The 56,305-nt window shown below is 72.4% G+C and carries 45 protein-coding genes, 1 tRNA gene and 12 pseudogenes (2 of these 58 running past the window's edge); 24 read left to right on the top strand and 34 right to left on the bottom strand.

Annotation, left to right across the window (positions count from 1 at the left end):
• Positions 1-447: the 3' portion of an FG-GAP repeat domain-containing protein gene (locus tag OJ254_RS08090; protein ID WP_265361797.1), read on the top strand. It extends 456 nt beyond the left edge of the window; the window shows 447 of its 903 coding nt (coding positions 457-903); its start codon lies beyond the left edge, outside the window; it ends in the stop codon at positions 445-447.
• Between the two features lie 101 nt (positions 448-548).
• Here OJ254_RS08090 and OJ254_RS08085 read toward each other — a convergent pair whose 3' ends face one another.
• From OJ254_RS08085 to OJ254_RS08075, 3 genes are all read right to left on the bottom strand, one after another.
• On the bottom strand, positions 549-1,391 hold the full coding sequence (locus OJ254_RS08085) for a YceI family protein (RefSeq protein WP_265361796.1): 843 nt from the start codon (positions 1,389-1,391) through the stop codon (positions 549-551).
• Between the two features lie 234 nt (positions 1,392-1,625).
• A complete protein-coding gene (locus OJ254_RS08080; protein WP_481004369.1) occupies positions 1,626-4,169 on the bottom strand; it encodes an MFS transporter in 2,544 nt (847 codons plus the stop codon).
• A 95-nt stretch (positions 4,170-4,264) separates the two neighbouring features.
• Positions 4,265-4,738 carry a MarR family winged helix-turn-helix transcriptional regulator gene (locus OJ254_RS08075; protein ID WP_265361794.1) on the bottom strand — a complete coding sequence of 158 codons (474 nt, stop codon included), beginning with the start codon at positions 4,736-4,738 and terminating at the stop codon, positions 4,265-4,267.
• 355 nt (positions 4,739-5,093) lie between these two features.
• Between OJ254_RS08075 and OJ254_RS08070 the strand changes: the two genes are divergently transcribed.
• On the top strand, positions 5,094-5,312 hold the full coding sequence (locus OJ254_RS08070) for a hypothetical protein (RefSeq protein ID WP_265361793.1): 219 nt from the start codon (positions 5,094-5,096) through the stop codon (positions 5,310-5,312).
• A gap of 140 nt (positions 5,313-5,452) precedes the next feature.
• Here OJ254_RS08070 and OJ254_RS08065 read toward each other — a convergent pair whose 3' ends face one another.
• Both OJ254_RS08065 and OJ254_RS08060 read right to left on the bottom strand, forming a co-directional pair.
• Positions 5,453-5,734 carry a hypothetical protein gene (locus tag OJ254_RS08065; RefSeq protein WP_265361792.1) on the bottom strand — a complete coding sequence of 94 codons (282 nt, stop codon included), beginning with the start codon at positions 5,732-5,734 and terminating at the stop codon, positions 5,453-5,455.
• Complete coding sequence (locus OJ254_RS08060; protein WP_265361791.1) at positions 5,731-5,964, bottom strand: hypothetical protein; 234 nt, start codon at positions 5,962-5,964, stop codon at positions 5,731-5,733. Before OJ254_RS08060 ends, OJ254_RS08065 begins: the two co-directional genes overlap by 4 nt.
• A gap of 151 nt (positions 5,965-6,115) precedes the next feature.
• Here OJ254_RS08060 and OJ254_RS31495 point away from each other — a divergent pair, with 151 nt between their 5' ends.
• Both OJ254_RS31495 and OJ254_RS08045 read left to right on the top strand, forming a co-directional pair.
• Positions 6,116-6,586, top strand: a complete 471-nt coding sequence (locus tag OJ254_RS31495) for a GntR family transcriptional regulator (RefSeq protein ID WP_423835858.1) — start codon at positions 6,116-6,118, stop codon at positions 6,584-6,586.
• Between the two features lie 365 nt (positions 6,587-6,951).
• Positions 6,952-7,713 (top strand): MerR family transcriptional regulator, encoded by a 762-nt coding sequence (locus tag OJ254_RS08045; protein WP_265361790.1) that lies wholly within the window; start codon positions 6,952-6,954, stop codon positions 7,711-7,713.
• Between the two features lie 241 nt (positions 7,714-7,954).
• On the opposite strand, the gene OJ254_RS08040 is transcribed toward OJ254_RS08045, so the two are convergent.
• The 6 genes from OJ254_RS08040 to OJ254_RS08015 form a co-directional block, all read right to left on the bottom strand.
• On the bottom strand, positions 7,955-8,740 hold the full coding sequence (locus OJ254_RS08040) for a DUF4232 domain-containing protein (RefSeq protein ID WP_265361789.1): 786 nt from the start codon (positions 8,738-8,740) through the stop codon (positions 7,955-7,957).
• Positions 8,741-8,890: 150 nt separating this feature from the next.
• Positions 8,891-9,364 carry a VOC family protein gene (locus tag OJ254_RS08035; protein ID WP_265361788.1) on the bottom strand — a complete coding sequence of 158 codons (474 nt, stop codon included), beginning with the start codon at positions 9,362-9,364 and terminating at the stop codon, positions 8,891-8,893.
• A gap of 1,248 nt (positions 9,365-10,612) precedes the next feature.
• Entirely contained in the window at positions 10,613-11,449 is an 837-nt protein-coding gene (locus OJ254_RS08030; RefSeq protein ID WP_026169669.1) for an RNA polymerase sigma factor SigF, read from the bottom strand.
• 189 nt (positions 11,450-11,638) lie between these two features.
• Positions 11,639-12,448 (bottom strand): RNA polymerase sigma factor SigF, encoded by an 810-nt coding sequence (locus OJ254_RS08025; protein ID WP_030415862.1) that lies wholly within the window; start codon positions 12,446-12,448, stop codon positions 11,639-11,641.
• Between the two features lie 297 nt (positions 12,449-12,745).
• Positions 12,746-13,039, bottom strand: coding sequence for a Dabb family protein (locus OJ254_RS08020; protein ID WP_265361787.1), 294 nt, complete (start codon positions 13,037-13,039; stop codon positions 12,746-12,748).
• A gap of 52 nt (positions 13,040-13,091) precedes the next feature.
• The gene (locus OJ254_RS08015; RefSeq protein ID WP_265365393.1) at positions 13,092-13,235 is read right to left on the bottom strand and encodes a hypothetical protein; all 144 of its coding nucleotides are present in this window, start codon (positions 13,233-13,235) and stop codon (positions 13,092-13,094) included.
• A 709-nt stretch (positions 13,236-13,944) separates the two neighbouring features.
• Between OJ254_RS08015 and OJ254_RS08010 the strand changes: the two genes are divergently transcribed.
• Complete coding sequence (locus OJ254_RS08010) at positions 13,945-14,724, top strand: DUF2127 domain-containing protein (RefSeq protein WP_265361786.1); 780 nt, start codon at positions 13,945-13,947, stop codon at positions 14,722-14,724.
• Between the two features lie 81 nt (positions 14,725-14,805).
• Positions 14,806-15,285: a hypothetical protein gene (locus OJ254_RS08005; protein ID WP_265361785.1), complete on the top strand. Its 480-nt coding sequence runs from the start codon at positions 14,806-14,808 to the stop codon at positions 15,283-15,285.
• 61 nt (positions 15,286-15,346) lie between these two features.
• Here the strand turns inward: OJ254_RS08005 and OJ254_RS08000 are convergent.
• The 4 genes and pseudogenes from OJ254_RS08000 to OJ254_RS07985 all read right to left on the bottom strand — a co-directional run bounded on the left by OJ254_RS08000 (position 15,347) and on the right by OJ254_RS07985 (position 17,172).
• Positions 15,347-15,433 (bottom strand) — tRNA-Ser (locus OJ254_RS08000).
• 100 nt (positions 15,434-15,533) lie between these two features.
• A pseudogene (gene tadA, locus OJ254_RS07995) lies at positions 15,534-15,961 on the bottom strand (tRNA adenosine(34) deaminase TadA).
• A 242-nt stretch (positions 15,962-16,203) separates the two neighbouring features.
• Positions 16,204-16,731 (bottom strand): tRNA adenosine deaminase-associated protein, encoded by a 528-nt coding sequence (locus tag OJ254_RS07990; protein WP_265361784.1) that lies wholly within the window; start codon positions 16,729-16,731, stop codon positions 16,204-16,206.
• A 210-nt stretch (positions 16,732-16,941) separates the two neighbouring features.
• Positions 16,942-17,172, bottom strand: a complete 231-nt coding sequence (locus tag OJ254_RS07985) for a hypothetical protein (RefSeq protein WP_265365392.1) — start codon at positions 17,170-17,172, stop codon at positions 16,942-16,944.
• Between the two features lie 175 nt (positions 17,173-17,347).
• Between OJ254_RS07985 and upp the strand changes: the two genes are divergently transcribed.
• Positions 17,348-17,983 (top strand): uracil phosphoribosyltransferase, encoded by a 636-nt coding sequence (upp, locus tag OJ254_RS07980; protein ID WP_030417064.1) that lies wholly within the window; start codon positions 17,348-17,350, stop codon positions 17,981-17,983.
• A 123-nt stretch (positions 17,984-18,106) separates the two neighbouring features.
• Here upp and OJ254_RS07975 read toward each other — a convergent pair whose 3' ends face one another.
• From OJ254_RS07975 to OJ254_RS07965, 3 genes are all read right to left on the bottom strand, one after another.
• Positions 18,107-18,757 carry a LytR C-terminal domain-containing protein gene (locus OJ254_RS07975; protein ID WP_265361783.1) on the bottom strand — a complete coding sequence of 217 codons (651 nt, stop codon included), beginning with the start codon at positions 18,755-18,757 and terminating at the stop codon, positions 18,107-18,109.
• A 253-nt stretch (positions 18,758-19,010) separates the two neighbouring features.
• Positions 19,011-19,307, bottom strand: a complete 297-nt coding sequence (locus tag OJ254_RS07970; RefSeq protein ID WP_006604254.1) for a type II toxin-antitoxin system VapB family antitoxin — start codon at positions 19,305-19,307, stop codon at positions 19,011-19,013.
• 167 nt (positions 19,308-19,474) lie between these two features.
• Positions 19,475-20,074, bottom strand: coding sequence for a DUF4232 domain-containing protein (locus OJ254_RS07965; protein WP_265361781.1), 600 nt, complete (start codon positions 20,072-20,074; stop codon positions 19,475-19,477).
• 299 nt (positions 20,075-20,373) lie between these two features.
• Here OJ254_RS07965 and OJ254_RS07960 point away from each other — a divergent pair, with 299 nt between their 5' ends.
• Entirely contained in the window at positions 20,374-22,629 is a 2,256-nt protein-coding gene (locus tag OJ254_RS07960; protein ID WP_265361780.1) for a nitrilase-related carbon-nitrogen hydrolase, read from the top strand.
• Here the strand turns inward: OJ254_RS07960 and OJ254_RS07955 are convergent.
• From OJ254_RS07955 to OJ254_RS07930, 6 genes and pseudogenes are all read right to left on the bottom strand, one after another.
• A complete protein-coding gene (locus OJ254_RS07955) occupies positions 22,530-23,279 on the bottom strand; it encodes an RNA polymerase sigma factor (protein ID WP_265361779.1) in 750 nt (249 codons plus the stop codon). The genes OJ254_RS07960 and OJ254_RS07955 overlap by 100 nt on opposite strands.
• A 35-nt stretch (positions 23,280-23,314) precedes the next feature.
• A complete protein-coding gene (locus OJ254_RS07950; RefSeq protein ID WP_265361778.1) occupies positions 23,315-23,983 on the bottom strand; it encodes a hypothetical protein in 669 nt (222 codons plus the stop codon).
• Positions 23,984-24,200: 217 nt separating this feature from the next.
• On the bottom strand, positions 24,201-25,256 hold the full coding sequence (locus OJ254_RS07945; RefSeq protein WP_265361777.1) for an NAD(P)-dependent alcohol dehydrogenase: 1,056 nt from the start codon (positions 25,254-25,256) through the stop codon (positions 24,201-24,203).
• A gap of 200 nt (positions 25,257-25,456) precedes the next feature.
• Positions 25,457-25,885 carry a hypothetical protein gene (locus tag OJ254_RS07940; protein WP_265361776.1) on the bottom strand — a complete coding sequence of 143 codons (429 nt, stop codon included), beginning with the start codon at positions 25,883-25,885 and terminating at the stop codon, positions 25,457-25,459.
• Between the two features lie 218 nt (positions 25,886-26,103).
• Positions 26,104-26,309 (bottom strand): annotated as a pseudogene (locus OJ254_RS07935) (ferredoxin).
• Between the two features lie 197 nt (positions 26,310-26,506).
• Positions 26,507-27,769 (bottom strand): cytochrome P450, encoded by a 1,263-nt coding sequence (locus OJ254_RS07930; protein WP_265361774.1) that lies wholly within the window; start codon positions 27,767-27,769, stop codon positions 26,507-26,509.
• 782 nt (positions 27,770-28,551) lie between these two features.
• Between OJ254_RS07930 and OJ254_RS07925 the strand changes: the two genes are divergently transcribed.
• On the top strand, positions 28,552-29,070 hold the full coding sequence (locus OJ254_RS07925) for a MarR family winged helix-turn-helix transcriptional regulator (RefSeq protein ID WP_265361773.1): 519 nt from the start codon (positions 28,552-28,554) through the stop codon (positions 29,068-29,070).
• A 444-nt stretch (positions 29,071-29,514) separates the two neighbouring features.
• Here the strand turns inward: OJ254_RS07925 and OJ254_RS07920 are convergent.
• From OJ254_RS07920 to OJ254_RS07910, 3 genes and pseudogenes are all read right to left on the bottom strand, one after another.
• Positions 29,515-30,683 (bottom strand): annotated as a pseudogene (locus OJ254_RS07920) (flotillin family protein).
• Between the two features lie 10 nt (positions 30,684-30,693).
• A pseudogene (locus OJ254_RS07915) lies at positions 30,694-30,944 on the bottom strand (hypothetical protein).
• Between the two features lie 275 nt (positions 30,945-31,219).
• Complete coding sequence (locus tag OJ254_RS07910; protein WP_265361772.1) at positions 31,220-31,555, bottom strand: hypothetical protein; 336 nt, start codon at positions 31,553-31,555, stop codon at positions 31,220-31,222.
• Positions 31,556-32,078: 523 nt separating this feature from the next.
• On the opposite strand from OJ254_RS07910, the gene OJ254_RS07905 reads away from it, so the two are divergent.
• Positions 32,079-32,873, top strand: coding sequence for a helix-turn-helix domain-containing protein (locus tag OJ254_RS07905; RefSeq protein WP_265365092.1), 795 nt, complete (start codon positions 32,079-32,081; stop codon positions 32,871-32,873).
• A complete protein-coding gene (locus OJ254_RS07900) occupies positions 32,866-33,078 on the top strand; it encodes a DUF397 domain-containing protein (protein ID WP_265361771.1) in 213 nt (70 codons plus the stop codon). The genes OJ254_RS07905 and OJ254_RS07900 overlap by 8 nt, the downstream gene beginning before the upstream one ends.
• Here OJ254_RS07900 and OJ254_RS07895 read toward each other — a convergent pair.
• Entirely contained in the window at positions 33,062-33,904 is an 843-nt protein-coding gene (locus tag OJ254_RS07895; RefSeq protein WP_265361770.1) for a methyltransferase domain-containing protein, read from the bottom strand. The two genes, OJ254_RS07900 and OJ254_RS07895, sit on opposite strands and share 17 nt — an antisense overlap.
• A 140-nt stretch (positions 33,905-34,044) precedes the next feature.
• On the opposite strand from OJ254_RS07895, the pseudogene OJ254_RS07890 reads away from it, so the two are divergent.
• A pseudogene (locus tag OJ254_RS07890) lies at positions 34,045-35,766 on the top strand (aminotransferase-like domain-containing protein).
• A 91-nt stretch (positions 35,767-35,857) separates the two neighbouring features.
• Here OJ254_RS07890 and OJ254_RS07885 read toward each other — a convergent pair.
• A pseudogene (locus OJ254_RS07885) lies at positions 35,858-36,310 on the bottom strand (nuclear transport factor 2 family protein); the annotation flags it as partial.
• Positions 36,311-36,679: 369 nt separating this feature from the next.
• On the opposite strand from OJ254_RS07885, the gene OJ254_RS07880 reads away from it, so the two are divergent.
• Positions 36,680-37,285: a TetR/AcrR family transcriptional regulator gene (locus tag OJ254_RS07880; RefSeq protein ID WP_265361769.1), complete on the top strand. Its 606-nt coding sequence runs from the start codon at positions 36,680-36,682 to the stop codon at positions 37,283-37,285.
• 160 nt (positions 37,286-37,445) lie between these two features.
• Here OJ254_RS07880 and rocD read toward each other — a convergent pair whose 3' ends face one another.
• The 3 genes from rocD to OJ254_RS07865 form a co-directional block, all read right to left on the bottom strand.
• Positions 37,446-38,627, bottom strand: coding sequence for an ornithine--oxo-acid transaminase (gene rocD, locus OJ254_RS07875; protein ID WP_265365091.1), 1,182 nt, complete (start codon positions 38,625-38,627; stop codon positions 37,446-37,448).
• 64 nt (positions 38,628-38,691) lie between these two features.
• On the bottom strand, positions 38,692-39,483 hold the full coding sequence (gene ddaH / locus OJ254_RS07870; protein WP_265365090.1) for a dimethylargininase: 792 nt from the start codon (positions 39,481-39,483) through the stop codon (positions 38,692-38,694).
• Positions 39,484-39,739: 256 nt separating this feature from the next.
• A complete protein-coding gene (locus OJ254_RS07865) occupies positions 39,740-40,228 on the bottom strand; it encodes an Lrp/AsnC family transcriptional regulator (protein WP_265361768.1) in 489 nt (162 codons plus the stop codon).
• A 274-nt stretch (positions 40,229-40,502) separates the two neighbouring features.
• Between OJ254_RS07865 and OJ254_RS07860 the strand changes: the two genes are divergently transcribed.
• Both OJ254_RS07860 and OJ254_RS07855 read left to right on the top strand, forming a co-directional pair.
• Positions 40,503-41,261: a GntR family transcriptional regulator gene (locus tag OJ254_RS07860; RefSeq protein WP_265361767.1), complete on the top strand. Its 759-nt coding sequence runs from the start codon at positions 40,503-40,505 to the stop codon at positions 41,259-41,261.
• A gap of 46 nt (positions 41,262-41,307) precedes the next feature.
• Positions 41,308-42,735, top strand: coding sequence for an MFS transporter (locus OJ254_RS07855; protein WP_265361766.1), 1,428 nt, complete (start codon positions 41,308-41,310; stop codon positions 42,733-42,735).
• A 42-nt stretch (positions 42,736-42,777) separates the two neighbouring features.
• Here the strand turns inward: OJ254_RS07855 and OJ254_RS07850 are convergent, their stop codons facing one another.
• Entirely contained in the window at positions 42,778-44,064 is a 1,287-nt protein-coding gene (locus OJ254_RS07850; protein ID WP_265361765.1) for an amidohydrolase family protein, read from the bottom strand.
• 516 nt (positions 44,065-44,580) lie between these two features.
• Here OJ254_RS07850 and OJ254_RS07845 point away from each other — a divergent pair.
• The 6 genes and pseudogenes from OJ254_RS07845 to OJ254_RS07820 form a co-directional block, all read left to right on the top strand.
• Positions 44,581-45,420: pseudogene (locus OJ254_RS07845) on the top strand (ATP-grasp domain-containing protein); the annotation flags it as partial.
• Between the two features lie 64 nt (positions 45,421-45,484).
• Positions 45,485-46,268, top strand: a pseudogene (locus OJ254_RS07840) (ATP-grasp domain-containing protein); the annotation flags it as partial.
• A gap of 243 nt (positions 46,269-46,511) precedes the next feature.
• Positions 46,512-48,755: pseudogene (locus OJ254_RS07835) on the top strand (family 2 encapsulin nanocompartment cargo protein terpene cyclase).
• A gap of 98 nt (positions 48,756-48,853) precedes the next feature.
• Complete coding sequence (locus OJ254_RS07830; protein WP_265361764.1) at positions 48,854-51,055, top strand: nuclease-related domain-containing DEAD/DEAH box helicase; 2,202 nt, start codon at positions 48,854-48,856, stop codon at positions 51,053-51,055.
• 822 nt (positions 51,056-51,877) lie between these two features.
• Positions 51,878-52,653, top strand: a pseudogene (locus OJ254_RS07825) (Fpg/Nei family DNA glycosylase).
• A 55-nt stretch (positions 52,654-52,708) separates the two neighbouring features.
• Positions 52,709-53,095, top strand: a complete 387-nt coding sequence (locus tag OJ254_RS07820) for a VOC family protein (RefSeq protein ID WP_265361763.1) — start codon at positions 52,709-52,711, stop codon at positions 53,093-53,095.
• Positions 53,096-53,125: 30 nt separating this feature from the next.
• Here OJ254_RS07820 and OJ254_RS07815 read toward each other — a convergent pair.
• Positions 53,126-54,120 (bottom strand): annotated as a pseudogene (locus OJ254_RS07815) (Lrp/AsnC family transcriptional regulator).
• A gap of 153 nt (positions 54,121-54,273) precedes the next feature.
• On the opposite strand from OJ254_RS07815, the gene OJ254_RS07810 reads away from it, so the two are divergent.
• The 3 genes and pseudogenes from OJ254_RS07810 to OJ254_RS07800 all read left to right on the top strand — a co-directional run.
• Positions 54,274-55,803 carry an MFS transporter gene (locus OJ254_RS07810; RefSeq protein ID WP_265361762.1) on the top strand — a complete coding sequence of 510 codons (1,530 nt, stop codon included), beginning with the start codon at positions 54,274-54,276 and terminating at the stop codon, positions 55,801-55,803.
• 195 nt (positions 55,804-55,998) lie between these two features.
• On the top strand, positions 55,999-56,130 hold the full coding sequence (locus OJ254_RS07805; protein WP_265361761.1) for a hypothetical protein: 132 nt from the start codon (positions 55,999-56,001) through the stop codon (positions 56,128-56,130).
• 133 nt (positions 56,131-56,263) lie between these two features.
• Positions 56,264-56,305: pseudogene (locus OJ254_RS07800) on the top strand (ABC transporter ATP-binding protein) (its annotated part continues 1,926 nt past the right edge of the window); the annotation flags it as partial.

The raw sequence follows: 56,305 nt of genomic DNA, 5'->3' as shown, positions 1-56,305 counted from the left end.
GGCGCCAAGCACCCCGACCTCCTGGCCCGCGACAAGGAGGGCGTCCTGTGGCGCTTTCGGACCAAGGCGGACGGCTCGCTGGCACCGCGTGTCAAGGTCGGCCCCGGCTGGAACCAGTTCACCCAGATCGCCGGTCAGGGCGACCTGACCGGCGACGGCAAGCCGGATATCGTCGCCCGCGACAAGCAGGGCGTCCTCTGGCTGTACAAGGGGACGGGCGATCTGCGGAAGCCGTTCGCGTCCCGCGCGAAGGTCGGCGCCGGCTGGAACCAGTTCAACAAGCTGGTGGCCACGGGTGACGTCGACGGCGACGGCCACAGCGACCTCCTCGCCCGCGATCCCAAGGGCAACCTGTGGCTGTACGAGGGGACGGGCAAGGCGTCGTCGCCGTTCACGTCCCGGGTGAAGGTCGGCTCCGGCTTCAACCAGTACCGCGATCTGTTCTGACCGTCCTTACGTGGCGAGGCGTTCGCGCTACGTCCAGTAGCGCGGCGCAGGATCTCTACGCGGCCCGTTTCGGCCCCACGAGATCCCACGTACGCTCCGCCTCACGCCATCGGCAAGTTCTCCCCCTGCACCGCCTGGATGTCCAGTTCGACCTTCAGGGTGGTGCCGATCGCCGCGATTCCCGCGGCCACGACCTGGTTGTAGTTCATCTTGAAGTCCTCGCGCCGCAGTTCGGCGGTGGCGCGGAAGGCCGCGCGGACGCCGCCCCACGGGTCCGGGCCGGTGCCGAGGTAGCTGAGGTCGAGGTCCACCGCGCGGATGACGCCGTGCAGCGACAGGTCGCCGTGCACGGTCCAGCGGTCCGGGCCGGCCGGTGACAGCCCGGTGCTGCGGTAGGTGATCTCCGGGTACACCTCGACGTTGAGGAAGTCCTCGTTGCGCAGATGCCCGTCCCGCATCCCGTTGCCGGTGTCGATCGACGACGCCTTGATGACCGCGTCGACCCGCGACTTCCCGAGGTCCTCGGCGATCTCGATGCGGCCGCTGAACTCCGTGAACCGGCCGTGCACGCTGGAGATCCCCAGGTGCTGGGCGACCGCGCCCACCGTGGAGTGCATCGGGTCGATGGTCCAGGCACCGGGCGGCGGCAGCTCGGCCCCGCCCTGCCGGGCCAGCACGACGTTGCCCACCTCCATCCGGCCGCTCGCCGTCACGATCGCGCTGGAGGCGACCGGTGCGTAGCCGACGGCCGTCACGATGACCGTGTACGGGCCGGCGGGCAGCGGCGCCTCGCTGCGGATGGCACCGTCCTCGTCCGCCGCGGCACGCAGCACCTGCGTGCCCGTCATGTCGGTGACGGTCAGCACGGCGTGCTGCACCGCCCAGCCGTCCCGTGTGCGGACCTGCGCCCGCACGCCCGCGGCTCCCGCGCCCGTCGAAGTCATTGCCTCTCCCGTGTGTTGCTGGTGGTGCCCCGGCTCCGGGCCCTGGCGGGTCCGGGAGCCCGGGGGTGTCGGACCCCGGCGGCGGCGTGCAGGCCGTCCCCTGCCTGTGCGCCACACCGCCGCCGGAGTCCTGGGGTCCGGTCCGGAACGCGTCTCCGCTCACCGCGCGTCCCGGCCCGGGGTCTTGCTGCCCGGGTTGCTCCGTCGTCATTCCGTACGGGCCCGGGCCCCGGGTCAGTCCCCGGGGTGGGCGAGCTGGACGTCGTAGCCGTCCACCCCGCGGGCGTCGACCGCGAGACCGGTGGCCAGCGGCGGGTAGCCGCTCGCGATGACCGTGTAGTCACCGGCGTCCAGGTCGGTGAAGGCGTACGCGCCGTCCTCACCGGTGGTCGAGGTGGCCACGACGTTGCCGGCCGCGTCCACCAGCGTCACCCGGGCGTCGGGCAGCGGGCGGCGGTCCGCACCGGCCCGTACGACGCCCTGCACCCGCGCGCCGGACAGCAGCTCGACCTCGATGCGGGTGGTGCCCTGGCCGCCGATCTCGACCGGCAGCGCGGCCGGCCGGTAGCCGGCGGCGTTCACCGCGACCGTGAAGGTGCCGGGGGCCAGCTCGTCGAAGGAGAAGTACCCCTCGGCGCCGGTCTTCCCGGTGGCCAGCACCTCGCCGCGGACGTCGGTGACGACGACCATGGCGTCCACCACCGGCTCGCCGGTGACCGCGCTGCGCACCTGGCCGCCGAGGCCGCTGGTGCCGCTGAGCAGGATGTCGTAGCCGTACGGCTGGTCGCCGACGACGACCGTGGAGGCCTGCGGCTGGTGCCCGTCGGCCGCCGCGATCAGCACGTACGAGCCGGCGCCGGGGGCGTCCAGGACGTACGAACCGTTGGCCTGGGCGACCGCCCGGCCGAGCTGACGGCCGCCGAGCGAGATCAGCGTGACCGCGGAGCGCGGGACGGGGTGGCCCTCCGCGTTGCGCACGAAGCCGTGGACGGACGGCCCGGCGGGCACGGCGTCGCCGCCACCGGCCGAGGCGTAGCCCTGCAGGGGCTGCGCGGCCGGCTGCGCCCACGAGGGGGTGTGGCCGCCGTCGTCCGAGGTCACCGGCGCGGCACTGACGAGTACGGGCTCCCGCTCCCCGGACGTGCCCTCCGCGGCGGCGCCCGCCTGCAGCGGAAGGGTCGCCTCCGACGGGGTCACCGGCGGGCTCGCCGACGACGGCGCGGCCGCGCCGCTCTCCGCGCCCTGGGCGCCCTCCGAGCTCTGGGCCAGTCCGCCACGCGTCTTCAACGCGACCTCCTTGATGAACAGGGTGAAGAGGAAGGCGAGCAGCGCGCAGGGCGCCGCGTAGAGGAACACATCGGCGACACCGTGGCCGTAGGCGCTCTCCATGACGGTGCGCAGCGGCGCCGGGAGGGCGTCCAGGTCCGGGATGCCGCCGCTGTTGCCGGCGGCGTGCGCGGCGGCCTTGGCGGCCTTGGGACCGAGCTCGGCGAGCCCGTCCTTGACGTAGTGGGTGACGCGGTTGGCGAGCACCGCACCGAGGGCCGAGACGCCCACCGCACCACCGAGGGAGCGGAAGAAGGTCACGACGGACGAGGCGGAGCCGAGGTCCGACGGGGCCACCTGGTTCTGCGTGGCGAGCACCAGGTTCTGCATCATCATGCCGATGCCGAGACCCATCAGCGCCATGAAGATCGCGATGTGCCAGTACTCGGTGTCGTAGCGGATGCTGCTCAGCAGGCCGAGGCCGGCGGTCAGCAGCACACCACCGGAGACCAGCCAGGCCTTCCAGCGGCCGGTCTTGGTGATGACCTGACCCGAGACGGTCGAGGAGATGAACAGCCCGCCGATCATCGGGATCGTCATGATGCCGGACATCGTCGGCGACTTGCCGCGCGCCAGCTGGAAGTACTGGCTGAAGAAGACGGTGCCGGTGAACATCGCGACACCGACGAACAGCGAGGCCACCGACGCCAGGGTGATCGTCTTGTTGCGGAACAGCCGCAGCGGGATGATCGGCTCCGTGGCCTTGGTCTCGACGAAGACGAAGACCGCGCCGAGCACCACCGCGCCGCCGACCATCGCGGCGGTCTGCCACGACATCCAGTCGTACTTGTCGCCGGCCAGCGTCACCCACACCAGCAGCAGCGAGACCGCCGCGCTGATGAAGAACGCGCCCGCCCAGTCGACCTTGACGCCCTCGCGCTTGACGACCGGGAGCTTCAGGGTCTTCTGCAGCACGATCAGGGCGATCACCGCGAACGGCACACCCACGTAGAAGCACCAGCGCCAGCCGAGCCAGTCGGTGTCGGTGATGACGCCGCCGAGCAGCGGACCGCCGACGGTGGCGACGGCGAAGGTGGCGCCGAGGTAGCCGCTGTACCGGCCGCGCTCGCGCGGCGAGATCATCGCGGCCATCACGATCTGGGCCAGGGCGGACAGACCGCCCACGCCTATGCCCTGCACGACACGGCAGGCGATCAGCATGCCCGTGTTCTGCGACAGACCGGCGACGACCGAGCCCGCGACGTAGATGATCAGCGCGAACTGCACCAGCAGCTTCTTGCTGAACAGGTCGGAGAGCTTGCCCCACAGGGGCGTGGTCGCCGTCATCGCCAGCAGCGAGGCGGTCACGACCCAGGTGTAGGCGCTCTGCCCGCCGTCGAGGTCGTGAATGATCTCGGGCAGCGCGTTGGAGACGATCGTCGACGAGAGGATGGCGACGAACATGCCGAGCAGCAGCCCGGACAGCGCCTCCATGATCTGACGGTGCGTCATGGGGGCCCCGTCGGAGGCGTGGTGATGACCGCCTCCATGCTTGGCGTGGCCGCCCCGCACACCGGCTGGTGTGGTCGTAGCCATGTGGTTCCTTTTCATCCTGCGGGTGTACGGGTGCTGAAGTCGTGGTGTGCCCGGGTCCGGCAGTCGCCGAAGCTCGTACGGAGCCGGGCGAGCAGCTCGTTGAGGAGACCGACGTCGTCGTCGCTCCAGTCGCCGAGATACCGGGCGAGCGCGGCGGTGTAGCGCTCGGAGAGCTCCTGGAGCACCTCCGTGCCGCTCGGGGTCAGGCGCAGCAGCCGCGACCGCTTGTCCGCCGGATCGGGCTCACGCTCGATCCAGCCGCGCTCGCAGACGTGCGCCACGTGCCGGCTGGTGACGGACATGTCGATCGCCATCAGCTCGGCCAGCTGACTCATCCGCATCTCGCCGTGCCGGTCGAGAAGGGTGAGCACGGCGGCCGAGGCGGGCGGGCAGTCCTGGGGCAGGATCCGCCCCATCTCCCGCTTCACGGCCCCGATGGCGCTGAGTTGCCTGGCCAGCTCCTCGTAATGACTGTGAGCGGCCACCGGCTCCTCCACCCATCCATCGCTCAGCTCGATCGCACGTCTTTTGTTGCTTGGGGCAACCATACGCACAGTTGGTTGCTGAAGGCAAACGAATGGGTGGCATGTGCAGGCAAAAGCTGGCCCAAGCTCTTGTCGCGAATCCGTCAATGATTGGCCGGTTCGCTCAACGTCGCAGGTCCGCGGGGGTGTGCCGGACCTCCGTCCATATCGCCACAACGCGACCACAACACTCACAAGTGGCACACCTCACGCGGCGGGCTCTCCCCATCGACCCACCCGTCCCCCTCCTCCGGGGGCCGCCCCACACGCGCCCCAGGGGTGCCCCCGGGTCCCCGGTTCGCTAGGGTCCTGCCTCATGGCGACCAACCCGCAGAACCAGGCCGACGGGAACTACGACCCGGCGGGCAACACGCAGATGTTCCGTGCCTTCGTGGACGAGGGCGGCACCCCCCAGACCGGCGGCCGCCGCGCCCCGGCCCCCCAGCAGTCGGCCGGCCCCCGCGTGGGCGTCATCGTCGGCGTCATCGTCGCCCTCGTGGTCATCGCGGGCGCGGCATGGCTGGCGCTGTCGTAACCAGTCGCCCTTGGTTCCAGTTCACGGTTCCCGGATCCCAGATCTCGGTTCTCGGTTCTCGGTTCTCGGTTCTCGGTCTTACGAAGACGGGGCCCGGCGGTAACAACCGCCGGGCCCCGCTCTCTTGCGCTCTTCAGGTGCTAGCCGGTTCGTCCGCCCCGGCTCTCGACGATCCGCAGCGCATCCCGCAGCGCTTCACACAGCCTGTGGACACAGAACCGGAGCTCGTCGACGGACGGCCTTGCCGGCTCCCGCAGCAGTTCGGTCGCCCGCGCCAACACTTCCTCGCCGGTGCTCACCTGCACCTCTTCCATGTCGTCGGCGAGCTGTGAGAGAAACCCGCCGCTGTGGTCGGTGGAGAGATAACAGGGCTGCCCGTCCGGCCCACTCCAGGGCAGCAGCCGCATCCCGCTACGCCTCATGAAGTCACCGCCATCTCGCGCAGAAAGGCCCGTTCCCGGCGGGCCTGTTGCTGCTCGTGGGCGAGGAGGTAGGGGCGTACGAGCCGGGAGGCGTCGCCGTCGAGGGGGGATTCGGGGTGGTGGGGCGGGCGTTGAGGTGCGTGGTGACCGGGTGGCTTGGGGAGGGCGAGGGCGGCGGGGTGACGCCGTGCCCTTAACCGGGCGAGGGCTCGGCGCATAAGGTTCAGCATGTCGACGCTCCTTGTGCAGCGTTGGCCATGCCCCGGGGGTGTTGGCGCACCCGCCGGGGTCTTTTCGTCCGCCAGCATATCTACGGGTGCTATAGGTGTCTACCACTGAAATATCTCGCTCGCCGTACAGCGGCTTGCTTAGCGTGCTCAATTGATCGAATTCGCCCCGGACCGGCCCAGATGGCGCCAAGTCGCCGATGTGATCCGCGAGCGCATCGCTGATGGCACGTATCCGGTCGGCGGCCGCGTGCCTTCGGTGCTCCAGCTTGAGGAAGAGTTCGGCATTGCTGGGGTAACAGCCCAGAAGGTGCACCGCGGCCTGCGGGCAGAGGGGCTGATCTACACCGAGCCGGGAATGGGTTCTTTCGTTTCGAAGGAGCTCCGGGGAGAGCTCAAGCGTCCCAAGTGGGAGCAGATTGCCGACGTGATCCGCGAGCGGATTGCGGACGGCACGTACCCGCCGAAGCATCTGATCTCCGAGGTACGGCTGGAGCAGGAGTTCGGCGTCGCGCGCGTGACCGTTCGTAAGGTCACGGCCGCCCTTCGGGAGGAAGGGCTCATCGTCACCACGCCGGGGATGGGGTCCTTCGTGACGTCTCGTCAGCCCGATAGCGAGAAGTGAACGGCGAGGCGAGCCCGGCCTCCGACGACGGGTAGGGCATCCCGTAGGTCGTACGGCGCGCAGGGCACACCCTGCCCGGCAGCCCCTAGGGTACAGCCGAACAGATCCCGTAAGGGTCGCACGCGCCCCCTGCTGGGGCCGCAACGCGAGGGCAGGGGCCACGTATTCCCCATCCCAGCAAGCACATTGCCGGTGATGCTGCGTTGTCCAGCTGCCGGGCGGCCGGCCGTGGGTGCACGGGCCGTGGGGCAGGGCCCCGGGGGAGCAACCCGCCCCTCCGGAACGACTTGCGCTTTCCGTTGCGTCAACTTCTACGTTCGTTCTCGAGGCCGGAAAGACCGGCCCGGCGATGAAAGGGCACGGTCATGGCCTGGTCGATCGCGGACGTGGCCCGGATGTCCGGGGTGACGTCCCGGACCCTGCGGCACTACGACGACATCGGCCTGCTCGTCCCCGCGTACACCGGGAGCAACGGCCACCGCCACTACGGTGAGGCCGAGCTGCTGCGCCTGCAGCAGATCCTGCTGATGCGTGAACTGGGCCTGGGCCTCCGCGACATCGCGGACGTTCTGGAGCACCAGGTCGACCAGGCGGCCGCGCTGCGCGCGCACATGCGCAGGCTGGCGGCCGAGCGGGACCGGCTCGATGCGCTGGTCCGCACGATCGGCCGCACCATCGCCGAACTGGAGGATGACAAGGACACCGACACCATGGAAAAGATCAGTAGCCCGGAGAACCTGTTCGTCGGCTTCGACACCGCTCGCCACGAGGAAGCCGCCGACGAGCGGTGGTCCCGGCAGGCGGAGCAGTCGGGGCAGTTCGCGGCGACGCTCAGCGAGGCGGACATGGAGGCGATGCAGCGTGAGGCGACCGCCGCGATGGTGCGCATGGCGGAGTTCCTGCGGGTCGGGACGCCGGTGACCGACCCGGCGGTACAGGCCGAGGTCGAGTCGCACTACCAGGGCATCTGCCGGATGTGGACCCCGAGCGCGGCCGCGTTCAAGGCCCTCGGGCAGACCTATGTCGACGACCCGACGTGGCGCGCGGCCTACGACCGGGTCGCCGCCGGCCTGGCCGAGTACCAGCGGGACGCGATGGCGGCCTACGCCGACGCCAGGCTGAGCTGACCGGCCGTCACCGACCGACGCCGGCCGACGCCGGCCGACGCCGGCCGACCACGGCCGACACCGGCCGACACCGACTGTCCGGGGGCTGCAGACCCCGGCAGCCGGGCCCCCCTTCCCGGAACACCGCGCTGTGATCGTGCTGTCGGGGCCGGGTGTACGGCGGCCCGAGCGCGCGGACGACGACCGCGCCGACCGTGTGAGGGCACGGCCGGCGCGGTGGTGGGGGGTGGCGAACGAGGGGTCAGGCGGCGTTGACCGGGTTGACGTAGGTGCCCGGGTGGGTGGCGCCGGACTGGTCCAGGATGGCGCCGCCGTAGGGCCACTTCAGCTGGAAGTGCTGCTTCTCGTTCGGCGGCGTGACCAGCACCGTGCCCGGCTCGATCTTCCTGTCCTCGGAGCTGACCGACGGCAGCAGCGTGATGGTGAACGCCGCGGAGCCGCCCGGCCGCAGCGTCACCGGCGCCGGCTTCTTCGAGGAGCGCGGAAGGTCGATCGAGTGGCCGTCGTTGGCCTTGAGCTGCACGCCGGGGAAGCCGCTGATCGTGCAGACGCGGTGTCCCGTGTTCTTCAGCCACACGGTGACGTTCTGCTGCGCGTCGCTGTGCATGTCCGGGATGCCGCCGCCCGACGAGCCCCAGCCGGCCTGCAGGCTGCCGGTGGTGCAGCGGGCGGAGGAGCCGTGCTTCGAGGAGGTCTGCGAGGCCGAGCCGCCGCTGCCGCCCGTGCCGGAGCCGTTCTTACCGGACTGGGAGCCGCCGCCCGACGTCGTACCGGAACCCTGACCACCGGACGAACCCGAACCCGAACCCGAGCCCGAGCCCGAATCCGACCCGGACGAACCGCTCGCCCCGGCGGACGACGCGGGGCTCGAAGAGCCCGCGGGGGCGGGCTTCGGGGAATTGCCCTGGCAGGCGGTCAGCGCCAGCGCGGCCGCGGCGATCACGGTGGCGGCGGCTGCCTTGCGTCCGAGGTGGAGCGTGGTGTGGTGCGACATCGGGAGTCCCCCTGGCTGCGTCAGTACGGTCACGGCCCGACCTCCGGCCCGCTGACACCAGATTCCCGGGCCCCGCTGTTGATCAACTAACAGCTCGCTAACGCCCGGACGGCAGCAAGGGGGAGGGGAGGGGAGGGGAGAGGTCCCTTCCTCCCGCCCTCCCGCCGTCCGGCATCTCCTCGCCTACGTCGCGTCCGCCGCGGCCTCCAGCGCGGCGATGTCGATCTTCTTCATGCCGAACATGGCCTTCATGGCGCGGGCCGCCCGTTCCTGGTCCGGGTCGTTCAGCAGCTCCGCCATACCGCCCGGCGCGACCTGCCAGGACAGGCCGTACTTGTCCTTCAGCCAGCCGCAGGGGCCCTCCTCGCCGCCCTCGGAGAGCTTGGCCCAGTAGTAGTCGATCTCCTTCTGGTCGGCGCAGTTGACCATGAGCGAGATCGCTTCGGTGAAGGTGAACTCCGGGCCGCCGTTGATCGCGAGGTACGGCTGGCCGTCGAGCTCGAACTCGACGGTCAGGACGGTGCCGGCCTCGCGCGGGCCCGCCTCGTTGTAGTGGGTGACGCTGGTGATCTTCGAGTTCGGGAACACCGAGCAGTAGAACTCGGCGGCCTCCTTGCCCTGGGTGTCGAACCAGAGGTTGGGGGTGATGCGGGGCATGGCGATCTCCTACGGGGTCTGCGGCCCACGGTTCGTGGTCCGCGGTCGGCCGTTGTGGCGTGCGTTACCTGTATCGACCGTTGCACCGGCCGGTACGCATCGCCATCCGGGCGGAAATCTCTACGAGTCGCCTGCGCGCGCACCTCTCCACGGGTCACCCGCCCCACGCGAAGCGGAAGTCCCTGGTGTCGAGGTGCATGCCCAGTGGCACCCGCCAGGCGTCCACGCACACCCGCCAGCTGCCGGTCTCCTTCTTGCCGGGGGCGAGGGGCAGCGGGACCTCGTGCGTGGACGTGAGGGTGGCCCAGTCGACGCCGAGGGGTCCGATGACGTGGCTGCCGAACGTGACCTTTCCGGTGGTGACGGGGTGGTCACCGGTGTTGACGAAGTCGAGGCTGACCTTCTGGCACCAGCGGACGTCGGTGCCGGCGACGACGGGATGGCCGACCAGCAGACCGCCGGGGGCGCCCGGGCCGGCGGGGATGCCGGGCTCGGGGGCGCGGGGGAGTCGTGGTGCGGGGGACGGGTGGGGTCATGCGGCCGCGGGTGGGCGGTGGCGTCCCGTGCGAGCCGGGGGAAGGGGTCTCCTGGCCTCCAGGGGGACCCTCACTGCTAGCGCCGCCGGGACGGTGGGCACCGGGCGCCGTGGTGGACGCGCCGCTCCCTGCGCTCGTACGGCTGGAAGGGCTCCCGCCGCTGCCGTTCCCCCGGGCGCTGGTGCCGCCGCCGCTGCCGCCGCCCCTGCCGCCGTCGGGCCCGCCCCCGTTCCCGTCGTACGGCGTCAGCTCGATGCCGTCGCGCGGCGGTACGGGGTGCTGTGGCGCCTGTCCGTCGCCCGGGCCGGCCGCGCCCACCGCGACATGGCCCCGGTCGGCCGCGTCGCCGCAGCCGGTGAGCAGGACACCCAGACACAGCACGGCCGCCGAGGCGGAGGCGAGGGTCGTTGTCGTCCGTCGTCGCATCGGCACAGTGTTACTGACGGATCGTCAGGTGTATAGGGAGGGCGTGGGGCGGTTCCGTGGGTTCGGGCGATGGCCGCCGTATCGCGCCAACTGCCCGCCACATGTGCCGCATTGGGGCGCCGCTTGCGCAGGCACGCCGAAAGCGGGCCCCGTAGCCGGTGCGGCACAGGTCCCGTCAGGGGTACTCGTCTCCGGATGCGTCAGCTGTCGGACGCGTCGACGGCCGGTTTCTTCAACTGTCCGCCGAGCGGCGCGGAGCGTCAAAGGCCCCTCGGCGGACCGTTCCTCAGTCGGAGATCAGGCCCTCGCGCAGCTGCGCCAGGGTGCGGGTGAGCAGGCGGGAGACGTGCATCTGGGAGATGCCGACCTCTTCGCCGATCTGCGACTGGGTCATGTTGGCGAAGAAGCGCAACATGATGATCTGGCGTTCCCGGGCGGGGAGTTTGGCCAGCAGGGGCTTGAGGGACTCCCGGTACTCGACGCCCTCCAGGGCGCTGTCCTCGTAGCCGAGGCGGTCCGCGAGGGAGCCCTCGCCGCCGTCGTCCTCGGGGGAGGGGGAGTCCAGCGAGGAGGCGGTGTAGGCGTTGCCGACCGCCAGGCCGTCGACCACGTCCTCCTCGGACACGCCCAGGCACAGGGCGAGTTCGGGGACGGTCGGGGAACGGTCGAGCTTCTGGGAGAGCTCGTCGCTGGCCTTGGTGAGGGCGAGCCGGAGCTCCTGGAGCCGGCGGGGGACCCGCACCGACCACGACGTGTCGCGGAAGAAGCGCTTGATCTCGCCGACGACGGTCGGCATCGCGAAGGTCGGGAATTCCACCCCGCGTTCGCAATCGAAACGGTCGATCGCCTTGATCAGACCGATCGTGCCGACCTGGACGATGTCCTCCATCGGCTCGTTGCGGCTGCGGAAGCGGGCCGCGGCGTAGCGCACCAGCGGCAGGTTGAGTTCGATGAGCGTGTCACGCACGTACGTGCGCTCCGCGCAGTCCTTGTCGAGCGAGGCCAGCCGCAGGAACAGGGAGCGGGAGAGCGTGCGGGTGTTGATGGCGTCGTCGTCATGCACGTGCGGTGCGGGCGCGGGAATCGCAGGAAGCACCTTTGAGCTGCCCAGTTCTACGGACATGCCACCCCCTTGAGGTCGCGGACGGATCGCTGCGGCGTCCCGGCCCGAGGCGGACCGGGAAGTGATGCCTCCACCTGAATACCGGAGGCAGCGCTACGGCAAACGCGGTTCCTGCAGAATGTCACATGTCGGCAACACGCTGTAGCGCCTTGTCGACATATCTGTGCAGGATCGGGTCGCCCGTCCCGGTTATGCGTCGATCCTGTTTGCGGATCGCAGGCGGGCGAAGCTCCGCGACAGTAGCCGGGAGACGTGCATCTGCGACACCCCCAGTTCGGCAGAGATCTGGGACTGCGTCAGATTGCTGTAGTAACGCAGCAGAAGGATCCGCTGTTCGCGTTCGGGGAGCTGGACGAGGAGGTGCCGTACGAGGTCGCGGTGCTCGACGCCGGCGAGCTCGGGGTCCTCGTATCCGAGGCGGTCCAGCAGGCCGGGGAGGCCGTCGCCCTCCTGGGCGGCCTCCAGTGAGGTGGCGTGGTACGAGCGGCCGGCCTCCAGGCAGGCCAGCACCTCGTCCTCGCCGATCTTGAGCCGTTCGGCGATCTCGGCGGTGGTGGGGGAGCGGCCGTGCAGCACCGTCAGGTCCTCGGTGGCGCCGTTGACCTGCACCCACAGCTCGTGGAGGCGGCGCGGCACATGGACCGTACGGACATTGTCTCGAAAGTAGCGTTTGATCTCGCCGACGACGGTCGGCATGGCGAAGGTGGGGAACTGGACGCCGCGGTCCGGGTCGAACCGGTCGATCGCGTTGATCAGGCCGATCGTGCCGACCTGGATGACGTCTTCCATGGGCTCGTTGCGGCTGCGGAAGCGAGCCGCGGCGTAGCGCACGAGCGGCAGGTTCGCCTCGATCAGGGCGGCACGGACGCGGGTGTGCTCGGGGGTGCCGGGTTCGAGGTCGGACAGCTCGGCGAACAGCACCTGTGTGAGCGCCCGGGTGTCCGCGCTCCGGCTCTCGCGGGACGGAGCCTTGGGCGCAGTACGGGCCGTCACGGTCACGCCACCCTTCCAGTGCTCGGTGGTGCAGGGACTCGCAGTGCATGTATCCGGCAAAAGCGGTCATAGCATCACAAGACATGTGCACTGTGTGCAAGCACCCCATAACGCCGTGTTGAAGAGAGAGTTGGGTGGTGAGAGGGGTGGCGGGAGGAGGTGTTGCGGGGGCGCGGAGGGAGTGGGGCAGGGCGCGCGGAAGCCCCCCGCCCGCGGGGGGCGAGGGGCTCCGGTGAACGGGTGCGGAAGGTGTGCGGATCGTGCGCCGAGCGCTCCGGGGGACCGGGTGCGGGGTGCCGCGGCTCAGAATTCGTAGTCCGCGATCACCCAGGTGGCGAATTCGCGCCACTGGGCGGCGGCCGCCTGGTGGGCCGGGTGCTCGATGTACCGCTTCAGGGCGTCCTTGTCGGCCACCGCCGAGTTGATCGCGAAGTCGTAGGCGATCGGGCGGTCGGTGATGTTCCAGGCGCACTCCCAGAACGTCAGCTCCGGAACCTCGTTCTCGAGTGCCGCGAAGGCCCGGGCGCCGGCCTGGACGCGTTCCTCGTCCCGGGAGACGCCGTCGTTGAGCTTGAACAGGACCAGGTGGCGGATCACAGGGGCCTCCGTGCGGCGGGTGATCAACGGGGCCGGCCGGGAGCGGGCGGCCCTACTTGATCAGCTGGGTCATGAACTCGCCGACGCCCTGAGCAGCGGACGAGATGCCCTCGAAGCCTACTTGGACCAGCTGGGCGGCACGCTGAGGGGAGGTGATGATCGTGTACAGCACGAAGACGATGAGGAGGTACAACACGATCTTCTTCGCCTGCGCCATCGTCCCGTCTCCCCTGTGGCAGTCCCCTGCGGTGTCCCTGCAGCTCCCGCGGTGGTGCGGGCGGCCGGATGCAGTCGGGCGAGTGTAACCACACGTGTTCGATCCGGGGAGCCGGGAGTACGCACGGTTCCCCTCCGGCAGGGGCGGACCGCACCCCGACCCGGGCTCCGACCCGGTCCCTGAGGCGGCCCCTGATCCGGACTTTATGGACCAAAGGCCCGGCGAAGCAGGTCCTTTGCCGGGCCGTCGGAGGGGGCCCCGCAGGCACCATGAAAACGGTGGCCCGAGGATCTGGCAGGAATCCGCGGGCCCCGGACCTGGGCCTCGCTGCGGGGTCCACGCCGCGACTTCCCCCCGGAAAGCGGCGTGGGCTTGGGGGTTCGGTCCGCGCCGGGGGGAGCGGCTTCCCTGAGGCCGCTCCCCCCGGCCCACCGTCCCCCCGGACCGGCCCACCGTCCCCCCGGACCGGCCCACCGTCCCCCCGGACCGGCCCGCCGTTCCCCTCCCCCCGGACCGGCCCGCCGTGGTCCCGGCGCCGCACGCAACCGTCACCCGCCGTCCCCGCGTCCCTCACCTCGTACGACGCGGCGTCCATGCATCATGTACGCGACAGAATGACGCGCGGCGGCGCGCCGCGGCGCGGTGCGGACGGCCGCGTGGGACGACGAAAGGACCACGGGCTCCGACGATGAAGATCGACTGGGACCGGCGTACCTGCGCGCGCCGCGGGCACATCACCTATCTCCCCACCGAGGAGCACCTCCGGCGGAACCTGCGGGCCGACACCGCGCTCGGCGAGGCCTGGCGCTGCCTGCGCTGCGGCGACTTCGCGCTCGGCGAGCCGCACGGCGCCGGGCCGGCCGCCGACGCCCCGCTCGTCCCGCGCGGCAAGGTCCTCCGCGACCTGTTCATCCTGCGCTTCCTGGCCGTCGAACGGGCGGTGCGCGGCGTCTTCATCGTGCTGGCCGCGGTCGGCGTCTGGCAGTTCAGCAACCGCAAGGACGCGGTCCGCCGGTTCTTCGACGAGTACATCGCCGTGCTCCGCCCGGTGGCCCGGCACTTCCACTACGACCTGGACCACTCACCGGTCGTCGGCACCATCCAGAAGACCTTCGGCTACCGCCACTCCACCCTGGTGCTGGTGGCCGTGGCCCTGCTGGTCTACGCCGTCATTGAGATCGTCGAGGGCGTGGGCCTCTGGTACGCCAAGCGGTGGGCGGAGTACCTGACCGTCGTCGCGACCGCCGCCTTCCTGCCGCTGGAGATCTACGAGCTCACCGAGAAGGTCAGCTGGCTCAAGATCGCCACGCTCGTCATCAACATCCTCGCGGTGCTCTACATCGCGCTCGCCAAGCGGCTGTTCGGGCTACGCGGCGGCCGGGCGGCCTTCGACGCGGAGCGGCACAGCGCCTCCCTCCTGGAGGTCGAGACCTCGGCCGGCCTGTCCACCACGACCCACAACGCCTGAACGCCTCAACGTCCGACCCCGGGGGGACCCACCATGCCCACATCCACATCCACATCCACACCCGCACTCACACCCACGCCGGTGAACTCCGCGCGATCCGGCTCCGGTTCACCGCGCCCGTCCGCCGCCCGCCGGCGCACGGCGGTGGTGCTGGCGCTGCTGGCCGGCCTGCTGGCCGCCGCCGTCGCCCCGGCCACCGCGGCCGGCCGCACCGCCCCGGAGGCGGCCCGCACCGCAGCCGTCCGCACCGAGACGGTCCGCACCGAGGCCGCGGGCACGCTCGCCGCCGCCCCCGCGCAGTCCGCCGCCTACGGCCACCACGGGGCGTTCCACTCGTCGCACGGCTCGCACCACTCGATGCCGCACTTCAAGACCGTCTCCAAGGACAAGAAGTCCTCCTGGAAGTCGAAGGGCAAGACGAAGAAGAAGCGCGGCTTCTTCAAGAAGCTGGGCATCTTCCTGATCGTCCTGTTCGTCGTCTTCCTGGTCCTCATCGTTCTGGTGATCTGGCTGATCGTGCATTTCGTGCGCCGTGCACTGCGTGGCCGCCGCAACGACTAGCCGCCACCCCGGACATGACGAAGGCCCCGATCCGGAAGGGATCGGGGCCTTTGCCCTTGAGCGGTAGCGGTGGGATTTGAACCCACGGAGAGGTTGCCCCCTCACGCGCTTTCGAGGCGCGCTCCTTCGGCCGCTCGGACACGCTACCGAGAGAGAGCTTAGCCCACGGGGGGCCGTGCACCGAAATCGGATTCCCGGGGCGGGACGAACGGGGCGGGGGCGGGGCGGGTACGCGGCCCCGCCACTGGTCAGCGGTCGCGGAAGAACGCGGTGAGCAGGGCCGCGCACTCCGCTTCGAGGACGCCGGTGATGACCTCAGGGCGGTGGTTGAGACGTCGGTCACGCACGACGTCCCAGAGCGAGCCGGCCGCACCGGCCTTGGCGTCGCGGGCGCCGTAGACGACCCGGTCGACCCGGGAGAGCACCAGCGCGCCGGCGCACATCGTGCAGGGTTCGAGGGTGACGACCAGCGTGCAGCCGGTCAGCCGCCACTCCCCGACGGTGCGTGCCGCCGCGCGCAGGGCGAGGACCTCGGCGTGCGCGGTCGGGTCGCCGGTGGCCTCGCGTTCGTTGTGCCCGGTGCCGAGGACGGTGCCGTCCGCCGACAGCACGACGGCACCCACCGGGACGTCGCCGGTCCCGGGGCGCGGGCGGCCTCGCCCAGCGCCTGCCGCATCGGCCCGATCCAGGGATCACGCAACGGATCGGGCAGCGGAGCGGGCGCCGGGGAAGGCGGGACATCGGGCAGCGGGCCGGACCGGGGGCGCTCATGCCACCCAGTGTCCGTGACCGGGGCGGGTGCGGGTGACCGGGCGGGGCCGGCGCCGGGCCGGGGCCGGAGCGCAGCGGTCGCCGCCCACCGGACCCCGGCTCCGGACACCGCGCCACCGCGGTTGACCGGAGTCGCTGCGACCCCGGCTACCGGACCGCCTCCAGCACGTCCGTGCAGCCCAGGGCATCGGCGATCTCCGAGAGGGCGTCGCCGTCGAGGGCCAGCAGTTCCTTCTCGCCGACGCCGAGGTCGTCCAGGAGCCCGGCGTCGCCGAGCGGTCCGGCCGGGGTCGGGCTGCCGTTGTCGGTGTTCGCCTCGGCCTCGTCGTCCCGTTCGGGTTCGCCGTCCTCCGTCCCGTCCAGGTCGAGGCTGTCGAGGTCGTCCTCGACGGTTTCGTCCCGGCCGAGCAGTTCGTCGGTCAGCAGGGACCCGTACGAGCTGCGGGCCGCGGCGGCGGCGTTCGAGACGAAGATGCGGGGGTCGTCGTCGCCGTCCACCCGGACCACTCCGAACCAGGCGTCCTCCTGCTCCAGCAGGGCCACCACCGTGTCGTCGTCGACCGCTGCCTCTCGGGCCAGATCGGCCAGATCGGTCAGCGTCTCCACATTGTCGAGCTCCGTATCGCTCGCTTCCCACCCGTCTTCGGTGCGCGCGAGCAGTGCGGCGAAGTACACCGTGACTCTCCCACTGGTCATAGGCGTGCCGGGCCGGGGCGGGGCGGCGTGCACGCCGGTGGTCCCGCCCCTTCGGAATCGTGGCAGAAACAACGCGCTCGCGCGGGGTCTTCGACGCTGCGTCGTGCGGAGGTTGTGCGAGATGTCGCTCACGTGCCGCAGCATTACCGGGCACCGGGGCCTGTTCCGCTCTCAGCGGAATGCCCTCGATTACCAGCGGAAAGAGCGCATCCGCATGGCCTGGCGCATCCGTTCGGCGCGCACCCGGCGCGGCTGGACGCGGTTGCGGAGCTCCTTCGCCTCGTGCAGTTCGCGCAGGAACTGCGCCCGGCGCCGTCGGCGCGCCGCCTCGCTCTCGGGGTCACGGGCGGTGCCCGCGTCGTCGATGTCGTAGGCGTCGTCGGTGTTGTCGGTGTTGTCGGTCCACTGGGGGTCGGGCACGCTGCACACCACCTCGGCGAGGACTGCGCCCGAGGACGCGATGCATGATCGGGCGTACGTGCCCACTTTCCCGCTATCCGGCGGAGTGATGCCAGCCGGGCCGGGCCATCGTGGCCGGCGGCCGGGCGGTGCACGGCGGGCGCCGGGGCTCTCCGCCTCGGTTACTGTCGATGTCATGCGGATCCACGTCGTCGACCACCCGCTGGTGGCGCACAAACTCACCACTCTGCGCGACAAGCGCACCGACTCCCCCACCTTCCGGCGGCTCGCCGACGAGCTGGTCACCCTGCTCGCCTACGAGGCCACCCGGGACGTGCGCACCGAGCAGGTCGACATCGAGACGCCGGTGACGGCGACCACCGGCGTGCGGCTCTCGCACCCGCGGCCCATGGTCGTGCCGATCCTGCGGGCCGGTCTGGGCATGCTGGACGGCATGGTGCGGCTGCTGCCCACCGCCGAGGTCGGCTTCATGGGCATGGTCCGCAACGAGGAGACCTACGAGGCGCACACCTACGCCACGCGGATGCCCGACGACCTCTCGGGCCGGCAGGTGTACGTCGTCGACCCGATGCTGGCCACCGGCGGCACGCTGGTCGCGGCGATCCAGGAGCTGATCAAGCGCGGTGCGGACGACGTCACCGCGATCTGCCTGCTGGCCGCACCGGAGGGCGTCGCGGTCATGGAGAAGGCGCTGGCCGGTACGCCGGTGACGGTGGTCACCGCGGCGGTCGACGAGCGGCTGAACGAGGACCGCTACATCGTCCCCGGCCTCGGCGACGCGGGCGACCGGATGTACGGCACCGCCGGCTGACCCCACCCCTCTTTCCGAGCAGAGCTCTTCGAGCCGGGCTTTCCGAGCAGCGAGCGGGCCCCGCACCATCCGGTGGTGCGGGGCCCGCTCGCACGGCCGCCAGATGTTGCGGCTTCCGTACGGTCAGCAGGTGGCGTCGCGGGCCGGTTCCTGGGCCGGACGGTTCAGTACGGCCAGGGACTTGGCGGCGGCCTGCGGGGTGGCGAGTTCCTTGAAGGCGTCGCCGATGATCAGGTCGAGATCGGCGCCCTTGCGGCCGTCGGTCTTCTGCTCGGCGCCGGTGAGCTGGGTGGCGAGCACCTTCAGTGGGCCGTCGGCCGCCGCCGTGGGACCGAGGAGTATCCCGGCGCCCTTGACCTTCTTGTCGTAGGCGGCCGGGGCGTTGCCCACCTTTCCGATCTTGAAGCCGCGCTTCTTGAGTTCGTCGGCGGTGCGCTTGGCGAGCCCGGACCGCTGGGTGGCGTTGAAGACGTTGACGGTGAGGGTGCCGGGCGCGGGCGGTTTCTGCGCGGCCGGCGTGGCCCGTACCGCGGTCTTCCGGCCGCCGTCCGGGCAGTGCTTCTTGTCCTGGGCGGCCTGCGCGGTGCCGCTCCGGCCACCGAAGACGTCGATGAGCTGCAGGGTGCCCCAGCCCGCCAGGCCGAGCGCGCAGGCCGTGGCGAGGAGGGTCAGGACGATCCGGCGACGGTGGCGGGGGCGGCGCATCCGCGGATACCTGTCGCCCGTGATGCGGTACTTCTTACCGCCCATGCCCGGGGGCGTCAGCATGCTCATGGGCGCAGCGTAGTGCGGGTGACAGGCCGTGCCTACTAGATGATCAACGCGTGGCGCGAGACCCAACCCAAAAGGGTCAATTCGGGCAGGGTGGGTTGGGTGGGGACGTGCCGGGCCGGGCGGTAACGGCCGGTTTCTGCCCGGTGTGCGGGGGAGTCCTCGGCGGCCGGCGTGCGGGATCGGCCGGGCCTCGGCGCAGGGGTGGACCCGGCAGGGGGTACGTGCCGTTCGGGTGCGGGCTGCTGGCGGAGCGTCAGTCCAGTTCGAGAACCCGGGCGTGCAGCACCTGGCGCTGCTGGAGCGCGGCGCGCACCGCGCGGTGCAGACCGTCCTCCAGATACAGGTCGCCCTCCCACTTCACGACGTGCGCGAAGAGGTCGCCGTAGAACGTCGAGTCCTCGGCGAGCAGCGTCTCCAGGTCGAGCTGCTGCTTGGTGGTCACCAACTGGTCGAGGCGTACCGGGCGCGGGGCGACATCCGCCCACTGGCGGGTGCTCTCCCGGCCGTGGTCGGGGTACGGCCGCCCATTTCCGATGCGCTTGAAGATCACACGGAAAGCCTACCGGGCGAGCGGCACCGGGCGCAGCCATCCCGCAGCGGTGGAAAGGTGATCTTTGCCGAAAACCGGGACCGAAACCCCCGATGGCCTGGTCCGGGCCCGGGGTCTGCCGGGCAGGCACCCGCCCGGAAGTCGCCGCGCGGGCCCCCGGATCCGCCTCACCAGCGCAGGGCGGCCGCCCGGCTGGGCTGCCAGTACGTGACGCGGGCGGTGCGCGGATCGACCCGGGCCGGGGTGCGGTCGCCCAGGCCGACCTGGGTGGCGACGGTGTGCGCGGCCAGCGCGACCCCGAACTGCGAGACCTTCCGGCCGTTGCCGCCCGTACCGGTGGTGATCAGGGCGTAGGCCGTCGCGTTGGGCGCGAGGGTGCCGACGGAGCCCGGCCGGCTGCGCCCGATCACCGGCACGGCGGGCCGGCGGCCGTCGCCGAAGCTCAGCAGCGGATGGTGCGGAGCAGCGAAGTCGCAGGGCCGGTTTGCGTAGTTGGTGACCGTCAGCAGCATCCGGCGGGCCCGGTGCGGCAGCGCGCCGGCGTGGAAGCGGAGCATCTCGGGCGTGCAGATGACCCGGCCGCCCGGACCCCGGGGCGGGCCGCCGTCCGTCACGGTCGGCGAGGCGGGGGCCGGGGAGACGGCGGTGGCCGGGTCGTCGGACCGGTTGGCGCCGGTGCCGTGGCAGGCGGTGACCGGCGCGAGGACGGCGGTGACGGTCAGCGCCGCGGCGAGGGCCCGGCGGGCGGAGGGGAAGAGCGGCGGCATGAGGGCTCCCGGACGATGGCGTGTCCCTGACCTTCCGCGCCGCCGCTGCTGATCGGCTAACGCGCGGCTAACGCCCACGGGCGAGGAACGCGGGCCGGTCGAAGGAGGGCCCGGACCTGACGAAAGTCGGGGGCCGTTCCTGCCGAACGGCGGCGGTGCCGGGACCCCGCGCTCCTTAGCGTCGGCCGAAACGACGGCAACGACGGCAACGGCAGCAACGACGGAAATGGCAGCAACGGCAGCAACGACGGCGACGACAGCAACGGCGGCACCGGCGCAACGACGAGGGGGACAGCGGAATGCCACAGGTGACCACCCGGCTCCGAGGCGGGGGAAGCGCGGGAGGAACGGGACGCACGAGAGGAGAGGGAAAGGCGGCGCGGGGGCGTCCGCCCGGCCGGGGCCGCCCCGGCCGCCGGCTCTGGTGGGCGGGCACCGTCCTCCTGGCCCTCGCCGTGCACAGCAACTGGCATGTGGCGCTCGCCGCCTGGCTGTTCCCCGTCTTCCTGCTGCGCTACGCCCGGCTGCGGCCCGCCCGGCACGGACTGCTGCGCGTCGGATACGCGCTGGGACTCGGCCAGTTGGTGTGGCTGCTGTCGACGGGCCTGGTGTTCGTGCCGTCCGCACTGGGCGCGTTCGCCGCCCTCGCCCTTCTTCAGACAGCGGCGTTCGCCGCCGACCGGCTGGTCGCGTCGCGCACCGCCTCCGCGGCCGGCACCCTGGCCTTCCCCACGGTCCTGGTCTGCGGCGAGTACCTCTTCACCCGGCTCGTCGACTTCGGCGACTACGGTCTGCTCGGCTTCACCCAGCACGGCTTCCTGCCGCTGCTCCAACTCGCCTCCGTCACCGGCACCTACGGCATCAGCTTCGTCGTCGCCTGGACCGCCTCGACGGCCCACTGGGCGTGGCAGCGCGGCTTCCACCCGCGGGAGATCCGGCGCGGCGCACTGGTGTGGGCCGCGGTGCTCGCCGTCGTCCTGGGCGCCGGCGGCGCACGGCTGCTGTTCTTCCCGCCGACGACGAAGACCGTACGGGTCGCCGGCATCAGCGCCGGCCGCGCCGCGGAACGGGCCACCGAGCGGGCGATGCGGGCCGGCGGCCTGCGGCCGTACCGGCCCCGCGAGTTGGTCCGGGCCGCTCCCGGCCGGGTGCGTACGGCGCTGGCGCCGGTCGCCGACGACCTGGTGGCCGGCACCGAGCGGGAGGCGCGGGCCGGCGCCCGGATCGTGGTGTGGCCGGAGACCCAGGCCGGGGTCCTGGCGGCCGACGAGCACCGGCTGCTGGGCCGGGTCGCCGCGATCGCCCGGGCCCGCCACGTCTACGTCGACGCGGCCTACGAACTCTTCGTCCCGCAGGCCCCCTACGTACGGAACGTCGCCGCACTGGTCACCCCGGACGGCAAGGTCGCCTGGACGTACGACAAGACCCACCCCACCCCCATGGAGCAGATGCGGCCCGGCAAGGGGAACGTACCCGTCGCCGCTTCGCCGTACGGCCGGCTGGCCACCGTCATCTGCTACGACGCCGACTTCCCCGCCCTGATGCGACAGGCGGCCGACAACGCAGCCGCCCTGGTCATGGTGCCCGCCAACGACTGGCCCGGCTTCGACGCGCTGCACGCCCAGCGGGCCGTCCTCCGCTCCGTCGAATACGGCTACAGCATGATCCGGCAGTCCGTGCACGGCGTCGCCACCGCCGTCGACCACCAGGGCCGGATCCGGTCCACGGCCGACTACTTCACCGCGGACCGGCAGACCCTCGTCGCCCAACTGCCCGTACAGCCGCGCACCGAGACGGTCTACGGCGCGGCCGGCGATGTGTTCGCCCTGCTCTGCGCGGTCGGCACGGTACTCGTGCTGGGGCTGGCAGTCGCCGGCGGGCGCGCCGTACCGCTGCTCCGCGGCGGCTCCGACGGCTCGGTGCGCGGCGCCCGGGACGGCTCGCCGTCCGGCCCCGGCGAGGCGGTGGCTCCGGACGTACTGCCCGCGGACGCGCCGCCCGCCGACGCACCGTCCGGGGCGGCACTGCCCGGGAACGTGCGGCCGGGCGAGGGGCGCGCGGACGGCCCGTCCGGGCCGGTGGGCGGCCCGGGAGCGACGGTGACGGCGACGGGCGTACCGGGCGCGGCGGCGTCGCGGGCGCCGGCCGGTCGGACGGGCCCGGGACGCGTCGGGAGCGGCCGCGAGATAGCCGAAGGCGACGGCCGCGGCCGCCACGGCCGCGGCCAACGGCAGCCCGAAGCGGCGCAGCCCGGGGTGGCCCGGCCAGGACGGGCGCAGCCACCAGCGGCGGGCTCGGGACCGCCGCGGGCCGGCCGGCCGCCGGGCGGGGTGCGACCGCGGCCCGGGCGGCGCGGCCGGCCGCAGGTCCCGGACCTCGATGCTCTCCGCACGCGCCGCGAAGGCCCGCCGCAACCGGTCTTCCACCGGCCGCACGGACCGCCTGCCAGGACCGTTCATGACCGCCCCTCCAAGATCTTCTCCAGGGAGTCCAGCGCCCGGCTGGCGATCGACTTCACCGCACCGCGGCTGATCCCCAGCGTGGCCGCGATCTGAGCTTCCGTCAGATCGCCCCAGTAGCGCAGCACCAGCACCTCCCGGCGGCGCGCGGTCAGCCCGCTCAGCGCGGCGAACACCTCGCGGTGCTCCTCGTCCAGCACGATCCGCTCCTCGGCGGACGGCGCGTCCGCCTCATGGGGCGGGGTGTAGTCACGCGCGGTACGCCGGCGCCGCAGCACCGAACGGGCCGCGTTCACGACCGCCGTACGCAGATAGGCCAGCGCGTTGTCGACGTCCGCGAGCCGCTCACCGTGCCGCTTGTAGAGCGCCGTGAACGCGTCCTGGACGACGTCCTCGGCGGTGGCCCGGTCATCGACCAGCAGCACCGCCAGCCGCACCATCGCGAGCCGCTGCGCGTGGTAGAGCTCGCTGATCGTGGGTGGAGGGTCGGGCGGTGGGGGCTCCCCCGTCGTCGGGCACGGGGGCTCCCCCGTCGTCGGGAGGGGTCGGGCCGGAGGGCCCGGACGGGAGCTGTCGCGGAGGGAGTCGGAGGTGTCGCGGTGGGCGGAGGCCGGCCGGACGGTGTGCAGCAGCCACCGCGCGGGCACCAGCCACCGCGAAGGCACCAGCCACCGCCACCGGGCACGCCGGCGCCCCGGCACGGCGAACCGGACCGGGGCGGGGCAGACGGCTGCGGAGTACTCCATGGACGTACGTACCGGGACGGGCGGCGCGGACGGACTCAGCCGCGCCGGCGGCGGACCGCGTAGACGGTGGTGCCGCCCGCGGCGATCAGCGCGGCCGCGGCACCGCCGATCGCCGCGGTGGTCCCGGAAGAGGCACCGGTACGCGCGAGTTGCTTGCCGCCCCCGGCGGACGACGGAGACGACGGAACGGGGCTCGGCGCCGCGGTCGGCTTCGTGCCCGGCGGCACGCTGGGGCTGGGCGTCGCCGTGCTCGGCCGCGGTCCCGGCCGGGTGGGCGACGCGGACGGCTCAGGACGGGAGGAGGGCGGGGCGGTCGGCTCCGGACGGGCGGACGTGGGCGGGGCGGTCGGTTCGTGGTGGCCGGGAGTGGTGGGCCGGGCACTCGGCACCGCCGACGCACCGGCGGCCGACGAACGCTCCGCGGCGTACGCCGACCCGGCAGCCGCCACCGGGACGGCAAGCACCGGTACGACGGCCAGCGCGAGCGCCGCGACGAGCCCGGCGCGGGCAGGGGCCCGGCGGCCGGAGGCAGGGGCGTGCCCCGTAGCGGGGAACGAGGTCGGGTCCGTGGTCGGTTCCGTGGTCGGTTCCGTGGTCGGTTCCGTGGTCGGTTCCGTGGTCGGGTCCATGGTGGGATCCGTGGTGGAATCCGTAGTGGGGGACGGGGTGAGCTTCGGGGTCACGGTCGGCTGCTCCACGTTCATGCGTCGAAGGGCGGCGCCGATTGGCGCCCTCACCCCTCACGACGCCCGGCGGACGCGGGGGTTGCCGCACGTACCCGGATTTCTTCCGCGCACCGCTTCCCGCCGCAGCCGCCGGTTCCGCACCACCGTTTCCCCTCGCCTGTCCGCCGGTTCCGCACCACCATTTCCCACCGCAGCCGCCGGTTCCCCGCGACGGCGCACGCCCCGGCCGGTTGCCTCAGATCGTCGACGCGTCGATCACGAACCGGTACCGCACGTCACTCGCCAGCACCCGCTCGTACGCCTCGTTGATCTGCTCCGCGCCGATCACCTCGATGTCCGCGCCCAGCCCGTGCTCACCACAGAAGTCGAGCATCTCCTGCGTCTCCGGGATGCCGCCGATCATCGACCCGGCGAGCGACTTCCGCCCCGGGATCAGCGCGAACGCCGCGACCGGCAGCGGGTGTTCCGGGGCACCGACCTGGACCAGCGTGCCGTCGGTGCGCAGCAGCCCGAGGTACGCGTTCAGGTCCAGGTTCGCCGACACGGTGTTGACGATCAGGTCGAAGGTGCCCGCGAGCTGCTCGAACGTGGCCGGGTCGGAGGTCGCGTAGTAGTGGTCCGCGCCCAGCCGCAGACCGTCGTCCTTCTTGCGCAGCGACTGGCTCAGCACGGTGACCTCCGCGCCCATCGCGTGCGCGATCTTCACGCCCATGTGCCCGAGGCCGCCCAGACCGACCACGGCCACCTTCTTGCCGGGACCGGCCTTCCAGTGGGCGAGCGGGGAGTAGAGGGTGATGCCGGCGCAGAGCAGCGGGGCCGCGGCGTCCAGGGGGAGGGAGTCGGGTATGCGCAGCGCGTAGTTCTCGTCGACGACGAGGTGGGTGGAGTAGCCACCGTGGGTGGTCTCGCCGTCCCGGCCGGTCGCGTTGTACGTACCGACGTTGCCGAGCTCACCGGTGCAGTACTGCTGCAGACCGGCCCGGCAGTTGTCGCACTCCCGGCAGGAGTCGACGAAGCAGCCGACGCCGACCCGGTCACCGGTCCGGTAGCGGGTGACCCCGGCGCCGACCTCGGCCACCACACCGGCGATCTCATGGCCGGGGACGATCGGGAAGTTCCCGCCGTCGCCCCACTCGGCGCGCACGGTGTGGATGTCGGAGTGGCAGATGCCGGCGTACTTGATCTCGATCAGGATGTCGTGGGCCCCCAGCTCGCGGCGCGGAATCGTGATCCGCTCCAGCGGTGCTTTCGGGGCGGGGGCGGCGTACGCGGAGACAGAGGTGTGGGTCATGCCATCGAGAATGCGTGGTTCCGCTTTCCGTAACCAGTGCACCGTTCAACATATGCACAGCAGGCCTAGTACTGGCGGAACCACCTTGGGCCGTGGGTACGGCCATGGGCAGGGGCGCGGCTGCGGGCAGGGGCGTGGCTGCGGGCACGGGCGTGGCCGCAGGCATGGTCACGGCCGCGGGCAGGGCCGTGGGCATGTCGTCAGGAGAAGACGACCGACCGTACCTTCAGACGCTCGGAGGCATGGCCGCCGTTCGGCCGGAGGTTGAAGTAGTCGCCCGTGCAGTCGGCGCCGGCGAAGACCGTCGCCGTGGAGGCGGTGTAGTTCCGTGGCGTGTGCGCGGGCGCAACGGCCGGGTCGGCGACCTCCGGCAGCGTGAGGCACTCCCGGCTGGGCGGATCGGCCAGCAGCCCCAGGCGCGGCGCACCGGTCCCGTCGTCGTAGACGTAGCTGAACGGGCCGGTGGCCGCCCCGGCCGAGGACGCCGGCAGCAGCGTGGCGAGCGCGAGGGCCCCGACCGCGGTGGCGACCACGGTGACGGAACGCCGCAGACGCCCGGGCCGGCGGACGGACACGGTTTCAGGCAGGCTCTCGGACACGGTCTCGGGCACGGTCTCGGACACACGCATGGGCAGCTTCCTTCCCTACTTCTCCCGCGGGGGCTCGGCGCCCCGCGCGAAAAGCGAGCTGCCCATGCACACGCCCGACGATGTGCCCGTCACACGAAGGAGTACTGCCGAATCGATCCGGCGGGCGTCGCCGATCGATCCAGCGGGTATCCCCGATTGATTCAGCGGGCGTCGCCGATCGATCCGGCGGGCGTCGCCGGGAGCCGCATCGCCGACGGCTACACCCGCTCGACCTGCTCCACCGTGATCGCGGCCGCCGGGCAGATCGCCGCGGCCTCCCGCACCGCGTCATGCAGCTCGGCCGGCGGCGCGGCATCGAGCAGCACGACGATCCCGTCCTCCTCCCGCTGGTCGAACACGTCGGGCGCGGACAGCACACAGCTCCCGGCCCACAGCACTTCTCCTGGTCGATGTGGACGCGCATGACTCTCTCCCCAGTGGTGGCAAGCCTCAGTGGTGGCAAACGTCAGTGGTGGCAAAAACGGTGGGCCGGCGCCTGGAAGCGGCGGGGGCCCGAAACGACGTGGCCCGAAACGACGTGGCCCGAAACGACGTGGCCCGAAACGGGGTGGCCCGAAACGGGGTGGCTCGAAGGGCCAGCCGGCTAAGCCATGGCCCGGCTCACCACGCAACCGGCAGCGCGTACACCCCGTAAACCCCCATGTCGTGCCGGAAGCGGATCTCCTCGAAGGGGACGTCGAGCCGCAGGTCCGGCAGCCGGCGGAGCAGCGTCTCCAGCGCGATCTGCAGCTCCACCCTGGCGAGCGGCTGCCCCAGGCACTGATGGACGCCGAAGCCGAACGCGACATGGCGGCGCGCATCGCGCCCGACGTCGAGGGCGTCCCCGCCGGGGAAGACCTCATCGTCGCGGTTCGCGCTGTTGAGCGTGCACAGCACGCCCTCGCCGGCGCGGATGGTGACGCCGCCGAGCGTGACGTCCTCGGTGGCCATCCGCGGCAGACCGTTGTGCACGATCGTCAGATAGCGCAGCAGTTCCTCCACGGCACCCTTGACCAGCGACGGGTCGTTGCGCAGCCGCGCCATCTGGCCGGGGTTGCGGAGCAGCGCGAGCGTCGAGAGGGCCGTCATGTTGGCGGTCGTCTCATGCCCGGCGACCAGCAACAGCCGCCCCATCGACGCGATCTCGACGTCATCGAGCTCGCCCCGGGCGACCAGCCGGCTGACGATGGCGTCGTCCGGCCGCTCACGCTTGGACCCGGCGAGCCGGACCAGGTACGCGTGCAGTTCCTGCTGCGCGGTCCGGATGTCCTCGGGCCGGGACCGGAGGCTGAGCAGGATGCTGCTGCGCCGCTGGAAGAACTCATGGTCCTCGTACGGCACGCCGAGCAGCAGGCAGATCACCAACGAGGGCAACGGCAGCGCGAATTCGGCCACCAGGTCCGCCGCGCTCCGCCCGTCGGTCATCCGGTCGAGCAACTCGTCGGCGATGCGCTGCACCTCGGGGCGCATCGCCTCCACCTTCTTGACCATGAAGTCCGCGGTGAGCATCCGGCGCAGCCGGGCGTGCTCGGGGTCGTCCATGCGGAGGAAGGTGGGGTTGTTGGCGACGATTTCCCGCCCACCGGCCGTGAGGAACGGAAACCCGGGCCGGGTCGCATCGGCACTGAACCGCGGGTCCCCGAGCACCGCCCGGACATCCTGATGCCGCGTCACCATCCAACACGACGACCCGTCCCACAGCGTCACCCGCGCCACCGGCTGCTCCCGCCGCACCCGCTCCACCCCCGCCGGCGGATCAAACGGACACCCGTCCCCCCGCCCCACCGGCACCACCAGCCCACTCTCCTCGGCGAGCGGGGCGCTGCCGGGGGCACTGGTGGCGTGGGTGGTTCCGGTGGTTCCGGTGGTTCCGGTGGTTCCCATGGTGCTGGTGTTTCCGTTGGCCCCTGCGGCGCCAACGGCCCCTGCGGCGTCAACGGCCTCCACGCTGCCGGCGCCATCCTCCACGTCGATCGGCTTTACGGTCGTCATTCGGCTGGTCCTTCCACGATCGGGACACGGCTCTGCCGTGGCCAACGGTGCGGGGTGGCGCCACTCCTCGACGGGGCGTTGCAAGCGCACGACGCGATGTCCGAAACCCGACGTCCGAATCCCGGCCCGGCGCGCGCACAACTTACCCAACTACTTACCTAAGTTAAGCAACTAACCGTTCACACGTTAACTCAGCGCCGGCAAGCGACGGAAGGAAAGATCCGAGCTTCCCCAAGGTTGGCTCAAAACCGAGACCCCACCCGCCCCACAGGCCCCGCCCCGCGCGGCCCACAGCACCCGAACCGCCACACAGTCAGCAGTGTTGAAGGGGCACCAACCCCGACAGGCCCCGGTACGGGAACCAGCACGGATGGGGTACGAGCACCGCTCCAACTGCGGCGCGAAAAGCCCTCCGCCCCGGGTACGGGAACCGTTCCGGCTCGGGCACGAGAAGCGCTCCGCCTCGGGTGCGGGAAGCGCTTTGCCTCGGGTGTGCGAACCGTTCCGGCTCGGGCGAGGGGACCGTTCCCGCCCGGGTCCGGGAACGTTCCGACTGCGGCGCGAGAAGCCCTCCGGCCCGGGTACGGGAGCCAGCGTGCAAACAGGTACTGAGCAGCGCTGATCCTGGTATGCGCTGGGGGTTCCGGAATCCCAAGGGCCGCTAAAGTGCCTGCATGCCGGACCCCGGAAGAGACCAGGACCCCACCGCCGCGCTGCAAAGGGTGCTGGCCACGCTGTCCTATCTGCTCACCCGCTCACGGGCTCACGAGCGCCAGGCGACTCAGGCGGGCGTGACGGCGGCCCGCTCCGATCTCTGGCTGTTGATGGCACTGGAGGACAGCGGCGGCGCCTGCCGCGTCGGCGATCTCGCCGAGCTGCTGATGGTCGAGCCGCCCCATGTCACCCGGCAGATCGGCCAGTTGGAGGCGCAGGACCTGGTCGAACGTACCCAGGACTCGCTGGATCGGCGCGCCCGGAAGGTGGCTATCACCCGCACGGCAAGGCCGTCCTCCAGCGCCTGCAGCAGGCCAGTCAGGCCGGTTTGCGTGACGCCCTTGCCGACTTCGACGACACGGACATCGCCGCCACCGTCGCGGTCCTTAACCACCTGGTCGGCTACGCCCGGCACAAGCACGCCGAGCACGCCGACGAGGAACGCCAGCGGCGCCGTGGGGCTTGAGGCCGTTCCCTGATGCCCGCAGGACGTTCCCTGACGCTCCGCAAGACCGTTCCCTGACGCTTGAGGGGGCATGGCGAGGGGGTGGGGGTGGGTCGCGGGGGCGGGGTGGCTGGGAGCGTGCTGGTGGGTCCGGCGGGAGCGTGCTGGTGGGTCCGGCGGGCTGGAGGCGTCGGGGTCTCCTTCCCGTGTGGGGTCGCCTTGCGTGTGCCTCCTTATTCCGGCAACGGCTACGGAGAGTTATTAGTTCCGGGTTGAGGGTCGCTGATTGTGATGGAGTTGGGGGTGGGTTGATTGCCCCGCCGCGGGTGGGGCTGGGCGGGCGGTATGTGGGCCAAGGGAGCCCCGGGCCCTCGTGAGGTCGGGCCCGGGGGCGGTCCCGGGTGATCCCGGGTGGCCCGGGTGGCCCCGGGTGGCCCCGGGTGATCCCAGGTGGTCCCGGCGGGTCCCGGGGCGGCGGCTATTCGATTTCCACCCGGCCGGAGGGGGTGGGGTTGGCGGGGGAATTGGGCTTGGAGGCCGAGGAGGACTTGGTGGGGGACTGGTTGTCCGGGCTGCCGAGGTTGCGGCGGACCGAGTCCAGGATGGTCAGGCCCTGGCCGACGAGGCCGGCGGCGATCTCGCCGAGGCCGTCGGTGCCGTTGAGGACGTTGACGTTGGCGTTCGACAGGCCCGCGGAGGCTTCCTTGACGATCTGGGGGAGCTGGTCGATGAGCATCCGGTCCAGGGCCACCCGGTCGTACGAGGCGGCGGCCTCGGCCTGGATCTTCATGCGCTCGGCCTCGGCCATGGCCAGGAGCTTGATGCGCTCGGCCTCGGCCTCGGCGGGCTTGACGACCTCGGCGACCAGTTCCTGCTGGCGCAGCTGGGCACGGCGTTCGGCGAGCTCGGTCTGGGCGGCGAGGACCTCTTGCTGCGCGTGGGCCTGGGCGAGCGGGCCGGCCTGGGCGGCATGGGCCTGGGCGCGGTCCACCTCGGCGGAGTACTCGGCCTGGACGACCGCGGTCTGCCGGTTGTACTGGGCCTGATTACGGGCGGCCTCCTGCTGCGCCTCGACCGCGGCCTGGGTGGCCTGGGCCTGGGCGATCTGGGCCTGACGCTGGATGGCGGCCTTGTGCGGGGCGGACATCGCCTCGATGTAGCCGGTGTCGCCGTCGTCGATGGACTGGATCTGCAGCGAGTCGACGATCAGGCCGATCTTGGCCATCTCGGTCTTGGACGTCTCCAGTACCTCGGTGGCCAGCTTCTGCCGCTCGGTGACGATCTCCTCGACCGTCATCGAACCGATGATGGAGCGCAGGTGACCGGCGAAGATCCGGCCGGTCAGGACCGACATCTGGTCCTGGTCCGACAGGAACCGCTGGCCGGCGTTGACCACGCTCTCGGTGTCGTTGCCACCTTGAACGCGATCACGGCACGGACGGTGAGGGCGATGCCCTGCCGGGTCACACAGGTCTCGGCGACCTCTGCCTCGCACATCGCCAGGGTCAGGAAGCGCACCTTGCGGAACACCGGCAGCACGAACTTGCCGTGACCGGTCACCACCCGGAATGGCGCGCCGCCCTGTCCACGCCTGCCACCCGAGATCAGCATGGCTTGATCGGGGGCGGGAACGCGGTAACCGAACATCTTCGTCTCCTCAGCCGGCGTTGCCGGCGTCGCCGGTCAACGCGTCCAACGGATCGGTCCACTCCATGACGTCGACCTGGCGATTGCCACGGGACTCGATCACGAGCACGGTTGCCCCTACTGGAAGGGGCTCGGCGGACCAGGCGAGAAAGGCCTCGGAGCCACCCCTGACCCGCACCAGAACCTCACCGGGACCGGCAGCCCGCGAGTGCCGATCAGGAGCACTCCCGTGCAGCCGATCACCGCGTCGTCCTGCACCATCGGCGGCTGCCCTCCCCCGTTACGTTCCTGGAATTCGACATTAGCGCCCTCGCACGCGGGGGCCTATGGGGGATGTCGGTGAGTTGGAGTGTCGGCTCCGACCGCCTTTCGGATCATCCTCATCCGGCGGCCGCGGGGAAGGGCTCGACGGGGGCGGAGGGGGGCGCTGGCGGCTTTCGTCGGGAGGAGGGGAGGGGAAGGGGGGAAACGGGGAGCGGATCTCCGGCCGGGAGCTTGGGGAGCGGGCAGGGGTGGGGCGGGTCAGTCGATGACCGTCAGGCGGTGGTCGTGTCGTCGTCGTCCGGGGCGGGGAGTCGGCCGCCGCGGCTGTCCGCGATGCGTAGGGCGTCGTCGAGTGCGACGGTGGCCCGCTTGAGCGTCACGCGGAGGGTGAGCGTCCCTGCGGTCGGATCGTCCAACACCTCCTCGGCGTCGATGAGTACGCCGGCGCCGTCGCGCATCTGCTCGGCCTCCATCGCGTCGGCCTTACGGGAGAGGAAGCCGCCGCTGTCGTCGGTGCTGAGGTAACAGGGGTGGCCGGAGGCGGTCGTCCACGGCAGCAACCGGTAGCGCGAACCGGGGAGCTGGGGGTTGTCCGGGTCGTAGGTCATCGGGTGTCCACCAGCTTCCGGCGCTGCCCGTGCTGCGCCTGCTGCTCGTGCTGTGTGTGCTGTGTGTGGTCTGCGTGCTGGGGATGCTCTGTGTGTCGGGGGTGCCGTGTGAGTTGGGTGCGGCGTTCTTGTCGTTCCTGTGGGGTCATGACGTACGGGCGTACGAGGTGCGCATCCTCTCCGCGCAGCGGAATTTCCGGGGCTCGCCGGAGTCGGAGCACTCGGCAGGACGCGCAGGTCAGCGCGGTGTGGAGGGGATCCGTACGAGGCGGGAGAGGGGCGGGGCGCGGTTGCGCGAGGCTGGGGAAGAGGAAATGCAGCAGTGCGGCGCAGAGTGGGGCGATATGTTTGCTCACGTCGTCAATTTCCTTGTGGTTCAACCTCTGTGGGTTGATGGCCGTGCCCCCGGACCGTCCCAGCGGTCGCGGGGTTTTGCGTACGGCACCCAGCCTGTAGTGACGGGGAGTAACCTCGCTAGTAACAGAGTGTGACGGTTTATTCGTCACATATGGGGGTGGTCGAGGTGAGCAGTACGTACGGCGATTGGCTCCGGCAGCAGAGGGAAGCGGCAGGGCTGACGCAGCAGCAATTGGCCGACACGGCGGTGATGACGCGGTCGCACATCGCGCACATCGAGGCGGGACGGCGGATCCCGTCCAAGGAGGACGCCCGCCGGCTGGACCAGGCCCTTGATACGGGGAATGTGTTGAGTAGTTTTCGGCCGCAGGACGACGCGGCCATCGCCGATTACTTCGAGTCGGCGCGGCATCTTGAGCAGCAGGCGACCATGATCCATGAGTTTGCCCTGTCGTACGTTCCCGGCATCCTTCAGACGGAGCGGTACGCGCGTGCGGTTCTGGGGGCCGGCTTTCCTCCTCGGAGCGACGAAGAGTGTGACCGGCACGTCGTCACACGCCTGGAGCGCGCGAAGATCCTCGGTGACCCGGTAACGCCCATGGTGTGCGCGCTACTTGACGAAGCGGTGCTGCGTCGGCCGGTCGGCGGTCAAGAGGTCATGGCGGAACAGCTCCTGCACATCGTCCACCTGGCCGAGCAGAGGCGGGTGCGCGTCCACGTAATGCCGTTCGGTGTGGGGGTTTACCCGATGCTGCAGAGCATGCTGACGCTGATGTGGTTCGAGGATCAGCCTCCGGTCGGCTATTCCGAGGGCCAAGCCATCGGCAAGGTGCACGACTCCCCGGCCGTGGTCCATCGACTGCAGAGCGTCTACGCTCTTGCGCTGGGCGAAGCACTGTCAATGCAGGAGTCGATCGGCCTGCTGAGGGCGACAGCGAAGGAATACGGACACCATGACTGAGCACAGCATCCGGGATGCTTCGACGCTGAGCGGTTGGCGTAAGTCCTCTTACAGCGGGTCCGAGTCCGGCAGCTGCGTCGAGGTCCTCGACGGTCACCGCGCCGGTGTTCCCGTCCGTGACTCGAAGAACCCGTGTGGCCCCGCACTGGTCGTCGGAGCCGCGGCGTGGTCCTCGTTCATCGCGGCGGTCAAGGCTGGGGCTTGAGGGCCGTTGCCTTGAAGAAGGTGTAGTGGAAGGTGCCGTCGGGGTCGGTGGTGCGGTGGAGGTCGGTGATTCCGCGGTTCCAGGCGGCCGTGGTGGTGAGCCCGGCCGCCAATGCCTCGTCGCGTACGGATTCGATCATGGCGATGAAGGTCTTGCGGGTGAAGCCGTCCACCAGGGTGGGGCGGGTCGCGTCGGCGTAGACGGTGCGGGGGCGCACGGTGATCTCGGCGTACCCCGCTCGTGTGAGCAGGGGGTGGAGTTCGCGGCCGATCAGGGCGTTGCCGCCGGCCGCGGACTGGAGGCGTACTTGGTGGTCGATCACCGTTTGCGCGTGGCGGCTGTCCGGGTGGAAGAGGACCGAGCCGTGATCGCCCTCAATGACGGTGAGGGTGCCGCCGGGCCGTAGGACGCGGCGCAGTTCGGCCAGTGCCTGCGCGGGGTCCTGGAGGTGTTCCAGGACGAAGCAGGTGAAGACGTGGTCGAAGGAGGCGCGGGCGAAGGGGAGTTGGCGCAGGTCGGCGTGGCGCCAGGTGACGGGGGCGGCGGGGGCCTGGGCCGTCACGTGGGCGCGGGCCTGGGCGAGTGACTCCTCGGAGTGGTCGACGGCGACGATCTGCGCGCCGGGGCTGCTCCGTACGAGGTGGACGGTCTGTGCGCCCACCCCGCAGCCGGCTTCCAGTACGCGGCTGCCGGGTTCGTAGGCCGTACCGGCGTGCAGCAGGGCGGCGAGGGTGTCGGCCTGGTCGCCGAGGCGGCGGGCCTCCTGGGGTGAATAGCCGTGGACATAGGGGGAGTTGGTGGCGGGGGCGTGGTTCGTGGTGGGCATGGGGACAGCGTGGCGCGGACAATGGATCGGTGAACAGGTCCAAAGGCGGGGTGGCTGAGGGGTCCATAAGGGCGGCGGGGACCTCTGATTTTCTTCAGCTGGACATCGGGGAGGCGCCGGCCGGGGGACGGGCCGACTGGCTGGCGCGGCGGCTGCGGGAGGCGATCGCGGACGGTCGGCTGCCGGTCGGGAGCAGGTTGCCGGCGACCCGGGTGCTCGCCGCTGACCTGGGGGTTTCGCGGGGCGTGGTGACGGAGGCGTACCGGCGGCTGGGGGAGGACGGGCAGCTGGCGGGGCGGGGGAGGGGCGGGACGGTGGTCGTGGCCGCGCCGGTGGCCACTTCTTCGCCCGCCCGGGTGGCCGATCCGGCGGGTGAGGCGGCGGACGGGGCGGCTGGCGGGGCGGAGGGCGCGGCGGCTGGCGGGGCGGGCTCACCGGAGCCGTTCGCTTCCCGGGCAGCGGCGGGCTTCGGGCCGGGGGGTGGGTCGGAGGTTGGGCGGGGCTTCGGCTCGGGGGTTGGGTCGGAGGTTGGGCGGGGCTTCGGGTCGGGGGTTGGGCCGGGGGTTGGGCCGGGCTTCGGGTCGGGCCTCGGGACGGGTGTCGGGCTGAGCGTCGGTCTCGGTGTCGGGGCGGATATCGGGCCCGACGTCTTCGATGTGCTGCGGGCGGCGCCGGCGCGGATCGATCTGTCGCCGGGCGTACCGGATCTCGCCGCGTTTCCGCGGGCGGCCTGGCTGCGGGCCGAGCGGGAGGTGCTCGCCGGGTTGCCGGCCGCCGGGTTCGGTTACGGGGATCCGCGGGGCGCGCCCGCGCTGCGGCGAGCGGTCGCCGCCTGGCTGGCGCGCTACCGGGGATCGCGGTGGATCCGGAGGAGGTGATCATCACCACGGGTACGGCGCAGGCGCTCGGGCTGGTCGCGCAAGTGCTGCGGGGCGCGGGGATCCAGGAGATCGCGGTGGAGGATCCGGGGTCGCTGGGGGCGCGACAGCATCTGCGGTACTGGGGCGTGGCGACGCCGCCGGTTGGGGTGGACGAGGAGGGGGTGCGGGTCGAGGAACTGCGGGCGAGCGGGGCGCGGGCGGTGCTGCTCACGCCCGCGCACCAGTTCCCCACCGGCGTGGTGCTGGGCGGTGCGCGGCGGCGGGAGCTGATGCGCTGGGCGGCGGACGACGGCGGGTTGATCATCGAGGACGACTACGACGCCGAGCACCGCTACGACCGCCCCCCGGTGGCCGCGTTGCGCTCGCTCCTTCCCGAGCAGGTCTGTTACGCGGGCAGCGTGTCCAAGCTGCTCGCGCCCGCGCTGCGGGTGGGCTGGTTGCTGGCGCCGCCGGCGTACCGGGAGGCGCTGGTCGACGCCCGGCGGTTCGCGGACCTCGGCAACGCGGTGCTGCCGCAGCTGGTGCTGGCGCGGCTGATGGAGACGGGTGAACTGGAGCGCCGACTGCGGTGGGTGCGGCGGCGCCACCGCCAGCGCCGGGACGCCATGATCGCCGCGGTCCGGCGCCATCTGCCCGGCGCGACCGTGCACGGCGCGGCGGCGGGGCTCCACCTGACGCTGACGTTCGGGGCGCGGAACCCTCGGGGCTCCGTCGACTCGGCTCATGTGCTCGATTCGGCCCGTGTGGTGGATTCGGCCCGTGTGGTCGACTCGGCTCGTGTGGTGGACGTGGAGTGGGCGGCGGCGCGCTGGAGCGGGGCGTCAAGGTGCAGCCGCTGTCCTGGCACCGGCAGCGGGCGGGGCGCCGGGGCTGGTGCTCGGCTATGCGGCGCGTACGGCGGGGGAGATCGCGGCGGGGGTGGCTGTGCTGGGGGAGGTGGCGGGGCTGGGCTGGGCGGGGAGCGCGGGGCGGACGCCATGACGCGGAGGGCGGGCGTCCGATCGCGCCCCCTGCCTGGCCTGCGGGTGGTGTGGAGTGTGGCGGCGCCGCGTTGTGGAGTGGGGTCAGGTGAAGGGGAGGGGGTTGCCCTTTTCGTGGTCGGGGCGGGGCCGAAGATGCGGCGGTCGGACTGCTGGATGGGGACGTCGTGGATGCCGGCCTCGCGGCGGCGCATCAGGCCGTACTCGTCGAACTCCCACAGCTCGTTGCCGTAGCTGCGCCACCACTGGCCGTCGGCGTCATAACTCTCGTACTGGAAGCGGACCGCGATGCGGTTGCCGTGGAACGACCAGAGTTCCTTGCGTAGCGCGTAGTCCAGTTCGCGGGACCACTTCTGGCGGAGGAAGGCGATGATCTCGTCGCGGCCGCGGAGGAAGGTGTCGCGGTTCCGCCAGATCGAGTCCTCCGTGTAGGCGAGGGCCACTCGTTCCGGCTCGCGGGTGTTCCAGGCGTCCTCGGCGGCCTGGACCTTTTGCAGGGCGCTCTGCTCGTCGAACGGGGGGAAGGGTGGGCGTGGTGATGTCATGCGCATTCCTCTAGGCGGTGGTGGAGGGGTGAGTGAGTGGTGGTGGGTGGTGGGGAGAACGGGCGTTCTCCCGCGGGGTGTGGGTTAGTGTAGAGAACGATCGTTCTCCTTGCTAGGGGGCTCTCCGATCGGCCCTGTCCCTGTCCCTGTCCCTGTCCCCGCCACTGCCCCTGTCTCCCGGTCGGCTTCCGGTCGGCCCGACCAGCCCGGACGTGCCCCATGCGCCAGGAAGAAGCCCGTACGGCTCACGGCGAGACCCTCGCGGCTCGCGACGAGGCCCCCGCGGGTCGAGACAAGGCCTCCGCGGGTCGCGATGCGGCCCCCGCGGGGCGCGGCGGGGTCCGTGCGGGTCATGACGACGAAGTCCGCGTGCGGATACTCGATGCTGCGGAGGGGCTGTTCTACGGGCGCGGGATTCAGGCCGTGGGGATGGATGAGCTGCGGGCCGCCGCGGGGGTTTCGCTGAAGCGGCTCTATCAGTGCTTTCCGGCCAAGCGGGACCTTGTCGAGGCGTATCTGCGGCGGCGGGACGCACGGTGGCGGGCGGCGCTCGCGGAGTACGTGGACGCGCGCGCGGGGGGGCCGGAGGGGCGGGTGCCGGCGGTCTTCGACTGGCTGGCGGAGTGGTTCGCGGAGCCGGACTTCCGGGGGTGTGCCTTCCTCAACTCGTTCGGAGAGCTGGGGGCCACGTCGCAGGAGGTCGCGCGGGCCGCGCGGGAGCATAAGCGGGCGCTGGTGAGCTATCTGGACGGGCTGGTGAGTGACCTGCCGGGTGAGTTTCCGGTGCGGCAACGCTCGCTGCTCGCCGGCCAGTTGGCGCTGCTGGTCGACGGGGCGATCAGTGCGGCCGCCGTCGCGGGGGAGGCGGCGGCGGCCCGGCAGGCGCGGGCCGCCGCCGAGGTGCTGCTGGCGGCGGCCCGGTCGGAGGGTGGTTCGGACGGCGGCTCGGACGGCGCGGAGCCGGCGGCCCCGTAGCGACGGCCGCCCGCCCCGTAGCCACACCCACCGGCCCGCAGTAACAGCCGACGCTTCCGCCCCGACGGCCCCATCCCGACGACCCCGCAGTGGCCGCCCCCTAGCGCCCCCCGTAGCCGCCCCCCCGTAACGACCCCTAGGCCTTGGCCTAGGTCAAGACCTAGGCCAAGGCCCGTTCCAGGCTTGTCAGGGCCGATGCCAGTTCCTCCGACGTGATGGTCAGGGGCGGGGCGAGGCGGATGGTGGAGCCGTGGGTGTCCTTGACCAGGATGCCTTCCGCCAGGAGGCGTTCGCTGATCTCGCGGCCGGTGCCGAGGGCCGGGTCGATGTCCACGCCGGCCCACAGGCCGCGGGCGCGGAAGCCGGTGACGCCCTTGCCGGTGAGGGCGGCCAGGCCGGTGCGCAGCTGCGCGCCGAGTTCGGCGGCGCGGCGCTGGAACTCGCCGGTGGCGAGCAGCTCGATGACGGCCGAACCGACCGCGGCCGCGAGCGGGTTGCCGCCGAAGGTGGAGCCGTGCTGGCCGGGGCCCAGGACGCCGAGGACCTCGCGGCGGGCGACGACCGCGGAGACCGGGACGATGCCGCCGCCGAGTGCCTTGCCGAGGAGGAGGACGTCGGGGACGACGGATTCGTGCTCGACGGCGAGGGTGGTGCCGGTGCGGCCGAGGCCGGACTGGATCTCGTCGGCGATGAAGAGGCAGCCGGCCCGCCGGGTCAGTTCGCGGACGCCGGTCAGGTAGCCCTCGTCGGGGATGATGACGCCGGCCTCGCCCTGGATGGGCTCGATGAGGACGGCGGCCGTGGTGTCGTCGACGGCGGCTTCGAGGGCGGCGAGGTCGTTGTACGGGACGGTGCGGAAGCCCGGGGCGAAGGGGCCGAAGCCGGTGCGGGCGGTGGCGTCGTCGGAGAAGCCGACGATGGTGGTGGTGCGGCCGTGGAAGTTGCCGTCGGCCACCACGATCGTCGCGCGGTCGGCCGGGACGCCCTTGACGTCGTAGGCCCATTTGCGGGCGACCTTGATGCCGCTCTCCACGGCCTCGGCGCCGGTGTTCATCGGCAGGACCATGTCCAGGCCGGTGAGCTCGGCGAGGGCCTCGGCGAAGCCGGCGAGCCGGTCGTTGTGGAAGGCGCGGGAGGTGAGGGTGAGCTGGTCGAGCTGGCGGTGGGCGGCCTCGATGAGGGCCGGGTGCCGGTGGCCGAAATTGAGCGCCGAGTAGCCGGCGAGCATGTCGAGGTAGCGGCGGCCCTCGACGTCCTCGACCCAGACGCCCTCGGCGCGTGCCACCACGACGGGCAGCGGGTGGTAGTTGTGGGCCAGGACCGGGCCCTCGGCCCGGATCAGCTCGGCGGACGAACGGGGCGCGCCGACGGGGCGGTGGGGGCCGGGGCGGTGCGGACGGGTGCGGTCATGAGCGGATCTCCTGGGTGCAGCACTTGATGCCGCCGCCGGCCTTGTGGAACTCCGAGAGGTCGACGGGGACGGGGACGTAGCCGCGGGCGGCGAGCTGGTCGATCAGGGCGGTGGCCGGTGGCGCGACGAAGACGTGCCGGCCGTCGGAGACGGAGTTGAGGCCGAACGCCATGGCGTCGTCCCGGGTGGCGAGCAGGGCCCCGGGGAAGAGCCGGCGCAGCACCTCGCGGCTGCCGGACGAGAAGGCGCCCGGGTAGTAGGCGATCTCCGCGTCGCCGGTGGCGGGGTCCTCGGACAGGACGAAGAGCGCGGTGTCGAGGTGGTAGAAGTACGGGTCGACCAGCTGCAGGCCGATGGTCGGGACGCCGAAGTACTCCTGCACCTCGTCGTGGGCCGCGCGGGAGGTGCGGAAGCCGGTGCCGGCGAGGACGTAGCGGCCGGCCGGGACGAGGTCGCCCTCGCCCTCGCACAGGGCTTCCGGGCGGTAGACGTCGTAGCCGGCGGCCTTGAACCAGGTCTCGTACTCGGTGGACTCGGGGCGGCGCTGCGGGGCGTGGAACCGCGAGCCGAAGACCCGGCCGTTCACGACGAGTGCGGAGTTCGCCGCGAACACCATGTCGGGCAGGCCGGGGACCGGTGGGACGGTCTCGACGGTGTGGCCGTGCGCGCGGTAGGCGGCGGCCAGGGTCTCCCACTGGCGGGCGGCCAGGGTGGTGTCGACCTGTGTGCCCTCGCGCATCCAGGGGTTGATGGCGTAGCGCACGTCGAAGTGGCGGGGTTCGCACATCAGGTACCGGCGGGGGCGCGCCACGCGGGCGGCCGCCGGGACGGGGCTGTTCGCACTGCTCGGGGTGCTCGTCGCACTGCTCGTCGGCACAGAAGTATCCCTTCCTCTCCGGTGGGGCAGGTGGGTGACGGCGATCGATGAGCTGTGACGCAGGGTCACTGATCGTCACCTGGGCCTTACCACGGTAAGGAGGGGTGGATTCCGGCCACAAGCAACAAATGCTGCGCATGCAGGCAGGAATCCTGCGTGGTTTCGCTCAGATGCGCTCGTTTGCTGCTTGGGCTCCGGCTTCCGGGCTGTCCGGGAGGAGGTGGGAGAGGACCATGTAGCTGATCGTCTTCCGGATGAACGGTTCGGTCCGGATCCGCTCCAGGACCTCCTCGAAGTGCTCGACGTCCGTGGCCCGCACGTGCAGCAGGGCGTCGGCGCCGCCGGTGACGGTCATCGCGGCCGCGATCTCCGGGTGGTTGCGGACGACCTCGGCCAGTCGGCGGGGCGGGGCGGCGCTGTCGCAGTACACCTCGACGTAGGCCTCGGTCAGCCAGCCCAGGGCGGCGGGGCGGACGGTGGCGGAGAATCCGGTGATCACGTTGTGCTCGCGCAGCCGGTCCACCCGGCGTTTGACCGCGGTGGACGACAGCCCGATGGCCGTTCCGATCTCCGCGAAGCTCGCCCGGCCGTTGTCGAGCAGGGCCGCGATGATCTTCCGGTCGAGATCGTCGAAGGGCACGGCCTTGTGGGTCACGGCTGGACCTCCCTGTCCTTACGAGTCCTGCGTGAGCGCGGGATCGCCTCAGTGTGCGTGATCGCTCCGGGTGCACGTGCGGGCGTGTGCCGAACGGTGTGCGCGGTGTGGGCGATCGCCTCACGGTAGCGGTCCGCGGGCGCCGGGCGGTGGCGCAGCCCGGGGGGTGTCCCGCAAACCGCCAGTTCAGGAATCCGTGCAGGTCAGATGGGGTGGCGTAACCTCGCGGCAACACCGGTCGCCTAGCGTCGCGGGCGTCGGGAGGAGGGTGCGGATGTCGGCGGAGCAGGGGCGGCGGGCGGATCAGGCGCGCCGGGTGGCGCATGTGCTGCGGGGCCAGGTGCTGCGCGGGGCGTTCCCGGGCGGGGCGCTGCCGGACGAGCGGGCGCTGGTGGCCGAGTTCGGTACGTCGCGGAACACCGTGCGGGAGGCGCTGGGGCTGTTGCGGGACGAGGGGCTGGTGGAGCGGCGCCGGGGGGTCGGCACCGTGGTGGCGGGGCGGACGTACCAGCATCCCCTGGGGGAGCTGTCCGGGCTGGCGGAGGTGCTGCAGCGGCACGGCGTGGTCGTCAACGAGGTGCGGGAGGCGCGGAGCGTGCGGCCGCCGCTGGCGGTGGCCCGGCGGCTGGGGCTGGCGGAGGGGGCGGCGACGGTCTATCTGGAGCGGCTGCGGCGAGTGGACGGGGCGCCGTTGTCGCTGGACTGCACGTATCTGATTCCGGAGGTCGGGGAGCCGCTGCTGGCGCGGGGGCGGGCGACGCTGGAGCGGCAGGACGTCTTCGACCTGATCGAGCGGGTGGCGGGGGCGCCGCTGGGCCGGGCGGAGGTGTCGGTGCGGGCGGTGGTGGCGGATCCGGCGACGTGTGAGGTGCTGGCGATGCCGGAGGGTGGGGCGGTGCTCGCGGTGGAGCGGCTGACCCGGCTCGCCGACGGGCGGCCGGCCGATCTGGAGTTCATCCATCTGCGCGGGGACCGGTTGACGCTGCAGGCCACGTTGGACCGGGCGCGGGACGTCAACTCCGTTGTGGAGTGAGCGGGTTGGGGTCGCGGCGGGGCGGCGTGGTGCGCTGACGGTCGCGATGTGCCTGTGCGTCACGCTGGTGGTGGGCATGGTGTCCGCGGTCAATCTGGCGCTGCCGGACCTGTCGGCGAGTGCGCTGCGTCCGTCGGCGCAGGCGGTGGTCTGGGTCGTGGACGGCTATGTCGTGGTCTTCGCCTGTCTGCTGGTGCCGGCGGGGGCGCTCGCCGACCGGTGGGGGCGCAAGGGGACGCTGCTGTGCGGGCTGGGGGTGTTCACGCTCGGCGCGGTGGTGTGTGCGGTGGCCGCAGGGGTGGGGTGGGTGATCGCCGGGCGGATGATCAGCGGGGTGGGTGCCGCGGCCGTGTTGCCGACGACGCTGGCGCTGCTGGTGGAGGGGCGCGAGGACCGGGCACGGCGCAGGGCGATCGCGGTGTGGGCGTCGATGACGGGGCTCGCCGCCGTGTGGGGCAACGTCGGGGGCGGGGCGGCCATCGAGTTCGGGAGCTGGCGGACGCTGTTCCGCTGTGTGGTGCCGCTGGCGCTCGGTGCGCTGCTGCTGGTCGCCGCGGTCGCCCCGGCAGGGGTGGCCGGCGGCCGGCCGGATCCGGTCCCGGCGGGCGGCAGTGCCCTGTTCACCGGGGGGTGCCTGGCGCTGCTCTACGGGATCGTCAGCGGGCCGGGGGAGGGCTGGGGCAGTCCGGTGGTGCTGGGGGCGTTCGGCGCGGCCGGGCTGCTGCTGGCCGGCTGGGTGCGGAGCGAACTCCGTTCGGTGCGGCCGTTGTTGGATCCGAGGCTGTTCGCGCGGCCGGCCGTGCGGGCCGGGGCGGTGGGTATGGCGGCGCTGTTCACCGGCATGTTCGGCCTGTTTCTACCTCAACGGCCAGTATTTGCAGTACGCGAAGGGTACGGGCCGTTCGGGGCGGGGCTGCGGCTGCTGCCGATGGCCGGGGCGCTGCTGGCCGGGCCGCGCTGCGGGCTGCTGCTGGAGCGGGTGGGCGGGCGGCGGGGCGCGGTGGTGATGGGCATGCTGGTGCTGGCCGGCGGGCTGTGCACGGTGTCCGCGGCCGACGCCCGTACCCCGTATCCGCTCTATGCGCTGGGTGCCGGGCTGACGGCGCTGGGCTGCGGGATCGCCACGCCGCTGCTGTCGCACGCCATGATGGCCGCGCTGCCGCCGGAGCGGGCCGGGACCGGGTCCGGACTGCAGAGTCTGAGCCGGGAGTTGGGCAGTGCGGTGGGCATCGCGGTGACCGGGACGGTGACCACCGCGGTCTTCACCGCCCGGCTGCCCGCGGCGCTGGCCGGACCGGACGCGCCGACGACGGTCGCGGCGGCCGAGGCCCGTACGTCCGATCCGGAGGTGCGCGAGGCGGTGGTCGCGGCGTTCACGGACGGTCTGCACAGCGCGACGCTGGCCCTGGCGGCCGCGCTGGCGGCGACGGCGGTGCTGGTGGCGTGCTGGATGCCCGGGGAGCGGGGGCGGTGAGGCGGGCGGGCGCGGGGCCGGAAGGGTCCCGCGCCCGTCGCGTCAGGACTCGTAGACCGGCTCCACCCGTTGGAGCTTGGCCCTTTCGACGACCTGGGGGCCGAGCTTCGCGGCGCGGGCGACCAGGGCCTGGGCGTCCCAGTCGGTGGGCCGGCCGTGCCACAGGCGGAGCCGGCCGGCCACGACGACGGCGGCGATCTGGTCGCGGTTCGCGAGCCGGACGAGTTCCCAGCGCAGGTCGTAGGAGGGGGTGAGTTCGGGGACGTCGAGGTCCACGACGAGGTAGTCGGCGGCCTTGCCGGCGGCGATCTCGCCGGTGACCTTGCCGAGGCCGACGGCGTCGGCGCTGTGGGTGGTGGCGTGGTCCAGCCACATCCGGCCGGCGCCGCAGACCGAGTCGCCGGAGCCCAGGCCGTACGCGAGGCGCTGGGCGGTCTCGCCGGCGTCGATCAGGCGGAAGCCGTCGCCGCGGGTGCCGTCGGTGCCCATGCCGAAGCGGACGCCCAGGGCGGCCAGCATGGTGGCGTGGGCGACGCCGTTGCCCTTCCAGGCGCTGGCCACCGGGTTGTAGCTGATGGCCGCGCCGGAGTCGGCGAGCAGCCGCATCTCGGTGGGGTGAGGAGGGTGGCGTGGGCGCCGAGGGTGTGCGGGCCCAGGGCGCCGATGTGGTGGAGGTATTCGACGGGGCGCCGGCCGACGCTCTTCAACGAGCGTTCCACGGAGGCGAGGTGCTCGTTGACGTGGATCTGGAGGACGGCGCCGGCCTCGGTGCACAGGGCGGCGGTCTTCTTGAGGGTCTCGGCGGGGGCGTCCTCGGGGACCGCGATGGCCAGGGAGGGTGGACGAGGGGGTGGCCGTCCCACCGTGCCAGGGGGCGGGGCCGCCGGTGCCGTCGGAGACGATCTTGGAGAGCACGCAGCGGATGCCGGCCTCCTCGGTGCCCTTGGCGATCGCCGCGACGTCGACGGGGGCGCGGGTGCCGGCGTCGGCGACGGTGGTGAAGCCGCCGCGCAGCGCCTCCAGGGCGGCGAGTTTCGCGGAGACGTAGGCGCTCTCCTCGTCGAGGGCGTGCTCCAGGGGCTCCCAGACGGTCTTGAAGATCTCCGAGGGCTGGCCGAAGGACTGGGCTTTGCCGAAGCTCTGGGTCAGGTGGTGGTGTGCGTCCACGAAGCCGGGCATCAGCAAGTGGCCGTCCAGGCGGACCGGTTCGAGGTCGCGGTGGGCGGCGATGAGTTGTCCGGCCGGCCCGACGGCGCGGAACGTCCCACCGGAGACGAGGACCGCGCGGTCGCGCACCGGGCCCTGGGGCAGGAGCAGCAGCTCGGGCACGAGGAGCTGCCGGTGGCCGTGGAAGTCCTCGGGCCGCGGCCCGTGGTGGGTGCGGCGGTCGCGGCCGGGCTCGTACTGCCGAGTCCCGATGCGCCGATGAGTCCGCCCATGCCGGCCAGAAATCCCCGCCGGCCGAATCCGCCGTGCTGTTCGTTCGCCAACCCGCTCGCCTGCTTCCCGTACTCCGGTACGTGGTGCGTACCGTTCGCCGATCCGTCCCCGGGGTGGCCCGACCCTAGGACCGGGCCAGAAGCGGAACAAGGGTTCCGGCATGCGGGATTTACGAGGTGGGGTGGGGGGTGGCGCTGGACCGGGCGGTGTCGGTGGTGCGCCTGGTCAGCAGGGGCGGACCGGGCGGGGAGGGTGGCGTAACCTCGCCGAAACATGGGGCGGGTGGGGATCCGTAGCGGCGTACGGCCCTCACGGCCCCTGCCGGGCCCCGCGTGGGATCCTGGTGCGTCATGGATCTGCCGGGCGGACGGTGGACGGACGCGCGGCGATGACGAGGATGCCCCGATGAGACTCTGCTTCCTGGTGGAGGAGCAGTACCGCCACGACGGCATGCCCCGGGACGTGATCCGCCAACTCGGCGCCTGGGGCCACCAGGTGGACGTCGTGTGGCCGGGCCGCTCGCTGATCCCGATATCCGAGTCGGTGCGGCCGGCAGCCATGACGCCTGGGTCCTCAAGACCGTCTCGGGCGGGCCGGGGCTGACCCTGCTGGAGGCCGCCGCCGCGGTCGGGCTGACCACGGTCAACGACGCCCGGGCGATCCGCGGCGTCCGGGACAAGGCGCTGGCCGCGGTGATCGCCCGCACCCACGGCCTGCCGGTGCCGGCGACCTACGCGGCGGCCCGGGCCGAGGAGTTCGCGGAGCTGCCCGCCAGCGCGTTCCGCTCGTGGTGAAGCCCGCGGACGGCAGCTCGGGGCGCGCGGTGCGGCTGGTCGAGCACCCCGGCCGGCTGACCGGTCCGGACGCGCCGGAGCACGCCGGCGGCGGCTGCTGATCGCCCAGCCGTACGTCCCCAACTCCGGTACCGATCTGAAGGTCTACTGCGTCGCCGGTGAGCTGTACGCCACCGAGCGGTGCTCGCCGCTGCACCCCGGGCACGACGTACCGGAGCGCCAGGTGCCGCTCACCGCCGAGGTCGCCGGGATCGCGGCGGAGGTCGGCGCGGTCTTCGGGCTCGACCTCTACGGCGTGGACGTGCTGCTCGGCCCGGACGGGCCGGTGGTCGTCGACATCAACGACTTCCCGAGCTTCCGTCAGGTGCCGGACGCGGTGGCCCGGGTGTCGGCGGCGGTGCTGCGGCTCGCCGGCGGGGGCGGCGGGAACGGCGCGGGCCGCGGCCTGCCGGTGCCGGCCGCCGCGGCGCCGCCGCGCCGGAGACCGTCCCGCTGGCGGCGATCGGCGGCGACCGGTGAGGATCGGCCTGATCACGGCGGATCCGGCGCACCCGGTGCTCGCCGCGGCCACCGGACTGCTGACCGGGGACGGCCACCGGGTCGAGCACCTGGCCCCGGACGGCGCGGCGCCCGGCCCGGACCGCGGCGCGCTCGCCGACGTGTACCTCCTCAAGGCGCGGACGCCGCGGGCGCTGGCGCTGGCCGCGCGCCTGGAGTCGTACGGCGTCCCGGTGCTCAACTCCGCCGCGGCGACGGCGCGTTGCCAGGACCGGGTGGCGATGGCGGAGCTGGCGCGGACGGCGGGGCTGCCGTTCGCCGTGACCCGGCCGGTGGACGCGATCGAGGAACTGGCGGCGGCCGGGGAGCCGGCCGGGCCGCTGGTGGTCAAGAGCCGGCACAGCCGGCGCGGCGATCTGGTGGCCCGCGCCGACACCGCCGCCGACCTGCGGGAACTGGCGGCCGCCTGGCCCGAGGAGCCGGTGGTGGTCCAGGAGTTCACCGCGAACAGCGGCTGGGACCACAAGCTGTGGGTGGTCGACGGGCGGCTCTTCGCCGGGCTGCGCCGCTCGGAGCTGGCACCGGACGGGCGCGGGCCGACCCGGCCGCTGCCGCCCGGCGACCTGCCCGCGGGCTGGGCCGAGCTCGCGCTGCGCACCGGCGGGGTCTTCGGCCTGGCGGTCTACGGCGGGACGTGCTGCTCGCCCGGACGGCCCGGTGGTCGTCGACGTCAACGCCTTCCCCGGCATACGGGGGCAGGCGGGTGCGCCGGAGGCACTGGCGGAACTCGCCCTGCGCACGCCCGCACCGCCCGCACCGTCCGTACCGCCTGTGTCGCCCCCACGGCCGGGGAAACGAAAGCGCGGCATCAAAAAAGCGTCTGAAGTGATCACCGGTGCGGGGCCGAACGAGCAGAAGGCGGCGGTCATGGAGGCTCGTCCTCCGCAACGTCTAACGCGCCGGACCCGGGGTAGCGCTGGCTCCGTTGAGGGGGCGTGGTTCGGCACGCCTTCCTTCCGCACGTATGGGGAGAGGCCAGCAACGGTGACACAGCCATTTGAATTGCCCACTTCTACACGCCCTACCCGGCGCGGCTGAAACCCGCACCTGGAGGCGGCGCGCACACACTCCCGCCGGTGGGCCCGCGAGAGGGGGATGCTGGAGGGCTCGGGCATCTGGGAGCAGCGGGACCTCGACGCCCACGACTACGCCCTGCTGTGCGCGTACACCCACCCCGACTGCGACGCGGACGCGCTCTCGCTGGTGACGGACTGGTACGTCTGGGTCTTCTTCTTCGACGACCACTTCCTGGAGAAGTTCAAGCGCACCCTGGACCGGGAGGGCGGCAAGCAGTACCTCGACCGGCTGCCCGCCTTCATGCCGATGGACGACGCCACGCCCGTACCGGAGCCGGCCAACCCGGTCGAGGCGGGCCTCGCCGACCTGTGGGCCCGCACCGTGCCGCACATGTCGTTGGACTGGCGCCGGCGGTTCGCCGAGAGCACCGAGCACCTGCTGAACGAGTCCCTCTGGGAACTGTCCAACATCAACATCAACCGGGTGCCCAACCCCGTCGAGTACATCGAGATGCGCCGCAAGGTCGGCGGCGCGCCTGGTCCGCGGGCCTGGTCGAGTACGCGGCCGGCGCCGAGGTCCCGGCCGCGGTCGCCGCCTCCCGGCCGCTGCGGGTGCTGCGCGACGCCTTCTCCGACGGCGTCCACCTGCGCAACGACCTCTTCTCCTACCAGCGGGAGACCGAGGAGGAGGGCGAGCTGAGCAACGGCGTCCTGGTGCTGGAGACCTTCCTGGGCTGCACCACCCAGGAGGCCGCGGACGCGGTCAACGACCTGATCACCTCCCGGCTCCAGCAGTTCGAGAACACCGTGGTCACGGAACTCCCCGCGCTGTTCCTGGAGACCGGCCTGGACGCCGGGTCCTGCGCGGACGTGCTGGCGTACGCCAAGGGGCTGCAGGACTGGCAGTCCGGCGGCCACGAGTGGCACCTGCGCTCCAGCCGCTACATGAACGGCGGCGGAGCGGCGGCGGCCGGATCCGCGCGGCCCTGGTCGCCGTTCGCCGCCGCCGGCCTGGGCACCTCGGCGGCGGACCTGAGGACGGCGCTGACCACCGCCGGCGCGCTCCGCCTCCGCAGCCACACCCACGTGCCCCACCAGAAGGTCGGCCCGTCCCGGATCCCCGACATCACCATGCCGTTCGCCCTCAGCCTGAGCCCGCACCTGGACGGCGCCCGCCGCCGGGTCATCGACTGGGCGCACCGGATGGGCATGCTGCGGCCGCAGCCCGGGGTGCCGCTCTCCGACGTCTGGGACGAGCCCGCGATGGAGCGCCACGACCTGGCGCTGTGCGCGGCCGGCATCCATCCGGACGCCACCGAGGACGAACTCGACCTCGGCTCCCAGTGGCTGGCCTGGGGCACCTACGCCGACGACTACTACCCGCAGGTCTTCGGCCGGACCCGGGCATCGCCGCGGCCAAGGTCTGCACCGAACGGCTGTCGGCGTGCATGCCGCTCGACGCCACCGCGCCCGTCCCGGAGCCGGCCAACGCCCTCGAACGCGGGCTGGCGGACCTGTGGACCCGCACGGTGGCGGCGATGACGCCACAGGCGCGCCGCGATTTCCGGCAGGCCGTCGACGTCATGACGGCCAGCTGGCTGTGGGAGATCGACAACCAGATCCAGAACCGCATCCCCGACCCGGTCGACTACATCGAGATGCGGCGGGCGACCTTCGGGTCCGACCTCACCATGTCCCTGTGCCGGATCGGCCACGGCCGCCGGGTGCCGCCCGAGGTCTACCGCACCGGCACCCTGCGCGCGCTGCAGAACTCCGCCGCCGACTTCGCCTGCCTGATGAACGACGTCTTCTCGTACCAGAAGGAGATCGAGTACGAGGGCGAGGTGCACAACGGCGTGCTCGTCGTCCAGAACTTCTTCCAGTGCGACTACCCGAGCGCGCTGGCCATCGTGGCGACCTCATGACCTCGCGCATCGAGGAGTTCCAGCACATCGCCGCCAAGGAACTCCCGGTCGTCCACGACGACTTCCGGCTGTCCGCCGAGGCCCGTGAGGTGCTCGACGGCTACGTCCGCGAGCTGGAGAACTGGATGGCCGGCATCCTCAACTGGCACCGCGGCTGCCGCCGCTACCTCGCGTCCGAACTCCGCCACCCGAAGGGCGCGCCGGGCTGGCCGGGCGTCCCGGAGGGACTCGGCACCTCGGCGTTCCGGCCCGTGCGGCGGCCGGTGCCGAGCGGCGGACGGCCGTAGCGGCGGCGGCCCGGGGGACCGCGGACCACGGGCCCGCGCCATGCCTCCGTGCCCCTGCCGTGCGCACTACCGCGTCATGTGCCTCGGACCTATGGTTCATGACCCCGTGGGACGCGGGGCGAGGTGAGGGGGCGTGCGATGACGGCAGGCGGGTCGGCGGCGGGGAGCGCGGCGGGCGGATCGGCATCACGGCGGGCCCAGGAGGCCGGCGCCAGGAGCGGCTGTTACGGGAGCAGTGGCGGGCCGCCCGCCGGCGGGCCGAACGCTGGGAGGCGGCGAGCGAGGGGGAGCGGCGGATCGCCGCCCAGCTGCTGATGCTGACCGAGCGGGGCTGGCGGCTGCTGGTGGACCGGCGCTGGCCCGGCACCCGGGCCGCCAACGTGGACATGCTGCTGATCGGGCCCGGCGGGGTCTTCGTCATCGACGTCAAGAACTGGCGGGCCGCCCCGGAACCGTCCGGCGGGCGGCTGCGGGCCGGCGGGTTCTCCCGCGACGAGCACCGGCGCAAACTCCTCGCGGTCACCAAGGCCGCCGAGGGCGCGGTGGCGGCGCTGGGCATGTCACCGGTGGCGGTGCGCCCGCTGATGGCCTTCGCCGGCCACCGCGTCGACTCCGAGCTGGGCCGGCTGCGGCTGCTGGGCGAGCACGAGATCGGCCCGGCGCTGCTGTCGGAACGCACCCGGCTCTCCGCGGGCTCGGTACGGGCGCTCGCCGAGCACCTGGGCCGGGTCTTCCCCGAGTACGAGGACCCGGCGGCGGCCGACCGGACGGGCATCCGGACCGCGCAGAACCGGCCCGCGGCCACGCCGGCCGCACCCTCCCCGGCGGACGACGGCCTCTTCGACCTCGACGGGCTGCGCCGCGCCGCCCTGGACGAGGCCCGGCGGGCCCCCATCGAGCAGTGGATGACCTTCCTCGACCCCGACCAGCTCGCGCTGGTGCGCCGCAACTGGGCCGGCCCGGCCCGGATCAGCGGCCCGGCCGGCACCGGCAAGACGGTCGTCGCGCTGCACCGCGCCGCGTACCTCGCCCAGCGCACCGGCGGCCGCGTCCTCTACGTCACCTTCGCCAACAACCTGCCGCGGGTGCAGGCGACGTTCCTCGCCACCATGGCCCCCGCGGTGGCCGACCGGATCGAATTCAGCAGCCTGCACCACTGGGCGCGGACCTACCTCCAGTCCCGCGACGTACCGGTGCGCCTGCACCGGGAGAAGGCGGAGACGGCCTTCAGCCTCGCCTGGAAGCACCTCGGCCGGGACAGCTGCCTGGCCGAGATCGATCCGCTGCCCCGCTACTGGAAGGAGGAGATCGACCACGTCATCAAGGGCCGCGGGATCACCTCCTTCGACGCGTACGCCGCGCTGCCCCGCCGGCGCCGCCGCACCAGCCTGCGCCATCCGCACCGGCAGGCCGTCTGGGCCCTCTACGAGGCGTACGAGGCGCAGCGCACCGAACGCGCGGTGCACGACTTCAACGACGTGCTCTCCCTCGCGCTCGCCGAGGCGGCCGGCCGCGGTGGCCACTCCCCGTACACGGCCGTCGTCGTGGACGAGGTCCAGGACCTCACCCTGGTCGGCGTGCGGCTGCTGCACTCCCTGGTGGGGGACAGCCCCAACGGGCTGCTGCTGGTGGGCGACGGGCAGCAGGCCGTCTATCCCGGCGGGTTCCGGCTCTCGGACGCCGGGATCGACATCCGCGGCGACCGGGGGCAGGTGCTGCGCGCCAACTACCGCAACAGCAAGGAGATCGTGGACACCGCGCTGTCCGTCGTCGCCGAGGACGCCTTCGAGGACATCGACGGCTCGCGGACCCCGGGCCGGCGGGACGTCGACCTGACGTACCACCACGGTGAGGTGGTCCGGGCGGTGCTGCCCTCGCCCGCGGCGCACGACGCGGCGCTGGTGGCGGTGCTGCGCGGCCTGACCCCGCAGGAACTGGCGGACTCCGCGGTGCTGTGCCCCGCCACCCGGGCCATCGCACGCTACCGGCGGCTGCTGACCCGGGCGGGCGTACGGGTGTGCCTGCTGGAGAGTTACGACGGGCGGCCGGTCGCGGCGGTGAAACTGGGCAGCTACCGCAGGGCCAAGGGGCTGGAGTTCAAGCGGGTCTATCTGCCCCGTTACGAGGCGAACCTGACGGTCGGGAAGGAGGCGGAGGACGACGGCGGGACCGCCCGTGAGCAGGGAGAACTGATGCGGAGCCAGCTCTTCGTGGCGATGACCCGGGCGCGGGACGTGCTGTGGCTGGGCAGCGTCCGGCCGAGCGGCACGGCGGGTGAATCTACCGACAGGGAGGAATAGGACAAAACGGCCCCGGGAACGTTGGGTCCATGCGACGCAAGACCGCTCTTCTCGGCGCCGTGGCCCTCACCGGAGCGCTCAGCGCGGCGCTCGCCGTGACCGTACCGCCCACGGCGCGGGCCACCACCGGCACCATCATCTTCCACATGCGGCCGGGCAACCGGCAGTACCAGATCGTCGACCCCGGCGACGACCACTGCTACGGGCTCGGGCCCGGGGGCGGCGAGGTGGTGAACGACACCCCGCTCGACCTCGTCCTGTGGCCCTCGCGCGACTGCACCGGCAACCCGATGGCCACCGTCCGGGCCGGCACGGAGGCGGTGTTCGCCCGCTACGGCAGCCTGCAGCTGGCCCCGTCGGACGACTACCAGGAGGACCCCCCGCGCGACGAGGACCCGCCGCGCGACCAGGACCCCCGCGGGATGACGACCCGCCGCGCGACCAGGACCCGTCGGGTGACCAGGACCCGTCGGGTGATCAGGACCCGTCGGGCACCGAGAATCCGCCGGGCGACCAGAACCCCCCGCCGGGTTCCGAGAACCCGCCGGCCGATCAGGACCCCCCGTCCGCCGTCCACCCGCCCTCGGCCAAGCCCTCGTCACCGCCCGTGGCACGCCACTCGTCGACGCACCCGTCGGCGCATCCGTCGACGCACTCGTCAACCTCGTCAACGCACCCGTCGACGCATCCGTCAGCGCCCTCGGTACGTCGTCCCGCCCGGCACTCGTCCTCGCACACCGCGCGGCACTCGTCCCGCACGCGGCCCGGCACTCGTCGCGCCACGCGTAGCGGAGGCCGACCTCCCAAGGGGCGGTGGGCCGGATGCCCGAGTTGCCGGACGTCGAAGGCTTCCGGCGGACGCTTGTCGCGTGTGCGCGGGGCCGGGTGATCCGGCGGATCGAGGTGTACGACGAGGGCGTGCTGCACGAGGTGAGCCGGCAGCGGCTGCGCGGCGAGCTGGAGGGCGCCGGTTCACCGAGCCGGAGCGGCACGGGAAATGGCTGCTCGCGCACACCGGCGGCCCCACCCTGCTGCTGCACTTCGGGATGACCGGACGGCTGGTCTGCTGCTCCCCGGACGATCCGGTCCACCCCCACGACCGGGTGGTGTTCACGCTCGGCCGCGAACGCCAGCTCCGCTACCGCGACCAGCGCAAACTCCAGGGCCTGTGGCTCATGGACCCGGCCGGTACGGAACGGATCCTGAGCCGCCAGGGTCCGGACGCGGGGAAGGTGGGCCGGGCGGACTTCCGGGCCGCGCTGGCCGGGCGGCGCGGCAGCCTCAAGGCCGTCCTCATGGACCAGTCGGTCCTCGCCGGGCTCGGCAATCTGCTGGTCGACGAGATCCTCTGGCGCAGCGGCCTGCACCCCGGCCGCCGGGCCGGCGACCTGTCCGCCGACGACTGCGACCGGCTGCACACCGAGATGCGCCGCACCCTGCGGGCGGCGGTCCGCGCGGGCTGCGTCCCGCCGCGCGACTCCTGGCTCACCGGCCGGCGTGACGACCCGGGCCCCGCCTGCCCGCGCTGCGGCACACCACTGCGCCGGACGCGGGTCGCCGGACGGGGCACGGTGTGGTGCCCCCGCTGCCAGCCGTGAACCGACGTACCGTGCCGCGCCGCGGCCCGAGGTGAGCACTCCGAGGAGGAGCCCGATGAAGTCCCCCGTCATCGCCCCGTGCCTGGGCGTGCCCGACACCCAGGCGGCCTGCGACTACTACGAGAAGCTCGGCTTCACCGCCCTGCCGGGCACCGACGACTCGGACGACGACCTGCGCATCCTGCTCTTCGACGGCGAATTCGCGTTCATGGTCTACCGGGACCAGCACCTGCGCGGCTGGCTCCCGGTCCTCAAGGACACCCCGGTGGGCGCGTTCGGCATGTTCTACCTGGCCGTCGAGGACTTCGAGGCCTACGTCGAACGGATCCGCCCCCTGGTCAGCGTCACCAAGGACGTGCTGACCCACCACGGCCAGAAGCTCTTCTACTTCACCGACCTCAACGGTTACGTGGTGGGGGTCACCCAGCGGCAGACGTGGTGAGGCGGGGCCCCGGTCCCGGTCGACGGTGCGTCACCGTGCCCTCGTAGGGGGCGCGACGAGTGGCCCGGCCGCCTTGAGGGTGCGGAGCACCGGTGCGGTCTCCAGGGCGTGGATCGCGCGCTGGCCGCCGAGGCGGTGGGTGAGGTAGCGGTGCAGGGCAGCCGGGTCGGAACAGAGGGCGTGCGCAACCACGTTCGTCCGTCCGGTGGTGGCGGCGACGAAGGCGAGTTCGTCGTGGCGGGCCAGGGCGGTGGCGACCTGCTCCAGGCGGGCGGGGGCCACCGTCATCCAGAGCAGCGCCTGCGTGGTGGCACCGAACAGCGCGTCATCGCATTCGACGTCGAAGAACAGCGCACCGGAGGCCCGCAGGGCGGCCAGCCGGCGGGCGACGGTGGCCGGTGACCAGCCGGTGGCCGCGGCCAGTTCGGCCTGGCCGGCCCGGCCGTCCCGCTGCAGCGCGGACAGCAGTGCCCGGTCCTCGTCGGCCGGCGCGGCGCCCGCGGAGGGGGCGGGGGCGGCGTTCTCCCTTGTCGAGGGCGCGAGTTGGCGACGCTGTCGCGCGTCGAGGACGTTCGCGCGGCCGCGCCAGGCGGTGGGGCCGCCGAGGTAGGTGTGCAGCAGGTAGTGCGCGGAGACCGCGGTGATGCCGGCGGTGCGCGGATGTCGTGCAGCAGGAGGGACCGGCCGTCGGCGCCGCCGGCCGGGGTGTGCACCACGGCGATGATCTCCGTCCCGCCGGAGGCGAGCTTCACCCACGAGGTGTCCGGCCGCCGGGCCAGCGCACGGGCGAGGTCCTGGGCGCTGTGCGGGGTCGCGGTGAGCCGGACCAGCCACTGGGCCCGGCCCGCGCGGTGCGGATCGGTCAGTCCGACGACCCGCAGACCGGCCTCGGCGGACAGCCGCCGGTAGCGGCGGGCCACGGTCTGCGTCGAGACGCCGAGCACCTCGGCGATCCGGCTGAACGGCGCCCGGCCGTCGAGGTGCAGTGCGTGGACGAGCCCGCGGTCGATCTCGTCGAGCGGCATGCCCGGGCCTCCTGACTGTGCGCGGATGGATGAATCCTTCGCCGAAGGGGCCCGTGATGGAAAGAATCCGCGACCGGAACCCCCTGGCTGGAATGTTCACCGTACGCGCCCGCAGGCTCGGCCGTGCATCCGTGACGGCCGAAGGGACACCCCATGCCGAACCACCCCTTGTCGAACCACCCGCTTTCGAAGCGCTCCGGGCCGGCCCGCCCGCGGCCGGCGGGCCCGGCCGGTCCGCCGGCCGCGCCGTACCCCCGGCGTGGGGCCGCGCTGGCGGCGCTGCTGCTCGCCGAGGCGATGAACCTGCTCGACTCCACGATCATGACGGTCGCCGCCCCGGTGATCCACGCCGACCTCGGCGGGCCGGCGTCCGGCATCCCCTGGTACAGCGCCGCGTACACACTGCCCTTCGCGGTGCTGCTGATCACCGGCGGCCGGCTCGGTGACATCGCCGGCCGCCGGCGGCTGCTCCGCCTGGGGATCGCCGGCTTCGTCCTGGCCTCCACGGTCTGCGCGCTGGCCGGCTCCCCGGCGATGCTGATCGCCGCGCGGGCCGTCCAGGGCGCCGCGGCCGCCCTGGTCATCCCGCAGACCATCGGGCTGATCCGGGCCATGTTCCACGGCGACGCGCTGGCCCGGGCCATGGGCAGCATCGGCCCGGTGATGGGGCTGGCCGCGGTCTGCGGGCCGGTGCTCGGCGGGGTGCTCACCCACGCCGACCTGCTCGGCTCGTCCTGGCGGGCGGTCTTCCTCGTCAACCTCCCGCTCGGCCTCGCCGTCCTCGCCGCGACCCCGCTGCTGCCCGAGGACCGCTCGGAGCGGCGGCCGCGGCTCGACCTCACCGGCACGGCGCTGGCCGTCCTCGGCACCGGACTGCTCGTCCAGCCGCTCCTCGACGGCGGGCTGACCCGGTTCGCGCTCCGGCCGTGGGCCGTCCTGGCCGGCGGGCTCGCCGTGCTGACCGTCTTCGGGCTGCAGCAGCGCCGCCGCGCCCGTAAGGGCCGTAGCGCGCTGGTCGAGGCGGGACTGTTCCGCGGCCGCGGCTTCCCCGCTGCGCTGGCCGCCTCGCTGCTGTTCTTCGCGGTGGTGAACGGCCTGATGATGGTCGTCGTGCTGCAGCTCCAGCTCGGCCTGCACACCGACGCCCGGTCGTCCGGGCTCACCCTGCTGCCCTGGTCGGCCGCGATGGCGGTGGCGTCCTGGAGCGCCGGCGCCCATCTGGTGCCCCGCTACGGCTCCCGGGTGATGTTCGCCGGGCTCGCCGCGCTGCTCGCCGGCGCGCTGACCGCCGTCGCCGTCTACGCCACCGCCCCCGCCGCCTCCTACCCGTGGCCGCTGCCGGTGGCGCTGGCGGTCTGCGGGCTGGGGCAGGGGCTGTTCGCCGTCCCGTTCTTCACCACCGCGCTGCACCGGGTCCGGCCGCACGAGACGGGCTCGGCGGCCGGGCTGCTCAACGCCGCCCAGCAGCTCGGCGGCACGCTCGGCACCGCACTGTTCGGCGCGGTCTTCTTCCACGCGTTCAGCGCCCCCGCGGCCCCGTCGGCCGGCGTCACCGGCGCGCTCTTCGCGCTGCACGGCGTACGCGATGCCTTCTGGGCCGCGGTCGCCCTGCTCGCCTGCACCGTCGTCGCCGCGGCCGGTATGCGGCCAAGTCCCGTGGCGGCCACGGCGGGTGATCGGTGAACGGGCGGTCCGGGACGTGGGGAATGGCGGCTGCACAGAGTGATGAATTGTCCACTCTGTGCAGAAAAATTAAGAATTTCAGCTTTCGTCTGAAATTTCACGTATTTTCCTTGTTGTCAGTAGGTCGGCGACGTAGCTTGGGAGTTGACGCCACCGGTAACGGGGCGTCGGAAAGGAAACAATCAAGGAGGCAGCATGAGCTTCCGGAAAGTCTTCCCGCGCAACAACAGGCGCGACTGGGACCGTGACCGGGACCGCTACAGGAGGCGTCGCCGCAGGCACGGCCGCCGGCACAACAGGCGCCGTTACTTCGACTACGACTACTGATCCACACCTCTGAGTTCGAGGCAGGCTCGCGTGGCGCGCGGGTCCGCCTCGTGCGTTTGAGCGGGTGTGCGTGAGGGCCCCTCAGCGGCCTTTCCGCCCGGTCCGACCAGCTGACTGATACGGCGTGGCCATCATGCATCTGCGCAGCTCGCGACGGCGGCCGGTGCGCACCGAG

The sequence above is a fragment of the Streptomyces endophytica genome, assembly GCF_026153355.1.
In the GTDB taxonomy this organism is placed as follows: Bacteria; Actinomycetota; Actinomycetes; order Streptomycetales; family Streptomycetaceae; genus Streptomyces; species Streptomyces endophytica.
This window is presented reverse-complemented; position numbering and strand designations above follow the sequence as displayed.

Bases quoted from the DNA above. Each gene is read 5' to 3' on its own strand.
- OJ254_RS08085 (WP_265361796.1), bottom strand. From the start codon at position 1,391: ATGACTTCGACGGGCGCGGGAGCCGCGGGCGTGCGGGCGCAGGTCCGC.
- OJ254_RS08080 (WP_481004369.1), bottom strand. From the start codon at position 4,169: ATGACGCACCGTCAGATCATGGAGGCGCTGTCCGGGCTGCTGCTCGGC.
- OJ254_RS08070 (WP_265361793.1), top strand. From the start codon at position 5,094: ATGGCGACCAACCCGCAGAACCAGGCCGACGGGAACTACGACCCGGCG.
- OJ254_RS08065 (WP_265361792.1), bottom strand. From the start codon at position 5,734: ATGAGGCGTAGCGGGATGCGGCTGCTGCCCTGGAGTGGGCCGGACGGG.
- OJ254_RS08060 (WP_265361791.1), bottom strand. From the start codon at position 5,964: ATGCTGAACCTTATGCGCCGAGCCCTCGCCCGGTTAAGGGCACGGCGT.
- OJ254_RS08045 (WP_265361790.1), top strand. From the start codon at position 6,952: ATGGCCTGGTCGATCGCGGACGTGGCCCGGATGTCCGGGGTGACGTCC.
- OJ254_RS08035 (WP_265361788.1), bottom strand. From the start codon at position 9,364: ATGCCCCGCATCACCCCCAACCTCTGGTTCGACACCCAGGGCAAGGAG.
- OJ254_RS08030 (WP_026169669.1), bottom strand. From the start codon at position 11,449: ATGTCCGTAGAACTGGGCAGCTCAAAGGTGCTTCCTGCGATTCCCGCG.
- OJ254_RS08010 (WP_265361786.1), top strand. From the start codon at position 13,945: ATGAAGATCGACTGGGACCGGCGTACCTGCGCGCGCCGCGGGCACATC.
- upp (WP_030417064.1), top strand. From the start codon at position 17,348: ATGCGGATCCACGTCGTCGACCACCCGCTGGTGGCGCACAAACTCACC.
- OJ254_RS07975 (WP_265361783.1), bottom strand. From the start codon at position 18,757: ATGAGCATGCTGACGCCCCCGGGCATGGGCGGTAAGAAGTACCGCATC.
- OJ254_RS07965 (WP_265361781.1), bottom strand. From the start codon at position 20,074: ATGCCGCCGCTCTTCCCCTCCGCCCGCCGGGCCCTCGCCGCGGCGCTG.
- OJ254_RS07960 (WP_265361780.1), top strand. From the start codon at position 20,374: ATGCCACAGGTGACCACCCGGCTCCGAGGCGGGGGAAGCGCGGGAGGA.
- OJ254_RS07955 (WP_265361779.1), bottom strand. From the start codon at position 23,279: ATGGAGTACTCCGCAGCCGTCTGCCCCGCCCCGGTCCGGTTCGCCGTG.
- OJ254_RS07950 (WP_265361778.1), bottom strand. From the start codon at position 23,983: ATGAACGTGGAGCAGCCGACCGTGACCCCGAAGCTCACCCCGTCCCCC.
- OJ254_RS07945 (WP_265361777.1), bottom strand. From the start codon at position 25,256: ATGACCCACACCTCTGTCTCCGCGTACGCCGCCCCCGCCCCGAAAGCA.
- OJ254_RS07940 (WP_265361776.1), bottom strand. From the start codon at position 25,885: ATGCGTGTGTCCGAGACCGTGCCCGAGACCGTGTCCGAGAGCCTGCCT.
- OJ254_RS07930 (WP_265361774.1), bottom strand. From the start codon at position 27,769: ATGGGAACCACCGGAACCACCGGAACCACCGGAACCACCCACGCCACC.
- OJ254_RS07925 (WP_265361773.1), top strand. From the start codon at position 28,552: ATGCCGGACCCCGGAAGAGACCAGGACCCCACCGCCGCGCTGCAAAGG.
- OJ254_RS07910 (WP_265361772.1), bottom strand. From the start codon at position 31,555: ATGACCTACGACCCGGACAACCCCCAGCTCCCCGGTTCGCGCTACCGG.
- OJ254_RS07900 (WP_265361771.1), top strand. From the start codon at position 32,866: ATGACTGAGCACAGCATCCGGGATGCTTCGACGCTGAGCGGTTGGCGT.
- OJ254_RS07895 (WP_265361770.1), bottom strand. From the start codon at position 33,904: ATGCCCACCACGAACCACGCCCCCGCCACCAACTCCCCCTATGTCCAC.
- ddaH (WP_265365090.1), bottom strand. From the start codon at position 39,483: ATGTGCGAACCCCGCCACTTCGACGTGCGCTACGCCATCAACCCCTGG.
- OJ254_RS07860 (WP_265361767.1), top strand. From the start codon at position 40,503: ATGTCGGCGGAGCAGGGGCGGCGGGCGGATCAGGCGCGCCGGGTGGCG.
- OJ254_RS07855 (WP_265361766.1), top strand. From the start codon at position 41,308: ATGTGCCTGTGCGTCACGCTGGTGGTGGGCATGGTGTCCGCGGTCAAT.
- OJ254_RS07830 (WP_265361764.1), top strand. From the start codon at position 48,854: ATGACCCCGTGGGACGCGGGGCGAGGTGAGGGGGCGTGCGATGACGGC.
- OJ254_RS07820 (WP_265361763.1), top strand. From the start codon at position 52,709: ATGAAGTCCCCCGTCATCGCCCCGTGCCTGGGCGTGCCCGACACCCAG.
- OJ254_RS07810 (WP_265361762.1), top strand. From the start codon at position 54,274: ATGCCGAACCACCCCTTGTCGAACCACCCGCTTTCGAAGCGCTCCGGG.
- OJ254_RS07805 (WP_265361761.1), top strand. From the start codon at position 55,999: ATGAGCTTCCGGAAAGTCTTCCCGCGCAACAACAGGCGCGACTGGGAC.